The sequence below is a fragment of the Pedobacter albus genome (assembly GCF_036324255.1).
Taxonomy (GTDB): domain Bacteria; phylum Bacteroidota; class Bacteroidia; order Sphingobacteriales; family Sphingobacteriaceae; genus Pedobacter; species Pedobacter albus.
Genome location: NZ_JAZDQT010000002.1, coordinates 173,014 through 229,482, shown reverse-complemented (window position 1 = coordinate 229,482; position 56,469 = coordinate 173,014). Strand labels below are relative to the sequence as shown.

The window sequence follows — 56,469 nt, the reverse complement described above, 5'->3', positions numbered from 1 at the left end:
GTAAGCGATGCCAATGGCAAGGTTTTCTTCGAGCAAAAAGTAGAAGCTGGAGATATCTTCCGCATGTGCCAAACCAAAGATGCCCCAATCCAGGATTGGATCAAATTGGCGGTTAACAGGGCACGTTTGTCAGCTACGCCAGCAGTTTTCTGGTTAGACGAGAACCGTGCGCACGACAGGGAAATTATTGCCAAGGTTAATCAATATTTGCCAGACTACGATACCAAGGGCTTGGATATCCGTATCCTTTCGCCAATCGAAGCCACTAAATTTTCGTTAGAGAGAATCCGCAAAGGATTGGATACCATTTCGGTTACCGGAAACGTATTGCGCGATTACCTAACCGATTTATTCCCGATCTTAGAGTTGGGTACTTCGGCCAAAATGCTGTCTATCGTTCCATTGATGAACGGTGGTGGCTTGTTCGAAACCGGTGCTGGAGGTTCGGCCCCTAAACATATTGAGCAGTTTATCCAGGAAGGCTATTTGCGTTGGGATTCGCTGGGCGAGTTTTTGGCACTTCAAGCTTCGCTAGAACATTTATCGCAAACCCAAAACAATGCAAAAGCTCAGATTTTGGCTGATGCGCTTGATGAGGCCAATGCGAAGTTCTTGGCCACCGATAAATCGCCGGGCAGAAAGCTAGGTACGATAGACAACCGCGGTTCGCATTTCTATTTGGCTTTGTACTGGGCCGAGGCTTTGGCTGCACAAAGCAAAGATGCCGAGTTGCAAGCCAGGTTTGCCCCATTAGCCAAGGCTTTAGCCGCTGGCGAAGCCCAAATTTCGAAAGAATTGATCGATGCACAAGGCAAACCACAAAACATTGGTGGGTATTATAATCCAAGTGATGATTTGGCTTCGAAAGCCATGCGTCCGAGCGAAACTTTGAACACTGCTTTGGCTAGTCTTTAATAGATAGCAAAGTAATCAAAGCCCTCTTGCCAAAGCAGGAGGGCTTTTTTATGCAATTTAAATGTAGTGAGGCCTTCTTTGCAGCAATCTCCAGTTTCTGGCTGCCGAAACTTTGGGCAAGTAATAGGTGCTGGCAAAAGCAAGGGCCAGCAAAGCCAGCATCAAAAACAAAAAAGCATTATTGCCTGGCCGGTAGGGCAACTCGAAAACCGATAAACCGTCTGCCTCCACTTTGTAAACTTTAGGCCTTATTTTGTTGCGGTCCGATTTTTTAACCCAAACGGCTATTTCACCAGCCTTGCCCAACGATAGATCAACGCCCTTTAACACCCGAAAACCTTCGGCAATGCCATCAACATCCAATTTTAAGATGTAGAGCCTTTTGTCTTTTTGGAGCATAAAACTTAGGCAGACATAGTTGATCGGTCGTTTTTGATCGTGCTGATCCAGCTCCATAAAATTGTCCTTCTTCAGGAGCTGGCCCTTAAGCTGTACCAAGTTGTCCTCGGCAAAAAGCAGTTGTGTAAAAAGCAGGTAAAACAGATAGGAAATAATAAATAGGGAAATGATTCGGAGCTTTTTCATAATCCTAATAACTAAAATTTTAGTTAATTTAAATAATTCCTTTTGATAAAACAAAATTTACTTTCGCAGAGTTATAGCAATAATAAAATTTCAATGCCATGAGCAATTCAACCAACGAACCAAAAAGGGCTACCGATAAGCTTCATGCCGATAGCTTGGGAGAAACAAAAGACCTTAACGAGCTTTCTTACGACAAGAACAAAAAGAGCTTCGAATATGATATGAAGAGTACCGATAGCGATTACGACCACCCTTTAAACTATGATACGGTTTCGATGGGGGCGGTGAACGATGACTCGACCTATGATGAGGCCAACCCTTACGTAGGCGACGAATATGCCGGAAAAGAAGAAATAGCCGACGATGAGTTAGACGAATTGGGCATGCATGTTGACAATGAGGGCGAAAGCGTTTTGTTGAGCCCGGAAGATGAAATTTTAGGCCGAACCGAAGAAGACTACCGCGACGATCTGGACGAAGAAGGTTACCCCAAAAACAATGGATATTAAAGCGCTAATTTACTAATCGATAAGCAAGGCCTTTTGATGATAAAATGGGGCAGCAGCTTAGCTGTCGTACCCGTTTTTAATGGCGTAAACGGCTAAGCCTACACGGGTTTTTAATTCTAGTTTTTCAAATAAGCTATCCCTGTAGCCCTCCACGGTTCTGGTGCTGCAGTTCATTTGGTTGGCAATTTCCTTGTAGCTCATCTCGGTTACGGTAAAACGCAAGAACATTTTTTCCCTGCTGCTAAAAAGGTCTTTTTTGTCAGTTTCCTTGCTTTCGTTGCAGAGGCTGGAAAATACTTTGTTGGCGGCCCATTCGGGATAGTAATAGCCGTTTTTAACCAGGTAGTTTAAGGCTTCGGCCAAGGCAGTGGGGTGTACGTTTTTGAGCAGATAGCCTTTAGCGCCGCTTTTGATCATTTTGATGAGGCTCTGCTCGTCATTTTGCATGCTCAGCGCCATAATCAATACTTCTGGATGACTTGCCTTAAGCCAGGCCGCCGTTTCAAAGCCATCCATGATTGGCATGCTGATATCCAACAAGACCACATCGGGCACGTTTTTGGGATGCTGGCACCTTTCCTGCAGTTCTTTGCCGTTTTCGCATTCGTAAAGCACCTCAAATTGGTCAAAGTTGGCCAAAATACTACTTAATGCTTTGGCGATTAAGATATGGTCATCAACAATTACAATGCTAGTTTTCATCTTATGTCGAAATTTCGATGGTTAATATTGTCCCATTGCCTTCTTTGCTTTCCATATGGTAATTGCCTCCAATCAAGGCAATTCTTTTTTTCATATTGCTTAAACCGATGCCCTTGCCGCTTAGTTTTTCGGGGTCAAAGCCTTTGCCATCGTCACTTAAAGTTAGGGTTAATTGTTGGCCATTTTTCCTTAAAGTTGCCGAAATCGTCTGACAGGCCGCGTGTTTAATGCTATTTTGGATAAACTCTTGTACTACCCTTAACAATAGGCTTTTGGTTTGGTAATTTAGAGGTATCGGTTCAGATTCGGTGGTTAAGTTGAGTTTATATTTTTTCAGTACTTCAATCTTCGCAAATTCTTCTTGCAGTAAAACAGCAATATCATTGGCATCGATGTGGTTGTCTGTTAAGGATTTGGATAAGTGCCTTAATTCCGACAGCGCATCATTGATCAGTTCGCCAATCCCTGTAATCTTATCGTTGATGGGCAAAGCCTCGTTTTCAAAGGCCAATTGTTGGGTGTATAAACTCGCCAAGGTAAGTTTTTGTCCAACGTTATCGTGTATTTCGCGGCCTATGTGTTGCATGGTTTGGGTTTGGATCTCTATTTGCGCAGCCAACAATTCCTTCTGATGCAACACTTGCTGCTGCTGCAGCTGCATTACACTCTCCTTCTTTTTGTTTTTGTATTGAACTACAAATGCAATAATGGCCACAATAAATGCCAATAAAAAAACATTGAACAGGATAATAACTAATAGGTATTCGGTTTGCCCCATATAAAAGCTGCAGTAAATAACAGGTACATCAAATTGTTAGCGACCAGGAAAAAAGTATAATAAATGCTCCACAAATCGGGTTCGCCTAAAAGTAGATTATAAAACGAGAAAAAAGGCAAGGTGCCTACATAAAATAGGATGATGCCTATATTGATGTAAAACATGTAATTGGTATGGAACAGGAGTATTTTTTCGGATTTGATCTGCTTAAAGATTTCTAAAATGACCAAAAACATCAGTAACACCGTACCTACCGTATAACTTAAAGACAGCATCATGCCGGGCTTGTGGATAATGGTAAAATAGGGTAAAAACGAAATACAGAATATACCTACAATGATCCAAAACAACTTTGGCCTGTTGAGCGATTTGATGGCATACACCCAATAGAAAAATATAAATTCAATCGGGATAACAAAAAAATCATAGTACTTGCTGATGGAGGATGGATGGTGTTTCAGTCCCCACTTGGCAAAAGCTTCCATCAAAAAAACGGCGCAACAGTAATAGCTAAGCCATTTCCAATGACTGTTTTTGAGCTGAGGCAAATAAAATAGGGCAACTAGCGCTGTTAAAAGCTGCACCCAAATCAGTACCTCGCTCAATATTTTTTGCGTATGGCTAAATGCTACCATGTTTATTGAAAAGCTTGTCCGTCAACAGTTGCTGGTGGTATGATCTGTCCATGGTTTAGGGCCATTACATTCATTTCTTCCCTTCTGTCGTCTTTGACCAATATAAAGCTCATTTGCTTGTTGTTCCTCAATTTAAATCCTTCGTAGGTGCTGATGTCTAAAGGGTTAAAATCGGCGTAAACACCTCTTTTGTTTCTGATGGCCGGCAATAAGATCAAAGTATGTTTTCTTTCATAAAGCCGGGTGATGTCATTGCCCAATAGTTTTCCCAAGTCTTCGTAACCCGGATAAGACCATTTGGTGTTTAACGGATAGGCCGCATAATACATTCTGATGGCAAGCTTTTTACTGCCATCGGGTTGCTTCGTGGCTACAATGTTTTCAATATCATTAATGAATTTTTTGAGTGTGTCGAGGTCGAATAAAATAGAGTTGGCATCATTGGGTACAGCATTTTCTCTTGCGTTTTCGATGGCCTTGAGCTGCGTCTGTCTATAGTTGTCGACCATTTCCTCTATCAGTTTAAGCTTTAAGGTACTTGGCCTGGAGCGGGGAGACCTGGGATTGGAACCTGTTTGGGTAGGCGGATAAAAATAAACATAGGCGCCAAAAGCAATAGCGAGTACTGCGATAATGAGGGTTAAGTGTTTCTTTTCCATTTGGTTGGGTTGAGGGGTTAATAGAATAAATATACTTTTTAATTATGCAAAATAGCGAAGGTTAAGCCGAAAAAAACAGGGGTATTGAACCGTTTTTGCTACCGTTAAACGACGGTAAAAATTTCCGTCGAACGAACGGCAAGATTCAGTTTTATGCACATTGATTGCGACCGCCTGGTGCCGCAACTTTGTGATGTACAAGCCGGTTGGCCAATTGGGGTAAGCCGGCAACGTGTTAAAAAAACAACAGCAATGATAAGAAAAGGCCTAAAGCAAATTGCACGGTTCATCAGCTTCGTGCAGAAGGAAATAGCGTTCTGCAAAACCATCTTTTACAAACTATGAAATGCCAAGCTAAGGCAGATCTGCCTTAGGTTACCGAACGGATGAAGAGACTAAACATATTCAAACGAATAGGAGTATTCCGAAAATCCTTTAAAGAGTAGGAATAAAAATCTAAATCTAAACAAAATGAAAAAATCAATTCTACTACTAATGGCATTGGCTTTTAGTACTGTCGCGTTTTCGCAGGTTAAATTTACCAGGGCAGAACAGCAACAGGTGCAAAAAATCCTGGGTAAAGACTTTACCGCGGTATTAGGTGCGCAGGGCCAGTTGGCCGTGGTTACGCCAGACAAAGTGGGCGAACTAAAATCTACGCCAAGGGGCAGTTTTAGCGGCATGCCCGGCTTGGCCGCCAATGCAGTTTTGGCCGCCAACGAAAAATGGTGGGTTTACAAACAAAGCGGTGCGCTGTTGAAATCTAAACTGGGCGAAGAACGCTTTAACCAATTAAATCAAATCCTCACCAAAAAAGGATTGGACATTAAAGCGGTTGAAAAACCAGTAGAATTTACCAAGGCAGAACAACAGCAAATGCAACGTATTCTGGGTAAGGACTTTACGGCGGTATTAGGCGATCAGGGCCAGTTGGCCGTGGTTACGCCCGACAAAGTGGGCCAGTTGAAATCTACCGTAAGGGGTGGTTTTAACGGCATGCCGGGCTTGGCTGCCAATGCCGTTTTGGCCGCCAACGAAAAATGGTGGGTTTACAAACAAAGCGGTGCGCTATTGAAATCTAAACTAGGTGAAGAGCGCTTTAACCAGTTGAACCAGATCCTTGCCCAAAAAGGACTGAACTAGAACCACCTCAACTAGTGCAAAAGCAAAATGCTACACGAGCAAGGAGCCGTTTAAATTTCGATCGGTCTTTTACAAGTAGAACATTTTTATAAAAGACTTTCGAATGTGAAATAACCGAACAAATTTAAACGGCTTCTTCATGTTGTTTAAACCAATGGAAACTTAAAAAAGACAAACATGAATACACATAAAATTAAAAGCGTGCTGAAGGAAAATGTTTTTTACAACATTTCCTATTGCTACAACACCAACCAGCTCGAAATATTTAGGATCTTGGTAGCTCTTTTTGCCATCGTTTCGATGTTTACGCTGGTTTTGGATTACGATGTTTTCTTTGCGCCAAACGGGATCGTTAATTGGGAGGTTTCTAATGCCAATGCGCTCTGGTTCGAAGGCCATCCGCAAAAAATTGCTGATTTGCTAAACTTGCCGCCCCAGGCTGTGATGGTTACCATTCTTACGGTATACTTTCTGGCACTTACCACTTTATTGCTGGGAATTTGGACAAGGCTATCGGCCATTGTTTGCCTGGTCACTTTTACACTGATTACCAATGTGATGTCTTCTTTCGCCTTTGGGGTAGATATCTATCAATCGGTATGTTTTTTCTTTCTAACCCTATTCCCAACCGGCTATAGCTTGTCGCTGATCAAGAAAGAAAACTATCCTAAACTCAACGAGCTCAAGCAGATTTGCATCAGGGTATTGCAACTCTATCTGATCATTACCTACATCTCGGCGGGCTTTGAGAAAGCACTGATGCCGAACTGGTGGAATGGGCGGTTTATCTATTTCCTGAGCAATGACCCTACCATCATGACAACCAATTTTTTTCCGAAAGACCAAAACATCCTCTTTTATGCCTTTTTCGGAATTATGGTAGTCTTTATAGAATCATTGTATTTTATGCTGGTATGGTTTAAGAAAACCAGGTTGTATATCGTGCTCATCATTATATCTATGCATTTGTTCATTGCACTTTTTATGGACTTGTTGTTTTTTGGGGTGTTGCTCATCATCTTAAATGTGGTGTGCTGGTACCCGGTAATTTTTGAGGATCTTAAAATCAAAGAAAATGATAAAAGCATATAAAATTACTTTTCGAATAATACTGCTCATTATTTTTTTGTCGGTAGTAAAAGTCAGCGTTTGGTTTGATAAGCATATCAACTGGTATGCACTTTCGGTTACTCAGTCCTTTATTTTTAGGGTAACGCGATTAAATTGGCAGTACGGTTTTTTCACCAGTAAATCCAAAAACTATCAATATATCAAAAGCGATATCAGTTTGGTAGATCCCGACGATGCTTCGCGCAATATCGTCATTGCGAAAGATGCAGGCCTGGATAAGCTGGTTTTGCCGATCAATGCAGTGAGGGTTAATTCTTCGATCCAGCAAATGATTAGAGATACGCTTTATTTAGAAGCCGGGTCGAGGTCTATAGCTTTGTACTTGTTTAAAAGGCATCCATCTTATAGGAATATAGATTTTTCAATACAGACCTATAACAGAAAAATCAAGGTCGACCAAAGCAAGTTTGCGCTTACCACCAAGCTCGATACTTTATTTAACCGCAGAATCAGCTATTGAGTTGGCCATGGAAAATCCAATCATTTTGTTCGACGGCGTTTGCAATTTGTGCAATGGTGCAGTGCAATTCATCATCAGGATGGACAAAAAGGAGAAATTCAGGTTTGCTTCGCTGCAATCGGAAACTGGGCAAAAATGGCTTGAGCAATATGGTTTGCCAATGGATAGCTTCGGATCCATGGTCTTAATCATAGGCGATAAATATTTTATCAAGTCGTCTGCCGTACTCCATATCTCGAAAGAACTGGGTGGCATTTTCAGGATGTTTTATGGATTAATCGTACTGCCAAAGCCGTTGCGGGATTTTGTATACGATTTGGTCGCCAAATCGCGCTATAAACTATTCGGAAAGAACGATTCTTGTATGGTTCCAAGCCCTGCGCTTAAGCAAAGGTTTCTATCTTGATTGGGAAGGGGAAGCTATAAGCCTAACGGTAGGATTAAGGACTTACATCCAGGTTAAAGCGTCTGCGCATTTCTTCAAGCTGCGGATTTTTGTCAACCAGGTAGGTATACTTGTCTTTGTTGGTGTAAATCCGTTTTTTGATGGTATTGGTTGCCTTTTGGGCCGTAATCTGGATGTCGAAGTTTTTCAGCGCCGAACGCAGGAAGTTGAGCAGTTCTACTTTTTCGTCCTGTAAGGTACTTTCCAGCGCCAAGTTTTCAACCAGTACGGTAATCTCTGTGCCGTTAATGATAGGGTCGTTGCTCATTAAGGTATAGAGGTGTATCTTGTCGCTGTCTTTTGCCTTTTGGGTATAAATATGCCAAAACTCTAAAAACTGTTCGGCCGTAAAATCCTGTTTCTCGCTTCCGGTAATGTACTTGGGCCCTTTGTCTTCATCGCCATTGGCTACGCGCTCCAAATCTGTCAATGATGGGATCAAAGAACCTACATTGGCTTTCATCGGCTGGATTTTGATCGAGCCTGCCGAAGGTGGCGGACTTAAAGGCTGCGGTTTGTTGGCCGGTGGCGGAACAGTAGGCAAGGCTATGTCCAATCGGTCGGGCAGGTCGGGCAAATCTTCCTTGGCAATAAAATTCTGCAGGTCTTGTATAGAAGCTTCGGCTACGTTGCGCTTGGCATCCGAAGTTTCGGTTGTTGCTTTTGGTGCTTCTGGTTGGGGATTTGTGGGTACAGCTACAGCCTTAGGCCGCTCCGTTTCAATTAAAGTTTTTTTTTTATCCTGATCTGTGTCAGTTGCTGTGTTGTTGCCGGATGAAGGTTGCTGTGCCAGTTGTATGACCGAAGGAATGTGGCACATTTTAATGAGCGAAAGTTCTACCTGCAAGCGTTGGTTTTTGCTGTTTTTATATACCAAATCGCATTGGTTGGCCAAATTAAGCGCGGTAAGGATAAAGCCTAGGTCGGCCTGTTTACTTTGGGCCAGGTATTTCTGCTTAATGGTTTCGCTAACTTCCAGCAATTGGATGGTTTGCGCATCTTTGCCCACCAACAGGTTCCTGAAGTGGCTGGCCAAACCATTGATGAAGTTGTTGCCGTCGAAACCATTGTTCAAGATCTCGTTAAAGAGGAGCAATGCCTGACTTACGTCTCCGGCAGTTAAAAAATCGGTTAGCTTGAAATAATAATCGTAATCTAAGATGTTGAGGTTGTCGATTACCGCCTTGTAGGTAAGATTCCTGTTGGTATAGCTTACAATCTGGTCAAACATCGATAGCGCATCGCGCAAGCCGCCATCAGCCTTTTGGGCAATAATGTGAAGGCCGTCGTTATCAACCGCTATGTTTTCCCTAACTGCGATCTTATTCAAATGTCCGGCAATATCTTCTACCTGTATGCGGTTAAAATCGAAGATTTGGCAACGCGATAAAATGGTAGGCAGGATTTTGTGCTTCTCGGTAGTAGCCAAAATAAAAATGGCATACGATGGCGGTTCTTCCAATGTCTTTAAAAAAGCGTTGAAAGCACTGGCCGAGAGCATGTGCACCTCGTCAATGATATAAGTCTTGAACTTTCCGGCCTGTGGCGGAATGCGCACCTGCTCAATGAGGCTCCTGATGTCGTCAACCGAGTTGTTCGAAGCCGCATCAAGCTCATGAAAGTTAAAGGAATGTCCGGTTTGGAAAGAAACGCACGATTCGCAAGTGCCACAAGCTTCCTGGTCGGCCGTTAGCTGCGTACAGTTAATGGTTTTGGCCAAGATACGGGCACAAGTGGTTTTGCCCACTCCTCGCGGACCGCAAAACAAAAAGGCCTGGGCCAGTTGGTTGTTCTTGATGGCATTTTTTAGCGTACCCGTAATATGCTGCTGACCAACCACGGTTTCGAAGGTGGCTGGACGATATTTACGGGCTGAAACGATAAAATTTTCCATCGCACGAAAATAGGAATTTTTGTCGAGCTTGAAACGCCGAATTTTGGAATGTGGAAAAGTTGGCCCTTAGCAATTTTGGGTATAGGGTACCAATGGCACAATTAACCTGTTCGGTTTGGTGCCAATGGGTCTATAGCCGATGGTTTTCGTCTGATATGGAAGAAGAAAAACATGCCTATAAAGGCACAAAAACCAAGTGTGTATTCATCAAGCGGAAGCTGGCAGCTGTTACCGCTGTAGCCGGTAAAATTGCCATAGTTGCCTTGCGTTAAAGTAGACGAGCTCGACGAGAATTTGATATAGCAACCATTGGCGGCCGTTTGTGTCCAGGTATAACAAGGGTATTGTGTAATGTCGTATTGTACTGTCCACTCTGAATATTGGGTGTTGTAGCCCTGATAGATAGGTGTACTGCCACTCCAGCCAATCAGTGTTTGATACACCCTGTTGGGATTGGTTTTGGTCATGCAGCCATTGCCGGGCATAGGTTGGGCCATTGCATGGAAGCAGCAAAGACAGATGAAACAGGTTAAAGCTATGCGAATGATTTTCATAATGGGCAAATGAACTCATAGGCTAAGTTCAAACCGGATGCCATGCCCCGCCTTGAAGGCGCAAAAGCTTGAAAATCGCTGTTTACGGCAGATTAAATAATTAACTGTCTGTGAAACAGATTAATCAAAAAGAAAAATATGATTTTTTATAGGGTATTTTTGGGTAAAAAATTCCCTATTCGTGGTGAGATATGCAGTTGTTTGTGGTAAATTCCACTGGTAGCAGGATTTGGGTTGCTAACTACAGTAATCGTTTCATGCTTCAAGGCTAACTCGGTTTCCGGAGGTAGTAGTAAAAGAACCCAACGGCAAGCAGGCAAAAAAGCGGGATATAATCGTCGATCGGAAGGAGGCAGGCATTGCCGGCATAACCGGTAAAATTGCCGTAGTTGCCTTGGGTCAGGGTCGAAGAACTTTCAGAAAGTTTAATGTAGCAACCATTGGCGGCGGTTTGTGTCCAGGTAAAACAAGGATAGTTGGTAATATCGTACTGCACCGTCCACTCCGAATACTGCGTGTTGTAGCCCTGGTAAACAGGCAGTCCCCCGCTGGTCGAGATTTGTGTTTGATATACCCTGTTTGGGGTCGTTTTGGTCATGCAGCCGTTGCCGGCAATGGGTTGAGCACCTGCCGAAAAAAAGCAAAAGCAACACAGGCCCATTAAAGCTATTGTTGTAAATTTCATCATGAAGTAAGGAGGGATGGCCCAGAAAACGGTTCCAAACGAGATGCCATACAAATACAGCGAATACTTTTTTTAGTTGTATCGGTTTTAAGTGTCAGTAAATCAGTTGTTTGTTGGGTTGTTTTTGATTTGGGTGCAAAGGCTTCTTTTGTGGACAAGCTACACAAATTGTGTACTAGGTCGGCAGTTTTGTGGCCTTGCCTTAAGTAGGAAGAGCGTTTTTGCCAGAGGTTTTATTGGATCACTGCTTTCAATTTATTGCGGCGAGAAGACCAATTTGGTTAAGAAATTCGACATTGCGCAGGTAAATGCCAAAGAACTTGCCTTTATTGTAAAGACAAAAAACAAGGGGGTGTTGAAGCCGTTAAGGTTCAATAAACTTAATAACTGCATTATATTTGGCTAGGGGAGGCTGGCAACGGTCTCCTTTTTTATATATTGGTAATCCAAATTGGCCCACCTGTTTTGAAAGGCCTTTTCTGTTTTTGCATTAAGGCTTTGATTTTAAGAAATATATTGCTACATTTGCATCCCGTTTTAAAGCGGAAAAGAGATTAAATCACAAATCAATTAAAAACAACAATGAATCAGTACGAAACTGTTATCGTTCTTACCCCGTTGCTGTCTGAAGAGGTTGCGAAAGAGGCTATTGCCAAATTCACCAACATCATCAAAGATGGCGGAGCCGAAATTATCGCTGAAGATAATTGGGGTTTGAGAAAATTAGCGTATCCGATTGAGAAAAAAGCAAACGGATTCTTCCACCTTACAGAGTACAAATCTTCTGGTGAGATTATTAACAAGTTAGAGCTAGAATTAAAACGCGACGAACGTGTTTTACGTTTCTTAACTGTAAGATTAGACCGTCATGCGGTTGCCTACAACGAGAAAAAACGCAGTGGCGCTTTTAACAAAAAACCTAAGAAAGAGGAGGCTGCAGCATAATGGCAAAAGATCAAATTCAATATGTTACCGCTCCTAAAGTGGACGATAACAGAAAAAAATACTGCCGTTTCAAGAAAAATGGCATCAAATACATCGATTACAAAGACGCAAACTTCTTGTTGAAATTTGTTAACGAACAAGGTAAGATCCTACCTCGCCGTTTAACCGGTACTTCGTTAAAGTTCCAACGTAAAGTGGCTCAAGCCGTTAAACGTGCCCGCCACATTGGTTTATTGCCTTTTGTTACTGACCAATTAAAATAAGCGCAGAGAAATGGAAGTTATTTTAAAGCAAGATATCAAATCACTAGGTGAGAAAGATGATATCGTAACGGTAAAACCTGGTTACGGACGTAACTATTTAATTCCGCAAGGCTTTGCTCAATTGGCTACGCCATCTGCTAAAAAAGTATTGGCAGAGAACTTGAAGCAAGCGGCTTTTAAACAAGATAAAATTAAGAAAGATGCAGAAGGCATTGCCGAGCGTTTAACAGACGTTAAACTAAGCATTGGTGCTAAAGCTGGCGAAACCGGTAAAATCTTTGGTGCAGTAAACACCATTATGATTGCCGATGCATTGAAAGCTAAAGGCTTTGATGTAGATCGTCGCAGAATTACTTTCGAAACTGAACCTAAAATGGTTGGCGAGTACATCGCAAACTTGAACTTGCACAAAGAAGTGAAAGTTAAAGTTCCTTTCGAAGTAGTAGCTGAATAAGCATGATAACTATTTAGAAAAGGCCTTTCCGATAATCGGAAAGGCCTTTTTTGTTTGCTTGGCTTTTTTTTCGCCAAGGCTTTTGGGGAAGGGATACCCGCAAATGTATGGCAACTGCTTTCGCCCGTGTTCTGTACCAACGTTTTTGATAATTTATTTTCGGGGCTTATCGAATCTTGCAGGTGAAGAACACCAGCAAGGGCATAATACTTTTTATTGCGCTACTAAACTGAGCCAAGTTTCAATAATTGACCTAGGTTCGCTGCTTTCGTTGATGTTCTTCACCAACGTTTTTTGATAATTTATTTTCAGAATTTATCTAGTCTTGCAGGTGAAGAACACCAGCAAGAACTTAAGAAACATCAAAGACGGCTAAATATCTTTGACCGCTTTCGTTGGTGTCTTCACCAACGTTATATGATAATTAACTTTCAAGACTTATCGAGCCTTGCGGGTGAATAACACCAGCAAGGGCATATACCTTTTATTGATCTACCAAGTTGAGTCAAGTTTCAACAATTGCTTTCAGTTCATTGCTTTAGTTGGTGTTCTTCACCAACGTTATTTGATAATTTATTTTTAAGACTTATCGAACCTTGCGGGTGAATAATGCCAGCAAGGGCATAATGTTTTTTATTGCTCTACTAAGCTGAGCCAAGTTTTAACAATTGACTTTAGTTCGTCGAGGCTGGCCTCAATCGCTACCAAATTTTCGAAAATAATCAGACGTCTTCCATCTTGATAATCGCCGGTTAATAAAGGGCTGCTTACTTTAGCACCACTTGGGAATACCAGCATAATACGCCCCTTGTGCAGGTTAAAAACCGCAATTTCGCGTTTATATTCCTTCGGGTCAGAATCTTTCATGGCGCCCTTGTAATAAAAATTGGGATGGTTCCATTTGATGCGTTCGCCGATATCGGGGCTGACCGCTAAAATAGCTGTTCTGATGGTGCTGATGCAAATACCCAGTTCGGGTGCCAAATTGGCAATAAAGGCATCAACTTGTGCTTGGTCGCTCGGTTTGATTTTGGCCATAATCTTACGGTTTGAATTTTAGATCGGCATCTGCCAAAGCCTGGCGTAACTTGGGTAAAGAGCCCAGTCCAAAGCCGTGCAATTTCAAAAGCTCGGCTTCGGTAAACTCGGCCAACCGCTCCAGGCTATCGATATTTCTTGATTCCAATGCTCTTCTGGCGGGTGCACTCAGTAAGGATAGCCAACCGTTTTGAGGTTTGTTTTCCCGTTCGCAAACCGGGCAGGAAAGGCAGTCGCTCGATTTGTAAAACTGGTGCCCCTTGCTGCAGCTTTTGAGTTGAGGAGTTTTCATTGGATTAAGCCTTTAGAGAATTAAATCGATGCAAACGTTTTTAACGAAGATAATGTATATTTAGCAAACCTAAACCCTTTTAGCTAAAGGCATGAGCATTTGATGCTTGTGTCTGTAAAATCTATGAAGCGTATCTGTTTCCTTTTCGTTTTGTTGTCCGGTGCAATGCAATCGGTTGCGCAGTCTTTGCCTTACCGAGATAAAAACCTTCCAGTCGAAAAACGCGTACAGGACCTGTTGGGCCGAATGACCCTCGAAGAAAAGTTCTGGCAATTGTTCATGATTCCCGGCGATTTGGATCAGGCCAAACCCGGTCAATACAAAAACGGCATTTTCGGTTTTCAGGTAAGTGCGGGTGCCAAAGGCGATGCAGGTGGCCAAATGCTCAGCTATCGTACCGACGAAAATGCCATTAACGTAGCCAAAAAGATCAATAATATCCAAAAATATTTTGTAGAGGAAACCCGGTTGGGTATTCCCATCATCGCTTTTGATGAAGCCCTGCATGGCTTGGTGAGGGATGGCGCAACGGCCTTTCCGCAGGCCATTGGTTTGGCGGCCACTTGGGATACGACGCTGATGCGCAAGGTAGCCGTGCAAATTGCAAAAGAAACCAAGCAAAGGGGCATCAGGCAAATCCTATCGCCGGTGGTTAATATTGCAAGCGATGTGCGCTGGGGCCGAACCGAAGAAACCTATGGCGAAGACCCGTTCCTGACTTCGGCCATGGGCGTAGCCTTTATGCGCCAGTTCGAACAAATGGGCATCATTACAACACCTAAACATTTTATAGCTAATGTGGGCGATGGGGGACGAGATAGCTATCCCATTCATGCCAACGAACGTTTGTTAGACGAAGTTTATTTGCCACCATTCAAGGCGGCCATCCAAAAGGCCGGAGCACGTTCTATCATGACGGCCTACAACTCTTTGGATGGCACAGCGGCTTCTGCCAACCATTGGCTTTTAATAGACAAGCTGAAGAAAGAGTGGGGCTTTAACGGCTTTGTCATTTCGGATGCCAATGCCGTTGGTGGCGAAGTGGTATTGCACTATACGGCCAAAGATTACGCCGAAAGTGGCGAACATGCCATTAACAACGGCCTGGATGTTATTTTTCAGACAGAATTTAACCATTATAAGCTGTTCATTCCTGCTTTTTTAGCCAATAAAATCGATTCGGCAAGACTTAACGATGCCGTGGGCAGGGTGCTGCGTGCCAAGTTTGAATTGGGACTTTTCGAAAATCCTTACGTAAGCGAAGATTTTAAAGACACCGATTTGCGGAAAACAAGTAAGGAAATAGCGCTCGAAGCCGGAAAGGCATCCTTTGTGTTGCTTAAAAACGAAAATCAGGTATTGCCTATTTCGCCGAAGGTCAAAACCATTGCTGTTTTTGGTGCCGATGCCCAGGAAGCCCGTTTGGGTGGCTACAGCGGTCCGGGTACGGCAAAAGTAAGTATTTTGGAAGGCATCAGGCAGCGCGCAGGCAAGCAGGCTAAAGTGCTGTATGCGCAGGGTGCCGATCGCAATGCCGTAAATTATGTGACCATTCCAGCGCAATACCTGCATACAGGAAGCCAACAAGGTTTAAAAGGCGACTACTTTGCCAACATGGACATGCAGGGCCAACCTGCAATGAGCAGAATTGATCAACAACTCGATTTTCATTGGACGCTTTTTTCGCCATCGCCCGAACTGGCGCCAGATTTTTATGCCGTAAGGTGGACAGGCACTTTAACCGCTCCCGAAACGGGTCGCTTTAAAATTGGATTAGAAGGGAACGACGGCTATCGCTTATACATCAATAACCGTTTGGTGGTTAACCGTTGGAACAAACAATCTTATCACAGCGAACTGGCCGATTACAGCTTCGAGAAAGGAAAGAAATACGAAGTCAGGGTAGAGTTTTATGAAGCCAATGGCGATGCAACCATCAAATTGGTGTGGAACGTAGAGGTTAAAAACGATTGGAAAGCAAAAATACAGGAAGCCGTTTCTCTAGCTAAAACAGCAGATTTGGCCATTGCCGTGGTAGGCATCAACGAAGGCGAGTTCAGCGATCGTGCCTTGCTTTCGCTTCCGGGCCATCAGGAAGAACTGATTCAGGCCTTGGCCGCAACGGGCAAACCTGTGGCGGTTATTTTGGTGGGTGGCAGTGCCGTTACCATGAATGCCTGGATGGATAAAGTAAAAGCCATTGGTGCGGCTTGGTATCCGGGCGAAGAGGGCGGACATGCCGTGGCATCGGTACTCTTTGGCGATTACAATCCTGCAGGGCGTTTGCCCATCACTTTCCCCCAGCACGAAGCCCAACTGCCTTTGGTGTATAACCACAAGCCCACAGGACGTGGCAACGATTACAATAACCTTTCGGGCGTACCGCTTTTCCCGTTCGGCTACGGCCTCAGCTATACCCGGTTTGCCTATAGCAATTTTTTGTTGAGTAAAACCCAGATGAGCAAGACCGATAGCACCATGCTTTCGTTTACTTTAAAAAATACCGGCAGCAGTGCGGGCGAGGAAGTCGTGCAACTTTATATCCGCGATTTGTTATCTTCGGTGGCCAGACCGGTCATGGAGCTGAAGGGTTTTCAACGCATCCGCCTTAAGGCTGGCGAAAGCAGACAAGTTACCTTTAACATCACGCCCGAGCTGTTGAGCATGCTGAACAGGGAAATGCAGACCGTTGTAGAACCCGGCGATTTCAGGATCATGGTGGGAAGCTCCTCGAGAGATCTGAGGCTGAAGGGAAACCTGCAAGTGCAATAAAACGATCAAAAAACAAACACCTATACCCATGAAAAAACTAATTTTTCTCCTCTTTTTGGCGCCCTTGGCCAGTTTGGCGCAACCTAAAATCAAGCCGGCCGAAATTGAAAAGAAAATGCAATGGTTTGCCGACGCCAAATTAGGGATCTTTATCCATTGGGGAATTTATTCGGTTGGCGGCGTTGACGAAAGCTGGAGCTTTTACAACAAGAAAATCGGTTATGCCGACTACATGAAACAGCTGAGTGGCTTTACGGCAAAAAACTATGATCCGCAGGCCTGGGCCGATCTGATTAAAGAGAGTGGAGCCAAATACAGCGTAATTACCACCAAGCACCACGATGGCGTAGCCTTGTGGAACACCAAGGAAAAGCATTATGGTGTGGTCGACAATACCCCTGCGAAAAGAGATTTGATCAGACCTTTTTTTGATGCCTTGCGCAAAGACGGCATTAAATGTGGCGCTTATTTTTCTATCCTGGATTGGAGCCATCCCGATTATCCGGGCTTTTTAAAAGACAGCAGTCGCTACCAGATCCAGAACGACTATGCCCGTTGGAACCGTTACCGTGCTTTCTTCCAAAACCAATTGAGAGAACTTTCGCAAAATTACAAACCCGATTTATGGTGGTTTGATGGCGACTGGGAGCACAGCGCCGAAGAATGGGAAGCCCAAAAAGTAAGACAGATTTTGTTGAAAGACAATCCGAATACCATCATCAACGGTCGTTTGCAGGGTTATGGCGATTATGAAACGCCTGAACAAAATTTTCCGGTGAGCCGACCAGCCTTTAATTGGTGGGAGCTTTGCATGACCACTAACGACAATTGGGGCTATCATTTGAACGACAATAACTGGAAAACTCCTTATGAGGTAATCAGCATTTTTGCCGATGTGATATCAAATGGAGGCAATATGCTGTTGGATATTGGCCCCAAAGCCGATGGAACCATGCAGGAAGAACAGGTGCACATTTTGAAAGAGCTGGGCAAGTGGAACAAGAAACATGGCGAAGCGGTGTTTGGTACCGTAGCTGGTTTGCCACAAGGACATTTCTATGGCCCTTCAACCCTGTCAAAAGATTCTACGACGGTATACCTGTTCCTGCCTAGCAAAGTGTCTGGACAAATTACGGTTCGTGGCTTGCAGAATAAGATAGAAAAGATAACCGTGGTTGGAAACGGAGCCACCCTAACTCCAAAGATCGTGGGCAAGATTTCGTGGAGCACCGTACCTGGCCTGGTTTATATTCCGGTGCCGGCAAATGTGCAGGACGAATATGTTACGGTGCTTAAGCTGAAACTGGATGGCCCATTGAAGCTTTACCGTGGCCACGGAGGCCTTTAAAAGATACAAGTAGGTCGGGAAGTAATCAAAATCCCGACCTCAACTAAATAATGTGGATAGGAGCTGATTCGGTCGGTCGGCAAAATACTTTAGGCAATTTCTTCTACCTTTGTGTTCATGGCAAAAAGCAAAACGAAATCTACAGGTCGGGGCAAAGCTTCGTTAATGAAGCGTATCGGAATCATGGTGGGCAAAATTGCGCTGTGGTTCTTTCTGTTCTCGGTGATTTGGGTTTTGGCCTATCGTTTTATCAATCCGCCAATTACCTTGCTGATGGTGCAACGCAATATGGAGCGCAAGGCCGATGGCAAACCTGCCAAGACCGAAAAGAAATGGGTGAAATTTGAAGACATTTCCGACAACATGAAAAGGGCTGCGGTATCTGCCGAAGACCAACTTTTCTTAAAGCACATGGGTTTCGATATCAATGCCATAGAAAAAGCCTATGCCAGCAATGCCAAGGGTAAAAAAGTAAAAGGGGGAAGTACCATTTCGCAACAAACCGCCAAGAACGTATTTCTCTGGCCGGGAAGATCTTACGTGCGCAAGGCATTTGAAGCCTATTTTACCCTGCTGATTGAGTTGTTGTGGAGTAAGGAACGCATTTTGGAGGTCTATCTCAACGTGATAGAAATGGGCGATGGCATTTATGGTGCCGAAGCCGCTTCGCAAGCCTATTACCATAAATCGTGCAAGAACCTGAGCAGGAGCGAAGCCGCTTTAATCGCCGCCTGTTTTCCAAATCCCTTGCGTTGGACACCCGCCAAGCCAACTGGCTACATCAGGCACCGTCAATACCTGATTATGCGTAATATGCGCCGACTTGGACCATTGGATTTTTAGCTTTGCGCTAGTAGAACGTCATGCGAATAGCGTATGGAGTAATGCGTATAGCGTTTGCCAACTTTCTAACCTTTTAACTTTATAATGTCCTCTTTAAGCTTTGGTCTTTCATCTTTCAGCTTAGTAATGCGTATAGCGTTTGTCAACTTTCTAACCTTTCAACCTTACAATATCCCTCCTTTGAGCTTTGGTCTTTCATCTTTCAACTTAGTAGTGCGTATAGCGTTTGCTAACATTCCAACTTTCTAGCCTTTCAGCTTTACAATATCCCTCCTTTAAGCTTTGGTCTTTAGTCTTTCAGCCATCTTCCTTCCGCCTACTAATCATGGTTCTTATTCCACTTGATTTTGAGCTTGCCTTCTTCGTCAACCGCTTTCAAGTGTAGCACAATGCCTTTCATACGGTTTTGTTTTTTCAGGTCGGGATCGGTAATGTTTTCGTCTTTTTTGGGGTTCCTCAGCGGAATGTCCATCGCAATGTCGGTGCCCGAATTGAGGCCGTAAATACCTTTGACGTTGAAATTGAGCACGCTCGAATTGACCTGCATCGGACTGATGTTGATTTTATCGCCGTTTAGGGTTAGGGTGCCGTCTAAATTGGCAATTTCGATATTAGATACGTTCCGGTTCGGAAAGGCGAACTTCCCTACTTTTTGTATAGGTTCAAAGCCTACCAGCGCGGCATTGCTCAAATTAAACACCACTTGCCCATACATCGATCTCGAAACGATGTTGCCTTTTTCGGTAATTCCTCCAGAGGCATTTACCTTGGCCGACAAATAGCCTTTCAGGTTTTGGCTGGTAATCGAGTTCTGCCCAAAGTTTTCGAAGGCATAAAAGAAATCCTTTACGCTTACCCTGCTGATTTTAGAATTGATGGTAAACTTGTTGATCGCGCCCATCTGTTTGATATTGCCGGTCAGGTTGATGTTGCCACCTGCATGGCTCACACTGATTTGGTTAAAGAAAACACCATTGCCTTGCAAAGCGATATTGGCCGTTAGGTTTTTGGCCAAAAAGCGATTATAAATGGCCTTGTCTACCTGAAGTTGCAACTGTATGCGCGAAGCTTCCAAAACAGCGCTTAATTGGTCAGAAACTTCCTTGATGGAGTTTTTGGTAACCGGTTTGCGTTTCACCGCTTTTCTGGGCCCCAAAAAAGGAATAAACTCGCTCAGGTACAACTGCGGACTGTGTAATTTCAGGTTAACCAGGATTTTTTCGGGATCGGAATAGTAAAAGTTGAGGAAGTTCTGTATCGAACAATTCATGGTGATGATGCTTTTACCCAGCTGGAAACGACTGTTGGTAATGTTCAAGTCCTTTTGGTTAAAATTGAGCAGCAGCGAACTGTTTACCAGTTTCATGTTGCGGGGTATGTAGGTAATGTCGGCATTCTTAATGGCCACGCTGCCCGTAATTACCGGCTTGGTAAACCTAAAATTGTCGATATCGGTTTGGCAGTACAGTTTAACGTCGGCCGTACCATTCTTAAAGCTAAAGGTTTCACCACCAATAGAACTGTTCAGTTTTTCGAGTGGGAATTGGGAAGTCACAAATCCAGTAGCCAAGGGCCTCGACAAATTGGCCACCGTAAACGTATCGACCTTGATGGGTGCATTGTAGTAATCGGCGCTTAGGGCAAAAAACTTGATGGTCGAGTTTTCGTCGCCAATAGGTCGGCTAACCGTATCCTTGTTGGTAAAAGTGCCAATAAAATTGCAGTTGGTCAGTTGCCCGGAAGGGATGGTTACCGTATTGTTTTTAACCGTCATGCGTACGTTAATGAGCGGGTCTTTGCTGGTTTTGTTGCCGTCGTCTATAATATGTCCCACAACCGCAATAGGCTGGTCTATGGCAAACTTGAGCAGCTTCGAAGAGATGTTCGGCGCCAGGAGCAGGGAAATGTTGCGGTACAGGATGTTGTCGGCACGGATATCGATGGCAAAAGCCGATTCGTTCTTGGCCAAATCTATCTTGGCGCCGATGTAGAAGTCGTCGTCGCCTATTTTAAGCCTTTCGGGGTCGATGGTTACCGCTTTGGTTTCGTTGTTGTAGTGCGCAATCAATGTGCCTTCAAGTGCCTTGTCTTTCAGAAAACTGCCTTTTCGGGTGTTGAACGCAAAGCTTTTGATCATGGTTTTGAGTTTCAGTTTGCCGTTCCAACCCGAATCCGGGTAATCGATCCTGCCCTTCAGCTCATCCACCAAAAAATGGAACAACTTAAAGCGACGCTGGTTGTCTATCACCAAATTCACGTTGTTAAAATCAACCCTGTTGATCTGAAAAGCCTTTTGGTCTTTCTTGTCGGCGTTTTTGGGTTGCGCTTTCGATTTGAACATGCTGGTGTTGCTGTAGCCCGTGCTATCGGTATAGAGGTAGATGCTCGAATTATTGATGCCGATTTTGTTGATTTTGATGCTGCCGGCAATGAGCGAGAAGATGTTGAGCGATACGTCGATATCGTTGGCGTTGAGCAGGTCGTGCTTGTGCTGGCTCCATAAACTATCACGCAGCCGCACTTTTTTGAGCGATACCGATACGCCTGGAAAGCCTTGAAGCAAGGTCGTTTCCATGCTGCCTACGTTGATTTTGCCATTCACGTTCGAGTTGAGTTGCTTGAGAATGGTGGCCAGTATGCTTTTGTTGTTGTGGTTGATGTAATAAGCTGCACCCAACCATACCAAAATGATCAGGACAAAAAATACAGCCAATATGCGGAGTGAAATTTTGAGCCAGCGCGACATAGATAGATTTGTTGATTCAATTGAATATAACAAAAATATCTACAAAATGTTTAGGAAACCGGTTGGTTGGAGGCCTTTTAGGCGCTTAACTGCTCGGCAAAGATGGATTTGTGCCAGCTGTTTTCCAAAGGCACTTCCCATTTTTCTTCCAGTTCTGCCAAATTTTGAACCAGGTTGTTGAACACGATGGTTTGCGGTCCGATTTTTTTGATGCTGATCAGGGTTTCGAAATCTTCCTTGGTGTTTACATAAACCTGCTCGTCGAGTTTGTAGGCCATGTTAAAGCGATCAAAAAGATCTACGCCATAGGTATTTTCGATTTCTTTGAGGATGCGTACCGACGAATCGATTGAACAGCCAGTTGCCGAAGCACTATCCTGATCGACGATCAAAACAATAAAAAATCCATAACGAATTTCTGCCTTGGCCTTAAGCTGATGTCCATGGGCAGTCCATTGCGCAGTAAACGCGTCCAGCTGCTGCTGGATTTCCTGGGTTTCCTTTTCGGTAAACTGGCGATTGCTTTGGTAGATCCAAACTCTAGATTGTGGAGAAAAAGTCATAGTTCAAATTTATCATTTTATTTAATTTACTGACGTTAAAACATAACGACGATGAAAAAGTTTACATTGAGCTTAAAAAAGAGTGTTTTCTTTTCTTCCTGCCTCGTGCTGTGCGTTTTTTCTGGCTTCAACAGCGCAGAAGAACATACGGTAACCATTCAGCAGCTGCTTACCAAATATCATGATAATGATGCTTTGGGCAGGGACGTAAAGCGCTTTGAAATCAATGTTACCAACACTGGTTTTTGTCGTTACCGCAAGGTTTTTAACAATGGCAAGCAAGAATATTTTGCCTTTAACCTCTCTCGTTTAAAAAGCATGGATTACTACGGCAACGTGGAGCGGGGCGAACTTTACCTGCGCACCAAAAATGACGACGTTATTGTGCAGACCCGCAACGACAAAAAAGGCGATATCGATTCGATGGGTACTTACCTGGTTATTCCGCTCAAGAACATCAACGTTGAACAGCTGAACGAACTTTCACTCAACTTTAAGCAGGTAAACGAGAGTTTGCTGGTGGCCAGCAATAAGTAGGCGACAAGGCTGAAGGTGGAAAGGATGAAGGCATATGGAAATAGGGCAGGTGTAGCTTAAGCCTTACGACCCTCCGCCTTTAACCTCCGTTATAATCCGTTTGCCCTTGCAGTAATCTCGGCAATGTCGAGCACTTTGACTTCCTGCTCTTTGTCTTTTAGCTTTACGCCATCATTAAGCATGGTCATACAGAAAGGACAGCCAGCTGCAATAAATTGGGGCTCGGTGCTTAAGGCTTCCTCAATTCTTTCAATGTTGATGTCTTTGTTGCCTTTTTCGGGCTCCTTGAACATTTGGGCACCACCGGCGCCACAGCATAGGCCATTGGCTTTGCAACGTTTCATTTCAACCAGTTGTGCATCCAATACCTCTAGGGCTTTGCGAGGCGCTTCGTAAACGCCGTTGGCCCTGCCCAGGTAGCATGGATCGTGGTAGGTGATTTTTTTGCCTTTAAAGCTCTCGCCGTTTTCGCCTTTCAGTTTGCCCTCGGCAATCAAGTCTTGGATCAATTGGGTATGGTGAATGACCTCGTAAGTGCCTCCCAGGCCCGGATATTCGTTTTTAATGGTATTAAAGCAATGCGGACAGCCCGTTACAATCTTTTTGATGTTATAGGCATTCAGCACCTCGATATTGGTCATGGCCTGCATTTGGAACAGGAACTCGTTGCCCGCGCGCTTGGCCGGATCGCCGGTACAGCTCTCTTCGGTGCCCAATACTGCATATTTGATGCCCACATGGTGCAAGATCTTGCAGATGTCGCGGGTAATTTTTTGTGCACGTTCGTCATAGCTTCCGGCACAGCCCACCCAGAACAATATTTCAGGCTCTTCGCCCATGGCCATCAATTCGGCCATTGTAGGTACTTTAAATTCCATATCTCGTATTGCGTAGGGCGATTTAGTGTAAAGCACCCTTGTAATTTAATCTTTAGTTTTTTTATCCTAGCCTTTCGGCTTCAGTCTTTAAACTTTGGTCTTTGAGCTTTAGTCTTTCCGCTTTAATTTCCCTCGGCCCAATTAAACCTATCGGCCGGCGAATATTTCCAAGGTGCACCGTTGTTTTCCACGTTGCCCAGCATAGCATTGATGCTGGCTGGAGCTACCGATTCTTCCATAACGGCAAACCTGCGCAGCTCTACAATAATTGCCAAGGGATCGATGTTGATGGGGCAGGCCTCGGTACAGGCATTGCAGCTGGTGCAGGCCCAGATTTCTTCGCGACTGATGTAGTCGTCGAGCAAGGACTTGCCATCTTGGTGGTCAGCGCCATGCTTTTCGATGTTTTTGCCCACTTCTTCCAAACGGTCGCGGGTGTCCATCATAATTTTGCGTGGCGATAAAAGCTTACCGGTTATATTTGCCGGACAAACCGAAGTACAACGGCCACATTCAGTGCAGGTATAGGCGTTCATCAGGTTTACCCAGCTCAAATCGTTTACGTCTTTGGCGCCAAAACGGCCCGGTGCTACCTCCGCTGGAACAAACGAAGGGTCGAGCATGGCTTTTACCTCGTTGGTTACGCTGGCCATATTGGTGAACTCGCCTTTAGGCTCCAAATTAGAGAAATAGGTGTTTGGAAAGGCGAAAAGAATATGAAAATGTTTTGAATAGGGCAGGTAGTTCAAGAAAGCAAAAATGCCTACAATATGGAACCACCAGCAAATACGTTCGATCAAAATCAAGCTGTTTACGCTATTCGGCAACAAGCCCTGCAGGTAAACACTTACCGGAAATGCGCCTGCGGCTTTGTAATGCTCGGCATTTAATGCTTGGAGCTTGGCATCGGCGGCGTTCATCAGCAAGAAAGCCGTCATGAGCAGGATTTCGGTGATGAGGATATAGTTGGCATCCGATTTTGGCCAGACTTTCATTTCTACGCCATTAAAACGCTTCAGTTTCAAGATATTTCTGCGGATGAGGAAAATGGCGCATGATGCCCAAACGCCCAAGGCCAGGAACTCAAAAGAGCCAATCAGGAAGTTGTACAGGCCACCAAGACCAGCAAATATGCGGTGGCTGCCAAAAATACCGTCGATCATGATTTCGAGTACTTCAAGGTTGATGATCACGAAGCCAACATAAACCAACAAGTGGAGAACAAAAGGCACAGGCCTCACGGCCATCTTGGTTTGTCCGAAAGCTACTTTAAGCATGGTAGCCCATCTTTTGGCCGGTTGGTCGCTGCGGTTGGCCGGCTTGCCTAATTTAATATTGCGGATAACCTTGCGTACGTTGAGGCTAAAGAGCGCTATGCCTGCAATAGTAAGGATAACGAAGACGATTTGTGCTATCATTTTTTATGTTGCTACTTGGTTAGGCTAAGTTAAAAGTTTTAGGCTTAAAAAATATTATTATGCAAGCATAAAATTTAAAATTTAGAATCGATATGAATAGAATTGCTTTTGAATTGAAATTTAAGTGGCTGATTTTGAGTGTAAATGCTGTTTTTGTGCTAAAAGCCTAAAAGAAATATGAAAAAATGTTTTGTCTTTCAAAAAAAGAAACTACATTTGCAATCCCAAACGGGCTGGTGCCTTAGCTCAGTCGGTAGAGCAAAGGACTGAAAATCCTTGTGTCGCTGGTTCGATTCCAGCAGGCACCACACCAGTAAAGCCTCAACGAAAGTTGGGGCTTTTTGATTCTATAATATTCTAGATTAATGCTTAAGTTCGAATAAATAAACGAAGTATGAGTCCCAAAGGGCTATTTAAAGATATTGATCTAGAAGATATTGAGGATTTACTTGACCAGATAAGTAATTCCTTTTCAATTGAATTTGTATATGGTGATTTTAATCATGTAAAGACTTTCGGGGAGTTTTGTGATGTTATAGTAGGGAAGATAAGGGGTGAAAATTCTGATGATTGTACAAGTCAGCAAGCTTTTTATAAACTTAAGCAAGCTATTTCAAAAGAATTTGGATGGCCTGTTGATATGATTTCGACAAAACTATTATTAACGGAGATTTTTCCCAAAAAAGATAGACGATCCAAAGTAAAGCAACTAGAAAATCACCTAGGTTTTAAACTTGACCTTCTGGTTGCACCTTATTGGGTTACTTGTTCGTTGGCGCTCTTGTTGCTAAGCTCTTTTGGGATGTTCTTTTTTAGCTGGAAAATTGCGCTTGTGGCACTTGGTCTTTCTATTTTTTTGTTAAGCCTTTCGAACAGCTTGGGCAATCATTTAGCTCTAGAAACCCTTGGACAGCTTAGCAAAAGCGTAACAAACAAACATTATACAAAAGTAAGACGCAAAGAAAATACAGTAAATAGGCGTGAGGTAGAAGAAATTATAAAAGATTGGTTTATTGAAGTCTTCTGTATCGAAAGGGAAGATCTTAATAAAGAAACCCAGTTAATTTAACCGAGTTCACCCCATAGGGCAATTCTTGCACCTCTTGCCCCGGAGGTACTTTTCGCAGCACTCTTTCTTCTTCTTGTCCTTCGATTTGTGCTTGTCTTTCTTCTTCTTTTTGTCTTTTTTAGACATGGCCTTGCAATTCTTTATCAATATAAAACAAAAAAGGCACATATTGTTTCAATACGTGCCTTTTATTCGTTAAATAATAGCCTAAGCTTCGCTGTCGTAGCTGATCTGGCCTACATGTTTGTCGATCTGCCATCTGCCGGTACCTTCTTCGCCAATGACGTCGAACAGCTCCAGGGCGCGACGGGCTTTGTATTCTTCTTCTCTTTGCTCTCTGAAGAACCAGTTTAAGAATTCTAAGGTTACATAATCCTGTTCTTTGTGGCAACGGGCCGCAATATTTTTGATTGATTGGGTAATGGCAATCTCTTGGTCTAAAGCTTCTTCAAAAACCTCGCGGAAAGAGTTGTACTCGCCTTTTACATTGGTGATTTCTGGAGAAACCGCGTTACCACCCATATCCAGTACATATTTAAAGAATTTCAGCTGGTGCTGTCTTTCTTCCTCAGCCTGTTTGAAGAAATAATCCGACGAAAAATCGTAGCCGTTTTGGTTGCACCACGAAGCCATAGAAAGGTAAATAGCTGATGAGTGGGCTTCTTTTTTGATCTGTTGGTTAATGAGAGTTTCTATATCGGCAGAAAGCAAACATTTTACACGCATAATGTCTTTCATGATCTTGGTCTTTGAGTAAAACTATATAACAAAAATAGCGCTAATATGTTGGCCCAAAGAATTTAAAGGCAATATGGAAAGATTCTAAGTCCAATCATTAACAGGCCAGACGGTGCAGGCGGTCGTAAATGATATGGTTAAGTTCGAGCATGGTAAAGGCGCCTTGCAACAGTTCTTTCAGCTTGATGATCTGCAAAAGCGAAAGCACGTAACAATGATCGCAGGCACAGATAAAGATGATTTCTACGTCGGCACTTTTATCGCTGTTGAGCAAAAGGCCCTCAATGTCGATAAGGTAAACCGCTTTTTTGAGTTTGAGGAGATTACGGTAATCGAAACGGGCCAACTTGCCTGCAAAATCAATATACCAGCAATTTTCGCTGTCAGATTGATAGATAGCACCTTCGGCAGTGCTAAATACTTCGGCAAAGTTGATGGAAGGGATTAAAAGTGTTTCCTGCATTGTAAACCTGTTCAATTAACGGCTACAAAAATGGTGTTTATTTGGATTTATTCCAAATAAAAAGTGCAGAATAAATTCCTCGTCGGATTTTTTGTCGATTTGCCATTCGGTTTTTTCAAATAAAATCGGTTTCTTTAGGCTATCAACCAAATATTTATGGAAAATACCCTACAAAAATGGTCCACCTTGGAAAGGTTGGTTTTTAGATTCGCTTTCCTGCTGTTGGGCCTATTCATGGTTTTCTTTAACAACGGAACGCTGCCTATGTTCTATGTAATCATGAAATATCCCCTGTCGCTATTGCATGTTTTTATTCCCTGGCTGGGCAAGGCTTGGCTCAAACTTCCTTATCCGATTACAGAATTTACCAATGGCAGTGGTGATACCACCTACGATTTCGTGGTTTTGCTTTGCGTGGCGGTTTTGGCCCTTGTTGGAACGCTGGTTTGGAGCCTATTGGATCGGAAACGAACAAACTATAACCGCTTGTTCTATTGGCTGAGCGTGGCCGTTCGGTTTTATGTCGGAGCCATGCTCATTAATTACGGCATGGTAAAGGTGGTCCAATTGCAGTTTCCGGCGCCAAACCTGTTTCGTTTGGTGACTACCTATGGAGAATCTTCGCCTATGGGACTGGCCTGGACTTTCCTGGGTTTCTCTAAGGGTTATAATCTTTTTATGGGGATAGCCGAAGTGTCGGCGGGATTGCTGTTTTTTAGGAAGACGGTTACGCTAGGGACCATTATTTCGCTCATGACTACGGCCAACATCATGGCGGTAAACTACTTTTACGATGTGCCGGTTAAGATTGTAACGACTGCTTTGGTGGTGATGTGCCTTTTCTTGTTGGCTCCAAACTTTGTGAGGCTATTTAATTTCTTTGTGAGAGGCCATGGCGCTACCTTGAGAACCTTGGAATCGCCAGTAGTTGTAAAAAAATGGAAAAGAATAACAAAATATAGCCTGAAATACCTCTTGATTGCCTTTATAGTGATAGGCAGTATTTGGAAAGTCGTATCGCTGAGATCGGTATACGGTCGCGATGCACCCAAATCGTTGTTGTACGGTGCCTATGAAGTGGAAACATTTATTAAAAACGGACAAACCATTCCGAAGGAAACAGAGCGGGCCGACCGGTGGAAGATGTTGATTTTGGAGAGCCCCGATGAGGCCGCCATTAAAATGCCCAACGGCGAATACAGCTATCCTTTTGTGAGAATCGATACGGCCAAAAAGAAAATGGTGTTCAGCATTACTGAAGACATGAAGGCTCCAAGTACGTTGGATTACCGCTTACCCGACTCGAACAAGCTATGGCTTAAAGGCGTTTTGTTTGGCGATTCCGTAGAAATTACCCTAAAGAAAATGCGGTTCGAGCTTACCGAACGCCAACTGAACTGGATTAACGAAAGGCCCTATAACCGATAAGATTTAAGCTGGGAGCTTATTTTTCTGCCAGCTCTTTTACTTTTTGAAGGGCTTTTGGCCATGTGTTTTCAAAATATTCGATCATTTTGGCATCAACGCCACTCAAATCCATTTCAATGAGCAGGTTGGTAGTACCGTTGGCTTCTTTAAGCGTATAATTTTCTTGGGCACCGGCCCATTGTTTGATCTGCTCGCTTTCATAATCTTCAACGCCGTTGTCGTAGCCGCCCAGGTGTTCGATAGACATGAATTGATTGGGTATATTGTCGACAATGCGCGAAACCATGCCGCGGTTGCTGTTGTCTACAAACAAGACCTTGCTTCCTTTTTGCCAATCGGTTTCGGCGCGCGAACCCTCGGCAAAGACGATGGTCCAAAGTGGATAGCTGCTTGCATCCCAAAGTACGCTCCAGACTTTGGAGGCGGGAGCATTAATTTCGACACTGAATTTCATCTTTTCCATGATTATAGTTTTTAATGAGGCTTGAGATATGAGATTAGGGGCTATAGGTGATGAGCCATCAAGTATCTTTGCGGTTAAGTTTTAAGTTAGCCTATTTCGCTAACCCAAAACTTGTCTTAATTCCTTAATGGTTGAAATCAACTGTGTTATCTTGGCAGTTTGCTAAAATCCATGTACAATACGCTCCAGCGATGTCCATCTGGGTCTATAAAACCGCCACCGTACATCCAGCCGTCTTTTTCGCCACCTTTGGCATAAATGCTTCCCCCTGAGTCTTCGGCTTTCTGCAAAAGCGAATCAACTTCGTCGCGATTTTCGGCATCGATAGAAAAAAGTACTTCGGTTCCGTTTTTAGGATCGGCGGTACGGTCGTTGCAAAAGCCTTCGAACAAATCTTTGGTAAACAGCATGATGACGAATTTCTTGTCGCCAACCAATAGAGAAGCCATGTTTTCGGTAACTGGCTGGTTCTGGTTAAGCGTAAATCCAATCTGGGTAAAAAAGGTTACCGAACGTTTAATGTCGTTAACAGGCAGGTTCAGCCATATTTCTTTGGTCATGATTTTTTGTTTTAAGTTTCAATACCTAAAGTTCAAGAAATCTGAAATAAGAAAGGCAGGTGGTATGGGACAAATTTAAGGTGCAAAGACGACAGCTTCATTGACAATTGACGAGTTACGAATTACGATTGATAGTTTGATTCAAGATTGATTTAATCTAAAATCGTCAATCACAAATCGTCAATCTAAAATCGTACTTCTCTTAGCCTAAAGCATGATAGCAGGCTCGGCAACGAGGCTCGTAGCTTTCTTTTTCGCCCAGGAGCACCTTGGCTTCGCTGGCCACGGTACGGTACGAATATACCGCCGGACTGCCACATTGCATGCACACCGCATTTACTTTGGTTACGTGCTCGGCAATGGCCATGAGCGCTGGCATGGGGCCAAAAGGCTTGCCCAAAAAATCCATGTCTAAACCTGCAATAACCACCCTGATGCCTTTTAAGGCCAGCTTGTTGCAAACTTCGGGCAATTCGTCGTCAAAAAACTGCGCTTCGTCAATTCCAACCACTTGCGTGTTGGTACCCAATAGCAAAATGGCCGAAGAACTGTCGACAGGGGTAGAAGGGATTGAATTCAAGTCGTGCGAAACCACGGCGGTTTCATCGTATCGCGTATCGGTTTTGGGTTTGAATATCTCTACGTTCAGCTTGGCAATTTGTGCGCGTTTCAATCTTCTGATCAATTCTTCCGTCTTTCCCGAAAACATGGAACCGCAAATTACTTCGATGCTCCCGCTAAATTCGCCTCTTCTAAAATTCTGCTCGCTGAATAACATTTGTAAAGGTATTTTAGCCAAATATAAAAGAATTTTATAGTACTTTTGATTGTCATTTACTAACATAAAACCTTCAATTTTTCGTTAAAAAGCTATGATGAAGCAGGAAGATCTTTTCAAGAAATTAGGACTGATACTAAACGAGCTCAACGATCAGTATCAGTTTTTGGCTCAGAACCCACAACAGCTCAACGAGTTAGAACTCGAGCTTTTCCATGCCAATGCCAATTTCTTAGCCGATCATGTGCAGATCATCAAAAAAATAAACCAAGCTCCACAAACGCCTTTGGCTATCCCGCCGGCCAACGAAACAATTGTTGAAACACCTCAAAGCGCAGCACTGACCATTGATAACGACGTACAGGAAGCACAGCAGATAGAAGCCGTAGCTTTTGCCGAGGAAATAACCGAAGCACCCGTTGCCGAACCAGAAAAAGAGGTTCAGCCTGCACCCGAACCTGAGCTTGAAACCATCGAACAGGAAGTTTTTAAACTGGACAACGAGCCTTCAACTTTCGAGTTTATCCTGAACGACCATGCCGAGCATGAGCAGTTCGATTTTGAAGAGAAAAGCGTAGATGAGATTTTCGACCGACCCTTAAGCGAGGAAGAAGAACGCATCCTGGCCCAAAAAATAAAACTGAGTCAACAGACAGCAGTTGCAGAGGCACAAGAAATAGAATTGCCGGAAACTGAAGAAGAACCAGCCAACGAGGAGGAAGACGAAATTGGACCGGAACCATTTTTGGTGCATAAGGAAGAAGCAAAGGAAGAATTTCCGATTGTGGCCGCCGATCTTGACCTTCAAGAAGCACCTGTTGCCGAAACCCAAGTCAATACTGCCGAGCCGGTTGAAGACCCAAGCTACAAACCTACTTTAAACGATATCTTGGCGGGTAAGACAGCTGCTAACAACATTAACGCCAGCGCAAATACAATCGCAATTAAAGACCTGAAGCAAGCCATTAGCCTTAATGATAAATTGCTCTACATTAAAGATTTGTTTAATGGCTATAACCTGGCCTATGCCGAAGCCATCGATCTGGCCAATAAAATGCAGAATTTTGAATCGGCGGATGCGTTTTTCCAAAAAAACTATGCCGTTAAAAACAACTGGGCCGAAAAACAAGCTACGGTTGATAAGTTTTATGCCTTGCTCAACCAACGGTTCAAAGCGTAGCTTTTATTAGTTCATTGGTTCACTAGTATCATTGGTTCATTGGTCATTGTTGCTTGGCGCTACTGCCAACTGACCATTGTCTATTCTTATCAAAAATTTATCTTTTAGTTCATTGGTATCATTAGCTGATTGGTCATTGTTGTTGACGAAACTGCTAACTGGCAATTGTCTACTCTTGTCAAAAGTTTACCTTTTAGTTCATTGATATCATTGGCTCATTGGCTGATTGGTCATTGTTGTTGACGAAACTGCTAACTGGCAATTGTCTACGTCTTATCAAAAATTTACCTTTTAGTTCATTGGTATCATTGGTTCATTGGCTGATTGATCATTCGACTGGCGATACTGCCAACTGCTTACTTTAGGAAGATCTCTGGATGCTAAACATCATGAAAAGTGAACCTTCTAACTGTTCAACCTTCGCACATTTCAACTTTCCTAGATGAATCCCATCCGGTTCGAATCGAGTTTCAGGAAGATGAACAAGAGGATGGTAAAGCTCCATAAAGAAGAACCCCCATAACTGATAAAAGGCAAGGGAATACCAATTACGGGCATAATGCCAATGGCCATACCGATATTGATAAACACGTGGAAGAAAATAATACAGGCCACGCAATAGCCATACACCCTCGAAAAGGCAGACCGTTGTCGTTCGGCAATATTGATGATGCGGAGCAAAAGAAAAACATAAAGTCCGATAACTACAAAACAGCCGATAAAGCCCCATTCTTCGCCGATGGTAGAAAAGATGAAATCGGTGCTTTTGGCAGGCACATAGCCGAATTTGGTTTGGGTGCCTTCTAAATAACCCCGGCCTTTAAACTGACCGGCGCCAATGGCAATTTTAGATTGGATTACATTGTAGCCGACACCTTTATTGTCGGTTTTAAGGCCCAAAATAAGTTCGATACGTGCGCGCTGGTGCGGTTGCACTACATTGTAGAACAAGAACTTGGCCACAAACAAATAGCCTATGGCAATCAGCGTAATAATGCCAATGCTGATGATTTTTTGCTGACGCTTTCTGTTGTAATAGATAAATAACCCGCCTAAGGCCAAGATACAGCCAATTAATAAAACCGGACTTAAAAAAAGGTTCAAGATAAAGAGCAATACCATTCCCCAGAAAATGATTAACAAATAGCCCGGCAAGCCCTCACGGTATAAAGGGAACATAAACGACAAGAAAACCAGGGTAGAGCCCGCATCGGGTTGCAACATGATGAGGCCCATAGGCAACACGATAATTGCCGCGCAGATCATAATCGGCTTAAACGAATTGAGCTTTACGTTAAAAGTACTGATATATCGAGCCAGGAGCAGGGCCGTGCCAAACTTGGCAAATTCGGAAGGTTGCAAACGGAACGAGCCGATTGGAATCCAGGCTTGGTTACCTCCCACATTACGGCCAACACCCAGTACCACCAATAGCAAAATCATGGTTACGCCGTAAATAATGGGCGCAAATACACTGAAAAACTTGGCATCAAATAACAGGATGGAGAAGCCTACCACCAAAGCCGCAATCACAAAATACAATTGCTTGCCATAAATGGTCGCAAAGCTAAAATCCATAGGTTTTGCCGGATCATAAACGGTGGCATATATGCTTACGCAGCCAATAATGCACAAAGCCATATAAATGAGGATGGTTACCCAATCTACATTAAAAAAGAAACGGTTACTTTGTTGCTGCATTGTTCTTTGGCTTAATGGCTGTTTTGTTAAACGGGCTGGTATGAAGTACGGCTTGTTTCGGTGTCGCTTTTTTAAGGCTGTCTGCCTGGTGCAGGCTATCGGTTTTGCTGATTACTTTAGTGACAGGTTTTGCTGCTTTCAGCTCTGGCAACAGGTTGGCGGCTTTATACATGTCGATGGTACTGCCGTTAATCCTTCGGCCCGTTAACGTATCGGTTAAGTACTTCTCGGTAATGTAACTGGCAATTGGTGCGGCATAGGCACCGCCGTAACCTCCGTTTTCAATAATAACAGCAATGGCGATTTTCGGATTGTCGCGTGGGGCAAAGCCGATAAATACAGAGTGGTTTTTGCCACGGTTGTTTTGCACGGTACCCGTTTTGCCACACATGATGATGTTCTGCAGGCGCGATTCGGTAGCGGTTCCCCAAGAGCTGTTTACGGCATCCTGCATGCCATCAATTACCGGATCAAAATACCTGGCATCAATGTCGACATAGTGTTTTTCCTTGTATTTAGGGTCGATGTGCCTATCGTTGCCAATGCCTTTTACCACGTGCGGCTTAATGTAGTAGCCTCTGTTGGCAATAATAGCCATGATATTGGCCATTTGTAGCGGAGTGGTGGTAATTTCGCCCTGGCCAATAGCCACCGATAAAATAGTGGTATTGCCCCAGTATTTGCCATGCATTTTGGTATAGTCTTCTTTTCTGAAAAGCTTGTAGGCCTTCTCGGCCGGAAGATCGATGCCCAAAGTATCTCCAATGCCAAATTTGCGCACCATATTCTGCCATTTTTCGTAAGTGGCTTGCTGACTGGCACTCGAAGAACCGTTTTGGGTCATGAGTTTAGCAAAAATGCTGTAGAAATAGGTGTTGCAAGAACGGGCAATTCCTCTTTTTAAGCTAATGTTGCCATCAACGTGTTCGCATTTAAATTTACGGTTACCCGCCCAATAATAACCCGGGCAATTGAAGGTGGTATTAACGTCAACCACACCCTGGCTCAAGGCAATCAGGGCATCCAAGGGTTTAAAGGCCGAGCCCGGAGAATATTTGCCCTGAAGCGGCCTAATGATAAAAGGCCTATAAGGATTTGCATAGAGTTCGCGGTAGTTAGGACTAAAATTACCGCCAACCAGCTTGTTCGGATCATAGCCAGGACTGCTTACAAAAGCCAATACTTCGCCTGTGCTGGGCTCAATGGCTACTACGCTTCCTACTTTATTGGCCAATAGCTGTTCACCCAGCTTTTGTATCTTACTGTCGATGGTCGAAACCAACTGATCGCCAGATACTGCCAGCGAATCGAGCTTGCCATTGGCATAACTGCCTTGAGGTATGTTTTTGGCATTGTAGAGGATGTTTTTTACCCCTTTGGTTCCTCTGAGTACAGGCTCATATTCACGTTCAATACCACTCTTGCCGATATAATCGCCCGAGCGATAGTAGCCACCATAACGTTCGATGTCTTTGGGGTTGACTTCGCGCAAATAACCCAAAAATTGTCCTGCTATGCTATCGGGATAGTACCTGATGGTTCTTTGCTGCACATAAAAGCCGGGATAGTTGTATATTTTCTCCTGCAGCGAAGCGTAAGTTTGCACCGACAGCAACTTTTGAAAAATAGAGGCCTGGAATTTGGATTGTACTACGGCTTTATGGAATTTCTTCCTGAAATCTTCCATGCTGATGCCGATTACATTGCAAAGCGAAAGCGTATCGAAATCTTTTACTTCGTTAGGCGTAACCAAAAGATCGTAGGTAGGTTGGTTTTGTGCCAATACCTTATTATTGCGATCCACAATCACTCCTCTTGCCGGGTACACATAAAACCGGCGCAAGGCATTGTTGTTGGCGCTGGTAAAGTATTTGTCGGTTCCCACTTGGATATAGAACAGATTGCCAAGCAAGATCAAAGCCAAGACGATGAAAAGGCCTTGAATGGTGTATTTTCTGTTAAACAGCTGTTCCATTAGTTTGCCTTTCTGTTATGGAAAATAAACTCAACCAACAGCACCAAAAAGAAGGTAAACGCTACGCTTATCAGGCAACGCACCAAGGTATAGGAAATTTCGTTCAGCTTAAAAGCCTCTAGGAAAAATACAACCAGGTGATGCGCCAAAATACACAAGATGGCATAAATGCTGAACCATTTGAAGCCCATATTGCCCAAAGAAGGTTCGGGTTCGTCAAAGGCGTCGCGGGTTACACTGACCGAAATAAAGAGGATGCGTACAAAAGCCAAGGCCACGCAGGCCGAAGTGTGTACGCCAAGCGTATCATAAAAGGCATCGAGAGTTAATCCGGTGCCAAAAGCGATTAAAAACAGCAACAGGTTGGGAATGCCAAAAGGCAGCACCAATAAAAACAAGACGTAGACGAATGGGGTAGAAAGGTTGTAGAAACCCATGTTGCGCAACAGGAAAATCTGTACGAACAAAAGCACAAACCATCTGAAAATGTTAATGAATATGGTTCTACTGTTCATTGGGCGTATTGCTTTCTAGGTTTTTTTGTTCTTTGGCCAAACGGTCTTTCACTACGTAAACATACTGCAACGTACTGAAATCATTAAAAAGTTCTATTTCTAAAGGCATAAAACTGTCGCCACTGGCCACGCGCGTTTTGCTGATGCGGCCTACTTCTATGCCCCTTGGAAAATCGCCGGCACCCGAAGTAATGATGGTATCGCGCAGGTTTACCTTGATGTGGTTGGGGATTTCCTTTACATAGGCCTTTCTGAAATCAAAATTGCCGTCGCCCCATACCAAAGAACCAAATACGTTGTTTTTCTTTAAGGTTACGCTAATCGAAGTGCCTTTATGCAGTAACGAACGAATGGTGGCAAAGCTTGGCGAAACATCCTGGATAAAACCTACCACGCCTTTGTTAGGCGAAATCACGGCCATATCCTTTTCAATGCCACTTAAGCTTCCCCGGTTAATGGTAATGATGTTATTGCGGCTGGTAATGGAGTTTTTGATCACTTTGGCGGCTACCAAAGTATATTGCTCGTTGTTGGCGCTGTCTTTAACCTTAGTGGTTTTGCTGCTGTCGATGTTTTTGAGGGCAATCAGCTCTGTTCTCAGCTTGGCGTTTTCCTGCGCCAGGCTATCGTTTACCTGGCCAAGGTTCAGGTATCTTTTCAGTACGTTTAAACGTTCGTAGGCGCTGCCAACCACTTCGTTTGTAGAGTTGAGCGCAATACTCCGCTGGTAGGCATTGTTTTTTAGGGTCAACACAATGCCGACCGCAAAAAAGATAATGAAAAAGAAGAATGCGTTGTATTTACTGATGAAAAGCCAAAGGTTACGCATCTTGATTTACGATTTTAGAATGACGATTGACGAATTAAGATTGACGATTTTCTTGGTTTTTGCGAATGGTTACTATCGATGCCACCATGATAGCTAGTAACTCATTCGCTTCCCTCCAGTTTTCTTGAATTATCGATTTCTTTTCAGGATTGAATTCTTCCAGCAATTCTAGCAAGAACATCGTTTCATCTAATTCTTCTTCAACAATTTTTAATTTATTCAAAAAATCTGCTGTCGATTTAGCCCTACAGGCCGCTCTTTAGTTTGCGCCAACAGCGCTAGAGCTTCTAACCAGTTGATTTGAATAGTTTTTATTTAATACATTTTAAGGTAAATCAATAATCAATTTGCCAACTGATATTGCGTATGCCTTTGTCCGGTTTTTTAAAATCTCGCTATTCATTAATCTAAAATCGTAAATCTACGATCTAAATTAACCTTATTGCATTAAGAATTTAAAGTTGCCAATGTTTTTCAAGGCAATGCCTGTACCACGTACTACGGCGCGAAGCGGATCTTCGGCTACGTGTACCGGCAGTTTGGTTTTGGCGGCCACACGCTTGTCCAAGCCACGCAATAGGGCGCCACCGCCGGTCAAATAAATACCGGTTTGGTAAATATCGGCCGAAAGCTCAGGTGGCGTAATCTCCAGGGCCTTCAAAATAGCTTCTTCTATTTTCGAAATTGATTTGTCTAAACAGTGTGCTATTTCGGTATACGAAACGGTGATTTGTTTAGGCACGCCGGTCATCAAGTCTCTTCCCTGTACGGCAAAATCTGCTGGCGGATCTGAAAGCTCAGGCAAAGCCGCGCCCACTTCGATCTTGATTTTTTCTGCGGTACGATCGCCGATCATGATGTTGTGCTGGCGACGAATGTAATTCACGATGTCAGAGTCGAAGTTGTCTCCCGCAACGCGGATAGACTGGTCGCAAACAATACCCGAAAGTGCGATAACCGCAATCTCGGTTGTTCCGCCACCGATATCGATGATCATGTTACCCATCGGTTCCTCTACGTCGATACCAATACCCACCGCGGCCGCCATCGGCTCGTGGATCAGGTAAACTTCTTTGGCACCTGCAATTTCGGCACTATCCCTAACCGCACGTTTTTCTACCTCGGTAATACCCGACGGAATACAGATAACCATTCTCAAGGAAGGGAACATCCAGCCTTTGCCACCGTTCAGCATGCGGATCATGCCTTTGATCATGGCTTCTGCCGCATTGAAGTCGGCAATTACGCCGTCTTTTAAAGGTCTTACGGTTCTGATGTTATCGTGAGTTTTACCTTCCATCTGCATGGCTTGGCGGCCAATGGCGATGATTTTGTTCGTCTGCCTGTCGAAGGCAACGATAGAAGGTTCGTCAACTACTACTTTGTCGTTATGTATGATGAGGGTGTTTGCGGTACCTAAATCTATAGCTACCTCTTGTGTAAACCAATTAAATAAACCCATTTATGTCGTCTGTTATCTTATTCTTGTTAATGTATACTATTTCAAATGTAAAAATAGTCTTTTTATTATATTTTAATCTAAAAAATCCTTGAGACAAGGTATTTATTTTGTTCAAAATGAAAAACTTGCGAAGTTTTCAAAACTTTGCAAGTTTGCTGTTTTTTTAATGTTTAAAGTGTCTTATACCCGTGGTTACCATGGCAATGCCTTTTTGGTTGGCCATGTCTACCGAATCTTTGTCTTTGATCGAGCCACCCGGTTGCAATACGGCAACAATTCCGGCTTCGGCCGCCAATTCTACACAGTCAGGGAAAGGGAAGAAGGCGTCTGAGGCCATCACAGCACCATTAAGGTCGAAGCCAAACGAATTGGCTTTTACCACGGCTTGCTTCAAGGCATCTACCCTCGAAGTCTGTCCAACGCCACTCGCCAAAAGCACATTGTTTTTAACGAAAACAATGGTGTTCGATTTGGTATGTTTTACGATTTTGTTGGCAAAGATCAAATCCTGGATCGATTCGGCGCTAGGCGCTTTTTCGGTAACGGTAGTCATTTGCTCGGCACCTTCCAAACTTAGGTCTTTGTCTTGCTCAATAACGCCGTTCAGTAAGGTTTTGAATTGCTTGTCGCTTAATTCCACCTCGTTTCTTTGCAAAATCACCCTGTTTTTCTTTTCCCTGAACAATTCTACGGCTTCAGGTTGATAAGAAGGAGCGATCAGCACTTCGAAGAACAGGTTGTTGATGGCGGTAGCAGTAGCCAAGTCGATTTCGCGATTGGCAATCAGTACACCACCAAAGGCCGAAACCGGATCGCAAGCCAGGGCATCGATCCAAGCCTGTAAAATGGTAGGTCTTGAAGCCACGCCACAAGCATTGGTGTGTTTTAGAATGGCGAAAGTAGGCTCGGTAAACTCGTCGATTAAGCTTACGGCTGCATCTACATCAACCAAATTGTTGTAGCTCAGTTCTTTGCCGTTCAGTTTGGTGAACATTTCTTCCAGATTGCCATAAAAAGTACCTTGCTGATGCGGGTTTTCGCCGTAGCGCAAAGTTTGGGCCTGTGCAATACTTTGTTTAAATACGTTTAAAGGCTCTTCGTTGTTGAAATAGTTGAAGATGGCCGTATCATAATGCGAAGAAGTATGGAAAGCCTTTTTGGCATAAGCCTTACGCTGTGCCAAAGTGGTGGTGTTATCTTGGTCTTGGAGTTGTTGCAATAAGGTGCCGTAATCTGCCTTTGAAGCAATGATTACGACGTCGTTGAAGTTTTTGGCTGCCGCGCGGATGAGCGAAATGCCACCGATGTCGATTTTCTCGATAATTTCTTCGTCGGTTCCGCCAGCTTTAACGGTTTCTTCAAAAGGGTAAAGGTCAACAATAACCAAATCGATTTCCGGGATTTCGTATTGGGCAATCTGCTCTTGGTCGCCAGCAAGGCCCCTGCGATTTAAGATTCCTCCAAATACTTTCGGATGCAGGGTTTTTACGCGTCCACCCAAAATAGAAGGGTAGCTGGTCAGGTCTTCTACCGCCGTTACCGGCAATCCCAAATCCTTGATAAATTGCTCGGTGCCACCTGTAGAAAATAAGGTAACGCCCTGCTCGGCTAAATGTTGAACTAATGGTGCTAAACCATCTTTATAATATACTGAAATTAAAGCGTTTTTGATCTTTACTGGCTGGCTCATTGAAGGGTATTATTTTAAGCCGCAAAGTTAAGAAAACTTGGGTGTTTTTTGAAGGTGTTTTTGAATAAAATTAAGAAGCAGAAAAAAGGCCTTTTTAGAGCTATTGAACCAGTTGGCTTACATAGCCAAACCATTCCAGGTCGGCACGGCTTTGGCAAAGGTGGGTTTGCCCTTCCCGTAACAGGTAAAGCCGGTCGCCGAGTTCCATAATGTGCTGGTAATAATGGTCGGTAATGAGGAAGCCCTTGCGTGGCTTTGTGGCTTGGATCAGCTCCTTTATCTTTTCGATGTGCAAAGGCATGATGTTCGAAAAAGGTTCGTCGAGCATGGAAAACTGCGATTTGGATTGTATAATGAGGTATACTTCCAACAGCCGCCGCTGACCTCCAGAAAGCTGGCCTACTTTTGCGCGTTCCCTGCCAGCAAATTCGGGGAAGGCAGCTTCGAAATCGGCAAATGCCAGTTCAAAGTCGTTAAACACCCTTTTTAAGGTCAGGATGGCAGGCACAAAGTTGAATTGGGGCAGATAGGTAAGGAGGTCGGGCCGTTTAAAAGCTTGTAGCACGCTTGTGCCGTTAAACCTTACCGAACGGATATCGGCCTTGAGCGATCCGTAAATGATGTTCATCAGGCACGATTTGCCCTCGCCGTTGCGGCCCAACAGGCCTGTAACCACATTGGTTTCGCAGTTAAGGTAAACGCTCTTCAATATTTTTCGCGTGCCAAAAGAGAGCTCTATGCCATCGGCTTCCAGTTTGTGCGTCATTTTGTCAAGGCCATGAGTACCACAAACAGTAAAAAATCGATGCCCAAAGTAACGCCCCACAGCAGTTTTTTCGAAATGCCTAGATTTTGGTAGTAAACAAACTCCCTTCTTTTACGGGTATTAACGGCATAAAAGAAAATGCCAACGGTAAAGGCCTTGTACCAGCAGATGGCCGGAATGGCCAGGTTGCCAAATAAATGATAAAGGTACATACAGCTGAGGCTGATGAATAGTCCTGCAAAGAAATGGCTGAGGTAAAAAGTGTAAAGCGACCTGATGGTTTTAAGCATAGGTTAAGATAGCGATGATTTGCCTCGTTGGCAAATCATTTTTTGATCTTTTTGATAATGCTTTCTACGATGCGCGGATAATGCAGGTGTTCCAGTTGCTGGCCTTTGAACTTGATCATTTCTAGGTTGTCGTCTTTATCGATGCGGTATTTGGCCTGATAAATATACTCGCCTTCGTCGTAGTTCTCGTTCACGTAGTGGATGGTGATGCCGCCTTCGGTTTCCTTGGCCTCTATTACGGCTTGGTGCACATGGTCGCCGTACATGCCTTTGCCACCAAACTTTGGCAAAATGGCAGGGTGGATGTTGATGATCCTGCCCGGATATTCCTGTAATAGGTTTTTGGGGATGAGCCATAGAAAGCCGGCCAGCACAATCAGGTCGATGTCGAGGTTTTTGAGCAGGTCGAGGATATTGTCGGTTTTATAAAACTCCTGTTTGTCGAAAATATGCGAAGGTATTTCAAAGCTGTCGGCGCGCTGCAATACATAGGCATCCGGATTGTTGGTCAGTACCAAGGCAACTTCCACTTCCGTATTGCGCTTAAAATGCTCCATAATCTTTTGCGCATTCGATCCTGAACCCGAAGCAAAAATTGCGATCCTTTTTTTCATTTAATGTTTGAAGTCGTTTAATAAACGGCCGGGTTTTTAGGAAATGCCCTAGCCGGTTCCTTAATTTTTTAACACTCACCGAACAAAAACTAAACCAAACCTGATCGGTTTGCTCATTTTTGCCCCAAAATCCCGATGTTTTTCCAAAAATAGCATTTTGCCCCTTTAAAGAAATAGTTTTGTCGTTTTTTTTAAAGCGCTTAACTTTAGGGTAATATAGAGGTGTTCTGAGGCCTGTTTTTGGCAAGTGATTAAAAAGTAAGGATTTAAATAAAAAATATTTTCAAAACCATTTTGGAATTTTAAAACAATAACTCTATATTTGCAGTCCGAAATAATAAAAATAGCAAAAAGGCTGAAAAAGAATGGCAAATCATAAATCGTCTTTAAAGAGAATTAGAGCAAACGCAGCAAAACGTCTACGTAACAGATATCAAGCAAAAACTACACGTACTTTCATCAAAAGATTGCGTGCTGCTGAAGATAAAAAAACTGGTTTAGAGTTATTACCTAAGGTAGTATCTATGCTAGATCGTTTGGCCAAGAAAAATGTAATCCACAAAAACAAAGCTTCTAACAACAAATCTAAGTTGACGAAATTCGTTAACGGTTTAAAATAGTCGCTTTTTTTAACGATATTAGAGCGGTGTAGCCTATGCTATACCGCTTTTTTTATGAAAAAATTTTTCGCTTTCGTTTTTTTTCTATCCCTCTTCAACCAATTAAATGCCCAGCAGCGCTTTACCGTTCAGGGCAAAATCAACAACTACAGTGGTAAGGTTTATCTCTACTACGACAAAAAAGATTCGGTCTATACCAAAGACGGAACCTTTTTATTTAAGGGAAAGTTAGGCATTCCTGCCCTTTCCTATATCTCTGTTCCTTTTCATCAGCGGGTGGAGCCTATGTCCTTTTGGATCGATGCTGGCCAAACCATCCTTCAATTAGATACAGCCTCTTTTAAAAACAACAGGTTTAGCGGCTTGGCTGTAAAGGGGAAAGTGATCAAGGCCGGGCATGCCCACCAAGTGATAGATTCTGTCAGGAAGCAGTTTTCTAAAATCATGCGGTCGCCAATAACCGACGACGAAAAGAAAAAGAACATCCGCCAAGGCGTATCCGAACTGTTGCGCCAATATCCCAATTCTATAATTTCGCTTTCTATTTTAAGTGGATATAAAGAATATTTTGAGAACAAGGAACTGCAGCAAGTCTATGCTTCGTTAAGTCCAGCCTTGAAAACAACCAGTTATGCCTTGGTTATTAAGAATAATGATATCAAGCCAGTTGATATTGTTGTGGGCCAGCCCATAGCCAACTTCGAACAAAACAACCAGTTTGGGAAGCCGGTTTCGGTCAGCGATTTTAAGGGCAAGTACCTGCTGGTCGATTTTTGGGCGTCGTGGTGCGTGCCTTGCCGACAGGAAAACCCAACGGTAGTGAAAGCTTATCAGCAATATAAAAACCGTGGATTTGAGGTCTTAAGTGTTTCTTTAGATGATGACAAAAAGGCTTGGGTTAAGGCCATCAAGGCCGATGGTTTAAAATGGGTGCATGTTTCAGACCTTGGCGGTTGGCAGAATGCGGTTTCTAGAATGTTTAACATACAGGGCATCCCAACCAATATTTTGATTGATAAAAATGGGATTGTGCTTGCCAAAGACCTGCGCGGAGAAGACCTAGAGAAAAAGCTGTCGGAGATTTTTGGGAAGACGAAATAGGAGGGATGAAACATGAAAAAGGACGATCAAAAACTGGGAATCAAGGCCTGGGCAGAAGCCGACCGTCCCAGAGAGAAACTCGCCACTAAAGGTCGCAAGCAATTAACCGATGCCGAACTGATTGCCATTCTGGTTGGATCGGGCAACAAAACCGAAACAGCTGTCGACCTGAGCAAGCGCATTCTTAAGTTTTACCATAACGACTTGGCCCGATTGGCAAAAGTTGAAATCAAGGAACTCTCCAAGTTTAACGGTATTGGCGAGGCCAAGGCCATTGCCATTATTGCGGCGCTCGAATTGGGCAGGCGGCGCAAGGAGGCTATAGCCGACAGGCCAAGAAAAATTGTTTCTTCTCAAGATGCCTTTGCGGTGATGCAGGGCGAACTGTCGGATTTGCCACATGAAGAATTTTGGGTTTTGCTGCTTAACCGTGCCCATTTTGTCATTGCCACCCAGTTGGTGAGCAAAGGCGGCTTTTCGGGTACGGTGGTCGATCCGAAATTGATTTTCAAGATGGCTTTTGAGCATAATGCCTCCTCCATCATCTTGGCGCATAACCATCCTTCGGGCAATCTCAAGCCTAGTGCATCAGATATTGAAATCACCAAAAAACTCGTTGCTGCAGGGTTGGTACTCGATTTACCTGTTATTGATCACCTGATTATCGCCGATAATTCTTTCATGAGTTTGGCCGATGAAAGTTATATGTAGTTCATTGGTTCATTAGTTCAATTGTTCGTTAGTCGATTAGCAGATTGGTCATTCGCCTGTTTGTTATTGATGAATTGTTAATTACAATTTGCATGCCTTCAGCCCTTAGGCTTCAACCATCAACCGCCAACTATTGCAACCCTATGGTCTGTGGCGCCACAGACCACTGATTGGGGTTCGTTCGCCTGTTTGTTATTGATAAATTGTTAATTGCAATTTGTATGCCTTCAACCCTCAGGCTTCAACCATGGGCTATCGACTATACAACATTAATTTAACATAGTATTCGTATTTTAGGGGCATGACGAAGAACCTATACCTATTGCTCGTTGGCCTGTGTTTGGCTACGGCGACTTTTGCACAGAAAAATCAGCCGATCAATATCATTACGTATAACATCAGGCTCAATGTGGCCTCTGATGGCATTAATGCATGGCCCAACCGAAAAGACAATGTAAAAGCCTTGGTTCGTTTTTACGATGCCGATATTCTTTGCGTACAAGAGGCCCTGCCCGAACAATTCGACGATTTGTTGGCCAATTCCAATTTTGATGTGGTAGGCGTAGGTCGCGATGATGGCAAGCGCAAAGGCGAGTTTTCGGCGGTGTATTTTAACAAAGACCGTTTTGTGAAAAAGGACGGCGGTACTTTTTGGCTGTCAACCACGCCCGATGTGCCTAGCAAAGGCTGGGATGCTGCCCTGAACCGCATCTGCTCGTGGGTAAAGCTGTACGATAAAGCCAACAAGAAAGAATTTTTGGTTTTCAATACGCATTACGACCATGTGGGCGTGCAGGCGAGGATCGAATCGGCCAAGTTGCTCAAAAGGAAAATACAGGAAATTGCGCCAACCCTGCCTGTGGTTTTTACCGGCGACTTGAACGTAACACCCGAAACAGAAGCCATTGCCACCATCAAATCATTTTTAATCGATACCAAAGATGTTTCCGTTGAGCCTCCTTATGGACCGACAGGAACCTTCAACGCTTTTAAGTGGGATAGCCCTTTAAAAGACAAAATAGATTACATTTTTGTAAACAAGGCTTTCAAAGTGCAAAAATTTGCCGTATTGTCCGACAGCAAGGAACAGCGTTATTATTCAGATCATTTGCCTGTTTTTGTAAGGCTTTACTTTTAGGCGCTGATTTTGGCTAGCTTATTACTGTTTGGCTTTCCAGTTCAGTTCGAATTAGGCGGTAGGCTGTATCACTGGCATTACCTGCTCGAAACGCTGGCTTTTATTGTCGGCATTCGGGTTTATTATTACCTGCGGAAAGGCGTGAAAGATCCAATTTCGGACGAAAACCGCCTGTGGATTATGCTGGGTGCGATGATTGGGGCGCTAGTGGGATCGAGGCTGATTGCCATTTTAGAAACACCAGACCAATTGCCGAACCTTACCTTTAGCATTTTGTACGCCAGCAAAACCATTGCAGGTGGTTTGTTGGGTGGCCTTTTGGGTGTAGAGCTCATCAAAAAGTTTATCGGCGTAAGGGTCGCCTCTGGCGATTTATATGTAATCCCAATCATTGTAGCCCTATTTATTGGTCGCATTGGCTGTTTTTTAATGGGTGTTGCCGAGCCTACCTACGGCACGGAAACCCGGTTTTGGATAGGCATGGATCTGGGCGATGGCATCAAAAGGCATCCAGTGGCACTTTATGAGATGATTTACCTGGTGTTGCTTTTTCTCTTGTTTCAAGGCCTCAAGCACCAAAAAATGCGCAATGGCGACCGTTTCAAGCTTTTGATGGTGCTTTATTTTCTCTATCGATTCCTGGTCGAGTTTTTAAAGCCTTATCAACCTTTATTTTTAGAATTAAGCAGCATTCATTGGTCGGCCATATTTATATTCCTATATTACTCTAAGTTTTTGATCAGAACGTGCAAGGCAGCTTTTGCCAAGAAACCGATTAGCCCATGAAAACCAGAGATTACATCTATTACGACTACACGAAAAGCCTTTGTCCCGAATGCCTGATGCTTTGCGATGCCAAGATTATTTTTCAGGATGCCAAGGTATTCATGCTTAAAAACTGCCGTACGCATGGCGAAAGCAAGGTGATGATTGCCGATGATGTAGAGTATTACAAACAAATCAGAAACTATAACAAGCAGTCGGAAATGCCTTTGAAGTTTAACACCAAAGTGCATTATGGCTGCCCTTACGATTGCGGGCTGTGTACCGACCACGAACAGCATTCGTGCCTAACCGTTGTGGAGGTAACCGATCGTTGCAATTTAAGTTGCCCTACCTGTTATGCCATGTCGTCGCCACATTACGGCAGGCATCGTACTTTAGAAGAAATAGATCGTATGCTCGATGTGGTGGTAGCCAATGAGGGCGAACCCGATGTGGTGCAGCTTTCGGGGGGTGAGCCAACCGTGCATCCCGATTTTTTTGCCATACTCGACCTGGCCAAAACCAAGCCCATCAAACATTTGATGGTCAATACCAACGGCATCCGCATCGCCAAAGACATTGGTTTTGTAGAGAAACTGGCCAGCTACATGCCCGATTTCGAAATTTACCTGCAGTTTGATAGTTTCAGCGCCGAAGTACTCACCAAGCTCAGGGGCGAAGACCTGACCGAAGTGCGACGAAAAGCTATCGATCACCTCAACCAGTTCAATGTATCTACTACCTTGGTGGTTACTTTGCAAAAAGGGCTTAACGATCACGAAATTGGCGATATTTTAGCGTATGCCCTCAAGCAAAAATGCGTAAGGGGCGTTACTTTCCAGCCTACGCAGGTTGCCGGCCGTAACGACAATTACAACGACCAGGCCGGACGGATTACCTTAACCGAGGTACGTCGTAAAATTTACGAGCAGTCCATTTTTACACCGCAGGATCTTATTCCGGTTCCTTGCAATCCCGATGCGCTGTGCATGGCTTATGCCTTGAAAATTGATGATGACGTGATTCCGATGACCAACCTCATCAATCCGGAAGACTTGTTGAACAATTCGAAAAATACAATCGTGTTTGAGCACGACGAAAAACTGAAAGAACACATGATCAATTTGTTCAGTACCGGCGTTTCGGTCGATTGTGCCGAAGGAACATTTGGCGAACTGATGTGCTGCTTGCCTAGGGTACAGGGCGATGGCTTAAAGTACGACAACCTGTTTCGCATCATCATCATGAATTTTATGGACCCCTTGGATTTTGATGTGCGTGCTGTGAAAAAATCCTGTGTCCACATTGTGAGCGATAAATACAAGATGGTGCCTTTCGAAACCATGAACATTTTTTATAGAGATCATAAAATTGATGCCATCAGGCAAAAATTAACGCCAATTGATTAACTTTATACAGCTATGGAAGGAATAATTGTACTCTCTTTGCTGTATTGGGCAATAGCCGGCATCCTTTTTTTGGTTGGTATCATCATGTTGATCGCAAGATCAAGTACGGACAAGCCTGTTAAACCCGGATTGAGGCTCATCATTATTGCGGCAATTATGGTAGTAGTTGGTGCAGGGGCCTGCGCCTTGATTATTGGCGGCATCGGTGGTATACATTGATTTTTCTTTGTCAAACTCTTCAAGCCGATTGCTGCTTTCGGCATTAAATAATATCTTTGCATTTTAGAAAGAAGCATGGCGTTTGGCGTCTTGCGTTGTCTAGTCAACGCTAATCGCTAATCGCTTTACACCATACCCAAACATGAAAATATCATACAACTGGCTCAAGCAATTTATACAAACCGATAAAACCCCACAGGAAATCTCGCTCATTTTAACCAATATTGGTTTAGAGGTAGAAAGCCTTGAAAAAGTACAGCCTGTTTTGGGCGGCTTAGAAGGTTTGGTTATCGGTTATGTAGCTGAATGTGCCCAGCATCCCAACGCCGATCGTTTGCGCGTAACCAAAGTTGACGTCGGTACCGGCGAATTGCTGCAAATTGTATGTGGTGCGCCAAATGTGGCAGCCGGACAAAAAGTCGTGGTGGCTACGGTAGGCACAACTGTTTATCCCAACGAAGGCGAACCTTTTAAAATCAACAAGTCTAAAATCAGGGGCGAAGAATCAGCTGGTATGATTTGTGCCGAAGACGAGATTGGTTTGGGTGCTTCGCATGCCGGTATCATGGTGTTGCCAGAGGATACCGAAATTGGCATCGCAGCCAAGTCGTATTTCAAGATGGAAGATGATTTCATGTTCGAAATCGGATTAACACCAAACCGCGCCGATGCCGCCTCGCACCTGGGCGTAGCCAGAGATTTGGCCGCTTACTTGCGTACGTCTTACCAAATGCCTGATGTTTCAGCTTTTAAAACCAACAACGAAACCTTAAAAATCGAGGTAAAGGTAGAAGACACCGAAGCCTGTCCTCGCTACAGTAGCGTGAGCATTAGCGGTGTAACCGTAAAGCCATCGCCTGATTGGTTAAAGGATAAATTGAAAGTAATCGGCATTCGCCCGATCAATAATATAGTAGACGTAACCAATTATGTGTTGCACGAATTGGGTCAGCCTTTGCATGCCTTTGATGCCGATCAGATTGATGGCAAACAAGTTATCGTAAAGCAATGTCCAGAAGGTACGCCATTTATCACCTTAGACGATGTAGAGCGCAAGCTGTCGGCCGAAGACCTGATGATTTGCAGTGCAACCAAACCGATGTGTATTGCCGGCGTATTTGGTGGCAAAAACTCTGGCGTAAGCGAGCAAACCACCAATGTTTTCTTAGAAAGTGCCTATTTCAATTCGGTATCGGTACGTAAAACGTCGAAAAGACATGGCCTAAAAACCGATGCCTCGTTCCGTTTTGAGCGTGGTACGGATCCAGAAATTACCGTAACGGCCCTAAAACGTGCAGCCTTGCTGATTAAGGAAGTAGCCGGAGGAGAGATCTCTTCAGCCATTTCTGATATTTATCCAGCCCCAGCACAGCCATTCGATGTAGAGGTGACCTACGAAGGCATTATTGCTTTGATTGGACAAGATATTCCAACAGCCGAAATCAAAGCCATCATTGTGGCCTTGGGTATTACCGTTGCGGCTGAAACCGAAAAAGGCCTGAGCCTAAAAGTACCGGCCTACAAGGTAGACGTAACCCGCGAATGCGACATTACCGAAGAGGTATTGCGTATTTATGGCTACGACAATATTGTTATTCCGACCAAGGTAAATGCCTCATTGGCCTATACCGCTAAACCCAATAAAGAAAATATCCAGAATCTGATTGCCGATATGCTTACCGCAAACGGCTTTTTAGAGATCTGGTGCAACTCGCTTACCCGTTCGGCCTTTTCTAAAAAACCAGAAGAAGCCGTACAGATTTTAAATCCGCTGAGCTCCGATTTGAACGTGATGCGTCAAAGTTTGCTGCAACCGGCTTTAGAGAGCGTGGTGTACAACCAAAACCGCAGAAACACCGACCTGAAATTCTACGAGTTTGGCAAAACCTACCATTTAATTAATGGCGAGTATGTAGAACGTCCGCGTTTGTTGGTACTGGTTACCGGTAGCAAGCAAAGCGAGCAGTGGAACCAAAACGATGGACCTTCTACTTTTTATAACCTTAAGGCTGCAGTAGATGCCATTATTGGCCGTTTGGGCATTGCCAATTTCCAATCGGAAGAAATCAGTGACGAAAATTTTGCCTACGGATTGAAATATTTCAGAGGTGCACAAACCTTGGTTTCATTTGGTGCAGCCACAGCAGCCGATAGAAAACAAGCCGGAACCGATAAGGAAGTGTTTTATGCCGACTTTGATTGGGCTGGATTGTTGGATGCGGTTCGCAAAAACAAAATCATCAACAAAGAAGTTCCAAAATATCCATCGGTAAGAAGGGATTTGTCTATGTTGGTTGATCAAAAGGTTACTTTCGACGAATTAAAGACGATTGCCTTTAAAACAGAGAAAAAACTGATCAAGCAGGTGCAGGTATTTGACGTGTACGAAGGCGACAAGCTTCCGGAAGGCAAGAAGTCGTACGCCCTGAACTTTACGTTGCAGGATGAGGAGCAAACCTTAACCGATAAACAAATCGATGCGGTGATGCAAAAGATTATAGCTAACTTAGTCCAAAACGCAAAAGCAGAAATCAGATAATAATAGAAATGATTGAATGATTGAATGAGAGAATGAAAGAATGGGGAAATTCAAAACAGACCATCCAATCATTCAAAACTCAGTCATTCAACATTTAGATAAAGAAATGATTGAATGAGCGCATGAAGGAATGAAGGAGTGAAAGAATGGGAAACTCGAAACAAGCCATTCAATCATTCAAAATTCTTTCATTCAATAATTAAAACTTAAAAGCATGTCTTCAGTTGCCGACCAATTAAATAACGTATTGCTCAAAACAGCTCGCCTCATCGAGCTCTGCAATGCCCTGCAAGAAGAAAATGAACTTTTAAAGTTGGAAAACAAGCACGTCAAGGCTACGTTAGACCAGGCTAAAATTAACGAAGCCGACCTTACTGAAAAGCTACGCGTGCTCAAATTAGCGAAGAGTATTGAAGGCACAAGTGAAAAGACACTTGATATAAAGCAAAAAATTAACGAATTTGTGCGTGAAATTGATAAGTGTGTGGTGTTGCTTAAAAAATAGCAGCGCAAAAAATTGAAACAAAGCTTAAAAAATGGGAGAAATCTCGATTAAAATAACTATTTCAGACCGTATTTACCCCTTAAAGGTAAACATGGAAGAAGAAGAGATCGTGAGGCGGGCAGCTAAGATTATCAACGAGCGTATAAAAGACTACCAAGAAAATTATGCGGTTAGAGATAAACAAGATCTGCTTTCGATGGCGGTGTTGCATTATGCAACGGCGGTGTTGAGAACAGAGCATAAAGTCCAGAATCAAGATACTGCCGTTGCCGAGAAGGTAGAGGAGTTGGATAGTTTGCTAAACGGATTTTTCGCTAAATAAAACGTTCTTATAACGGCCTTTGTTGAAGCTGAAACTTCAAGAGGGAGCCGTATAAGCTAATAGAATTTGGCCGTAGCTAAATTTTTATGTTTCAATATTTCCTGGCTATCGTTTTTCGGCTTTTGCCGGCAGATGAAAACAGGCATACGCGAGCATAATAATTAAGTTACGGTTTTTTTATAAACAAAAACGATGGAATCATGAAGCTTAACGATGGCTCCATCACCAATTAAAAACTAAACATAAACAATGGAAATACTAGGGATAACAGGATGCGTGCTGGCCAGCTTGATTGTTGGTATAGCAATTGGCAGATACCTGTTGCGGAACCTGCTTAAACAACAAGAGGTAGCCGCGCAAAGCAAAGCGAAGAAAATACTGAAAGATGCAGAGAGCCAAGCCGAAATCATGAAAAAAGACCGACTGCTTGAAGCCAAAGAAAAATTCTTGCAGTTGAAGGCAGAACACGAGCAACAGGTAAATGCACGTAATAACGAAGTAAGCCAACGCGAAAATGGCATCAAACAGAAAGAACAATCGTTAAACCAAAAGCTCGAAAACGCCAACCGTAAAGAGCAGGAACTAGATAACCAACGCAACAATCTGGAAAAACAAACTGCTTTGGCTGTAAAAAAACAGGAAGAGGTAGATGTGTTGAAGCAACAGCACGTAAAGCAACTGGAAACCATTGCAGGTTTAAGCGCCGAAGAAGCCAAGAACCAATTGGTTGAAAATATGAAATCGGAAGCCCGTTCGCAGGCCCTGATGCAGGTAAAAGATATTGTTGACGAAGCCAAGCTAACCGCCAGCAAAGAAGCCAAAAAAGTGGTTATCCAAACCATTCAGCGTACAGCAGCCGAAGCGGCTATCGAGAACTCGGTATCTATTTTCCATATCGATAACGACGAAATCAAAGGTCGTGTAATTGGTAGAGAAGGCAGGAACATCCGTGCATTGGAAGCGGCAACCGGTATCGAAATTATTGTTGACGATACCCCAGAGGCCATTATCCTATCTGGATTTGATCCGGTGAGAAGAGAGATTGCCCGTTTGGCACTACACCGTTTGGTAACCGACGGCCGTATACACCCGGCCCGTATCGAAGAGGTAGTAGCCAAAACCAAGAAACAAATTGAAGACGAAATCGTAGAAATTGGCGAACGTACCGTAATCGACTTAGGCATCCATGGTTTGCACCCTGAACTGATCAGAATGGTAGGCCGTATGCGTTACCGTTCATCATACGGACAAAACCTGTTGCACCACTCGCGCGAGGTAGCTAATTTCTGTGCCACCATGGCGGCAGAATTGGGCTTGAATGCCAAGTTGGCCAAGCGTGCAGGCTTATTGCACGATATAGGTAAAGTGCCTGACGATAATCCGGAATTGCCGCACGCTATTTTGGGTATGCAACTGGCCGAAAAATATAAGGAACACCCAGATGTTTGCAACGCCATTGGCGCCCACCACGATGAAATAGAAATGACTTCTATGATTTCGCCAATTATACAGGCCTGCGACTCGATTTCGGGTGCACGCCCTGGCGCACGTCGCGAAGTAGTAGAAAGCTATATCAAACGTTTAAAAGAACTAGAAGAACTGGCGCTGTCTTACCCAGGCGTAGAGAAAACTTTTGCCATTCAGGCAGGTAGAGAGCTAAGGGTAGTGGTAGAAAGCGAAAGGGTAACCGATCAGCAAGCAGAATTGTTGGCAGCCGATATCTCTAACCGTATCCAAACCGAAATGACCTATCCGGGCCAAATCAAGGTTACGGTAATCAGGGAAACCCGTTCGGTAGCTTTCGCCAAGTAATTGCGCGTTTGTAACCGAGCAAGCTAAATTGTTTAAAAAGCGGTAGATTTGTCTATCGCTTTTTTTATTTTTATACACTAAAACCATTGCGCAATTAAATCTTGTAAACTTTATACAAAGCGTATGGCGTAATGAGTATAGCGATGGTAGATTTTAATTAAGACCTTATATGTCTTATATGGTTGATAGTAAATAGCATATAGCGACGGCAAAAAATAATTAGGATAACAGAACCACCAGCAACTACAGGGTGATAAAAAGATAAAAAACATGGAAAAACTAGCTAAACGTCCGGTCGATATTTATTTCGATAAATATGGCGAGAGCCACCAAAATCATACAAACGAGTTGATCCACTGGATCTGCGTACCCTTAATTGTATTCAGCTTATTGGGTTTGGTATGGCAAATTCCCTTTCCGCATTTGGATTTTCTGGGCCGGTACAACGGCTATTTCAATTGGGCTTCGTTTCTCATTGCCTTTGCCATGTATTATTACTTCACCCTGTCGCCGGTGCTGTTCTTTTTGATGATCTGGATTGTCGGACTGATGAGCTATGGCATTGTAAAACTGGAGCATTGGCAAGATGCCGGAGGGCCGGCAGGCTGGATGGTATTTGCCATCATTTTCGTAGTGGCCTGGATCGGGCAGTTTATTGGCCATAAAATAGAAGGCAAAAAGCCTTCGTTTTTAGATGATGTTAAGTTTTTGTTAATCGGCCCGATTTGGTTGTTGCATTTTGTCTGCAAAAAAGTAGGGCTAAAATATTGATACGGCGGCCATTTAACAATTAGTTAACCTTTGCATAAACGAATGGTAATTTGACGCTAACATAGAGCTAACATTGTGGTAATAGTTTTGCCTAAACAAATAATCAGGCAAATTGAACTCACAATTAACTCTTAAAAAAGCGCTTTTTACATTGCTATTCTTGGTGATGGGGGCGGCTGTTTTCGCACAGGGAACAGGCAAAATTTCAGGAACCGTATCAGACAAGAAAACAGGCGAAACACTGATTGGCGTTTCCGTTAAACTGGCAGGTACTACCAAAGGTGTAGGCACCGACGTTGACGGCAAATATGTGCTTCCGGGTCTTACCGAAGGCAAGCACACCATCGAAATTTCTTACGTAGGCTATGCTACCAAAAGGATTACCGATGTAGAAGTTAAAAGCGGCGTTACCACTTCTTTAAACGTGGTGATGGAAGAGGCCAGCTCACAAACCTTAAAACAGGTGGTCATTACCGCCAACTTTAAGCAGGAATCGGTTAACTCGCTCTATGCGCAACAAAAAAACAGTTCTGTAATTTCTGATGGTATTTCGAGCGATCAGATCAAAAAATCGCCAGATAAGAATACTTCAGAGGCCTTAAGGCGTGTAAGTGGCGCCACCATCCAAGACAATAAGTTTGTCGTGGTAAGGGGCTTGAGCGATCGTTACAATACAGCCACCCTTGATAATTCTACCTTGCCGAGCACTGAGCCTAACCGTAAGGCTTTCTCGTTCGATATCGTACCTTCAAACTTGGTAGACAAAATTACCATCAGCAAAACCGCAACTCCAGACCTTCCTGCCGATTTTGCAGGCGGTGCCGTTCAGATTACCACCAAAGATATTCCAGACGATAACTTTATCTCTTTTGGCGTAGGCTATGGCTACAACAGCCAATCAACTTTTAAAGACTTTTTGGCAACCAGCAAAAACGCCCTGAACTATTTGGGCTTTGACGATGGCTCTAAACAACTGGCCGATAATTTCCCTTCGAGAAACAAAATCCTGAGCGGATTAACGCCGGCCAGAAACGTGGGCGCCCTAAAATCATTGCCAAACGATTTCACCATCAACAACAATTCAGCTTTGCCTAGCCAGAACTATCAGTTTAGCATGGGCAGGGTGAAACACTTTAAAGACGATAGCCGTTTTGGTGCCTTGGTTTCTTTAACCTACCGTAACTCGCAAAATATTGGCGAAGATGTGAAACGTGCATTTTATGTGTATGATTATAACGATAACCAATACAAGTTTTCGACCAACTTGGGCGCCTTGGCCAACTTTGCCTACAGCTTTGGCAAAAACAAGATCAGCTTCAAAAACATCTACAATAAAAACTACGACGATAACTATACCGAGCGTACCGGTATCAACCAAGGGTCGACAACCATCAACAGGTTTTACGCCTACGATGTGATGCAGAAATCGTTGTTCAAGTCTACCTTGGAAGGCGAGCACCAGGTTGGTGGCAAAAACAGCAAGTTGAAATGGTCGACTTCGTTCAGTAATGTAACCAACGATCAGCCTAACCAGTTGAAAATAAACTATGCCAAAGCCCTGGCTTCGCAAAACGATCCAAGTGTGCTTTATCAAGCCAATATTACTTCATTAGGTAAAGAGAACACCCGCTTGTTTTCGAAGCTGAACGAAAATATTTATGCAGGCGATGTAAACTACAGCACACCGGTTAAATTGTTCAACGCCTCGAGCACCTTTAAGGCAGGCTTGGGTTCGCAATACCGCGAGCGTACTTTCAATGCCAGGTTTATCGGTGCAGAGTTGCACTCTAACGATGCCGACGAGATGCAACGCATCAGGGCACTGCCGGTTAACCAGATCTTCTCGCCTTCGCTTATCCAATCGGGTGTTTACAAGCTCAACGAAATCGGAAGCGACGTGGATAGCTATGATGCCAACTCGTTTACCAACTATGGTTATGCCATGTTAGACCAGAAATTCGGCGAGAAATTCCGTGCGGTGTATGGCGTGAGGGTAGAAAACTACAACGTTCAATTATCAAACGTGAAAAAGACCTATGTTGACGATACCCAACTCGACGTATTGCCATCGGTTAACTTAACCTACAGCCTAACTGCAAAAAGCAATTTAAGAGCTTCGTACTACCGTACCTTGGCCAGACCAGAGTTCAGGGAGCTGACTTTGTCGTCTTACTACGATTACGAATTGTTGGCCAACCAATCGGGTAACCCTAACCTGAAGAGAACCTTGATCGATAACGCCGATTTGAGATACGAAATCTATCCGGGTGCGGGCGAAATCCTATCGGTATCGGCTTTTTACAAAAACTTTAACAATGCCATCGAATCGTACCGTTACGATGTATTGTCAACACCAGATATCTCTTATTTCAATACCGCAAAAGCCTACAGCTATGGAGTGGAGTTTGAAATAAGAAAAAACCTTGGTTTTATGGGTGGTGGCCAGTTCCTTAAAAACACCACGGCTTATGCCAACGTTTCTTTGGTGAAATCGAAGATCAAAAACCCTGAAGACCAGAACTACATCGATAAAACCCGCCCGATGGTTGGCCAATCGCCTTATGTAATCAATGCAGGTTTGCAACATACTGAGCTGAACAACAAATTGAGCCTAAACGTGCTTTACAACAGAATTGGCAGAAGGATTATCCAAGCCAGCGGTATTACTTTCCCAAGCACTTGGGAGGCTCCGCGCGACGTGATCGATTTCCAGGCAGGCTATAAAGTAATCAAGTCGAGAGGCGAAATCAAATTGAACGTAGGCGATATCCTAAATCAGCGCAACACCATTTACTTCGATTACAACAAGAACAAAAAATACGAAACCAATGCCGGTGGCGACGA

At 43.7% G+C, this 56,469-nt stretch carries 57 protein-coding genes, 1 tRNA gene and 1 pseudogene (2 of these 59 cut by a window edge); 30 read left to right on the top strand and 29 right to left on the bottom strand.

What is annotated here, in order from left to right; genetic code table 11:
- Window positions 1-915 carry the end of an NADP-dependent isocitrate dehydrogenase gene (locus VRU48_RS10825; RefSeq protein ID WP_330107940.1) on the top strand. 1,305 nt of this gene lie to the left of the window's left edge, so 915 of the gene's 2,220 nt are visible here — the last part of the coding sequence; the start codon falls outside the window, past its left edge; the stop codon is at window positions 913-915.
- Window positions 916-972: 57 nt separating this feature from the next.
- On the opposite strand, the gene VRU48_RS10820 is transcribed toward VRU48_RS10825, so the two are convergent.
- Window positions 973-1,500 (bottom strand): hypothetical protein, encoded by a 528-nt coding sequence (locus VRU48_RS10820; RefSeq protein WP_330107939.1) that lies wholly within the window; start codon window positions 1,498-1,500, stop codon window positions 973-975.
- Window positions 1,501-1,598: 98 nt separating this feature from the next.
- Between VRU48_RS10820 and VRU48_RS10815 the strand changes: the two genes are divergently transcribed.
- Window positions 1,599-2,009 (top strand): hypothetical protein, encoded by a 411-nt coding sequence (locus tag VRU48_RS10815; RefSeq protein ID WP_330107938.1) that lies wholly within the window; start codon window positions 1,599-1,601, stop codon window positions 2,007-2,009.
- Between the two features lie 57 nt (window positions 2,010-2,066).
- Here VRU48_RS10815 and VRU48_RS10810 read toward each other — a convergent pair whose 3' ends face one another.
- From VRU48_RS10810 to VRU48_RS10795, 4 genes are read right to left on the bottom strand one after another with little or no spacing between them, the layout of a single operon-like run.
- Window positions 2,067-2,711, bottom strand: coding sequence for a response regulator transcription factor (locus VRU48_RS10810; RefSeq protein WP_330107937.1), 645 nt, complete (start codon window positions 2,709-2,711; stop codon window positions 2,067-2,069).
- A 1-nt stretch (window position 2,712) separates the two neighbouring features.
- A complete protein-coding gene (locus VRU48_RS10805; protein WP_330107936.1) occupies window positions 2,713-3,489 on the bottom strand; it encodes a sensor histidine kinase in 777 nt (258 codons plus the stop codon).
- On the bottom strand, window positions 3,465-4,124 hold the full coding sequence (locus VRU48_RS10800; RefSeq protein WP_330107935.1) for a hypothetical protein: 660 nt from the start codon (window positions 4,122-4,124) through the stop codon (window positions 3,465-3,467). The genes VRU48_RS10805 and VRU48_RS10800 overlap by 25 nt, the downstream gene beginning before the upstream one ends.
- Before the next feature lie 2 nt (window positions 4,125-4,126).
- Complete coding sequence (locus VRU48_RS10795; protein ID WP_330107934.1) at window positions 4,127-4,783, bottom strand: hypothetical protein; 657 nt, start codon at window positions 4,781-4,783, stop codon at window positions 4,127-4,129.
- Between the two features lie 471 nt (window positions 4,784-5,254).
- Between VRU48_RS10795 and VRU48_RS10790 the strand changes: the two genes are divergently transcribed.
- The 4 genes from VRU48_RS10790 (at window position 5,255) to VRU48_RS10775 (ending at window position 7,923) form a co-directional block, all read left to right on the top strand.
- Window positions 5,255-5,926 (top strand): hypothetical protein, encoded by a 672-nt coding sequence (locus VRU48_RS10790; protein ID WP_330107933.1) that lies wholly within the window; start codon window positions 5,255-5,257, stop codon window positions 5,924-5,926.
- Window positions 5,927-6,103: 177 nt separating this feature from the next.
- The gene (locus VRU48_RS10785) at window positions 6,104-7,018 is read left to right on the top strand and encodes an HTTM domain-containing protein (protein ID WP_330107932.1); all 915 of its coding nucleotides are present in this window, start codon (window positions 6,104-6,106) and stop codon (window positions 7,016-7,018) included.
- Window positions 7,002-7,517: a hypothetical protein gene (locus tag VRU48_RS10780; protein ID WP_330107931.1), complete on the top strand. Its 516-nt coding sequence runs from the start codon at window positions 7,002-7,004 to the stop codon at window positions 7,515-7,517. The genes VRU48_RS10785 and VRU48_RS10780 overlap by 17 nt, the downstream gene beginning before the upstream one ends.
- A gap of 7 nt (window positions 7,518-7,524) precedes the next feature.
- Window positions 7,525-7,923: a thiol-disulfide oxidoreductase DCC family protein gene (locus tag VRU48_RS10775; RefSeq protein WP_330107930.1), complete on the top strand. Its 399-nt coding sequence runs from the start codon at window positions 7,525-7,527 to the stop codon at window positions 7,921-7,923.
- Window positions 7,924-7,957: 34 nt separating this feature from the next.
- Here the strand turns inward: VRU48_RS10775 and VRU48_RS10770 are convergent, their stop codons facing one another.
- From VRU48_RS10770 to VRU48_RS10760, 3 genes are all read right to left on the bottom strand, one after another.
- On the bottom strand, window positions 7,958-9,856 hold the full coding sequence (locus tag VRU48_RS10770; protein WP_330107929.1) for a DNA polymerase III subunit gamma/tau: 1,899 nt from the start codon (window positions 9,854-9,856) through the stop codon (window positions 7,958-7,960).
- Window positions 9,857-9,957: 101 nt separating this feature from the next.
- Window positions 9,958-10,341 carry a hypothetical protein gene (locus VRU48_RS10765; protein ID WP_330107928.1) on the bottom strand — a complete coding sequence of 128 codons (384 nt, stop codon included), beginning with the start codon at window positions 10,339-10,341 and terminating at the stop codon, window positions 9,958-9,960.
- 337 nt (window positions 10,342-10,678) lie between these two features.
- The gene (locus VRU48_RS10760) at window positions 10,679-11,098 is read right to left on the bottom strand and encodes a hypothetical protein (protein ID WP_330107927.1); all 420 of its coding nucleotides are present in this window, start codon (window positions 11,096-11,098) and stop codon (window positions 10,679-10,681) included.
- Window positions 11,099-11,677: 579 nt separating this feature from the next.
- On the opposite strand from VRU48_RS10760, the gene rpsF reads away from it, so the two are divergent.
- From rpsF to rplI, 3 genes are read left to right on the top strand one after another with little or no spacing between them, the layout of a single operon-like run.
- Window positions 11,678-12,040, top strand: a complete 363-nt coding sequence (gene rpsF / locus VRU48_RS10755; RefSeq protein ID WP_330107926.1) for a 30S ribosomal protein S6 — start codon at window positions 11,678-11,680, stop codon at window positions 12,038-12,040.
- On the top strand, window positions 12,040-12,303 hold the full coding sequence (gene rpsR, locus VRU48_RS10750; protein ID WP_199140649.1) for a 30S ribosomal protein S18: 264 nt from the start codon (window positions 12,040-12,042) through the stop codon (window positions 12,301-12,303). The genes rpsF and rpsR overlap by 1 nt, the downstream gene beginning before the upstream one ends.
- Window positions 12,304-12,313: 10 nt before the next feature.
- The gene (rplI, locus tag VRU48_RS10745; RefSeq protein ID WP_199140648.1) at window positions 12,314-12,757 is read left to right on the top strand and encodes a 50S ribosomal protein L9; all 444 of its coding nucleotides are present in this window, start codon (window positions 12,314-12,316) and stop codon (window positions 12,755-12,757) included.
- A gap of 633 nt (window positions 12,758-13,390) precedes the next feature.
- On the opposite strand, the gene VRU48_RS10740 is transcribed toward rplI, so the two are convergent.
- Window positions 13,391-13,795, bottom strand: a complete 405-nt coding sequence (locus VRU48_RS10740; protein ID WP_330107925.1) for a DUF1801 domain-containing protein — start codon at window positions 13,793-13,795, stop codon at window positions 13,391-13,393.
- A 4-nt stretch (window positions 13,796-13,799) separates the two neighbouring features.
- Window positions 13,800-14,087: a helix-hairpin-helix domain-containing protein gene (locus VRU48_RS10735; protein WP_330107924.1), complete on the bottom strand. Its 288-nt coding sequence runs from the start codon at window positions 14,085-14,087 to the stop codon at window positions 13,800-13,802.
- Window positions 14,088-14,210: 123 nt separating this feature from the next.
- Between VRU48_RS10735 and VRU48_RS10730 the strand changes: the two genes are divergently transcribed.
- The 3 genes from VRU48_RS10730 (at window position 14,211) to mtgA (ending at window position 19,050) form a co-directional block, all read left to right on the top strand.
- Window positions 14,211-16,859: a glycoside hydrolase family 3 protein gene (locus VRU48_RS10730; RefSeq protein ID WP_330107923.1), complete on the top strand. Its 2,649-nt coding sequence runs from the start codon at window positions 14,211-14,213 to the stop codon at window positions 16,857-16,859.
- 28 nt (window positions 16,860-16,887) lie between these two features.
- Window positions 16,888-18,207: an alpha-L-fucosidase gene (locus VRU48_RS10725; protein WP_330107922.1), complete on the top strand. Its 1,320-nt coding sequence runs from the start codon at window positions 16,888-16,890 to the stop codon at window positions 18,205-18,207.
- 165 nt (window positions 18,208-18,372) lie between these two features.
- Entirely contained in the window at window positions 18,373-19,050 is a 678-nt protein-coding gene (gene mtgA / locus VRU48_RS10720) for a monofunctional biosynthetic peptidoglycan transglycosylase (protein ID WP_330107921.1), read from the top strand.
- 319 nt (window positions 19,051-19,369) lie between these two features.
- Here the strand turns inward: mtgA and VRU48_RS10715 are convergent, their stop codons facing one another.
- Both VRU48_RS10715 and VRU48_RS10710 read right to left on the bottom strand, forming a co-directional pair.
- A complete protein-coding gene (locus VRU48_RS10715; protein ID WP_330107920.1) occupies window positions 19,370-21,796 on the bottom strand; it encodes an AsmA family protein in 2,427 nt (808 codons plus the stop codon).
- Between the two features lie 77 nt (window positions 21,797-21,873).
- Window positions 21,874-22,359 carry an ABC transporter ATPase gene (locus VRU48_RS10710; protein WP_330107919.1) on the bottom strand — a complete coding sequence of 162 codons (486 nt, stop codon included), beginning with the start codon at window positions 22,357-22,359 and terminating at the stop codon, window positions 21,874-21,876.
- 51 nt (window positions 22,360-22,410) lie between these two features.
- Here VRU48_RS10710 and VRU48_RS10705 point away from each other — a divergent pair, with 51 nt between their 5' ends.
- Complete coding sequence (locus VRU48_RS10705) at window positions 22,411-22,896, top strand: hypothetical protein (protein WP_330107918.1); 486 nt, start codon at window positions 22,411-22,413, stop codon at window positions 22,894-22,896.
- Window positions 22,897-22,985: 89 nt separating this feature from the next.
- On the opposite strand, the gene VRU48_RS10700 is transcribed toward VRU48_RS10705, so the two are convergent.
- Complete coding sequence (locus VRU48_RS10700) at window positions 22,986-23,774, bottom strand: (Fe-S)-binding protein (RefSeq protein WP_330107917.1); 789 nt, start codon at window positions 23,772-23,774, stop codon at window positions 22,986-22,988.
- Window positions 23,775-23,896: 122 nt separating this feature from the next.
- Window positions 23,897-25,192 (bottom strand): 4Fe-4S dicluster domain-containing protein, encoded by a 1,296-nt coding sequence (locus VRU48_RS10695; protein WP_330107916.1) that lies wholly within the window; start codon window positions 25,190-25,192, stop codon window positions 23,897-23,899.
- A 235-nt stretch (window positions 25,193-25,427) separates the two neighbouring features.
- Here VRU48_RS10695 and VRU48_RS10690 point away from each other — a divergent pair.
- Both VRU48_RS10690 and VRU48_RS10685 read left to right on the top strand, forming a co-directional pair.
- Window positions 25,428-25,500: transfer RNA gene (locus VRU48_RS10690), tRNA-Phe, on the top strand.
- An 86-nt stretch (window positions 25,501-25,586) separates the two neighbouring features.
- A complete protein-coding gene (locus VRU48_RS10685) occupies window positions 25,587-26,261 on the top strand; it encodes a hypothetical protein (protein WP_330107915.1) in 675 nt (224 codons plus the stop codon).
- A gap of 207 nt (window positions 26,262-26,468) precedes the next feature.
- Here the strand turns inward: VRU48_RS10685 and VRU48_RS10680 are convergent, their stop codons facing one another.
- Together VRU48_RS10680 and VRU48_RS10675 are read right to left on the bottom strand one after the other, a co-directional pair.
- Window positions 26,469-26,999 (bottom strand): ferritin, encoded by a 531-nt coding sequence (locus VRU48_RS10680; RefSeq protein WP_330107914.1) that lies wholly within the window; start codon window positions 26,997-26,999, stop codon window positions 26,469-26,471.
- A gap of 97 nt (window positions 27,000-27,096) precedes the next feature.
- Window positions 27,097-27,462: a hypothetical protein gene (locus tag VRU48_RS10675; protein ID WP_330107913.1), complete on the bottom strand. Its 366-nt coding sequence runs from the start codon at window positions 27,460-27,462 to the stop codon at window positions 27,097-27,099.
- Window positions 27,463-27,618: 156 nt separating this feature from the next.
- On the opposite strand from VRU48_RS10675, the gene VRU48_RS10670 reads away from it, so the two are divergent.
- Entirely contained in the window at window positions 27,619-28,890 is a 1,272-nt protein-coding gene (locus tag VRU48_RS10670; protein WP_330107912.1) for a hypothetical protein, read from the top strand.
- A 16-nt stretch (window positions 28,891-28,906) separates the two neighbouring features.
- On the opposite strand, the gene VRU48_RS10665 is transcribed toward VRU48_RS10670, so the two are convergent.
- From VRU48_RS10665 to VRU48_RS10655, 3 genes are all read right to left on the bottom strand, one after another.
- Entirely contained in the window at window positions 28,907-29,353 is a 447-nt protein-coding gene (locus tag VRU48_RS10665) for an SRPBCC domain-containing protein (RefSeq protein WP_330107911.1), read from the bottom strand.
- Between the two features lie 146 nt (window positions 29,354-29,499).
- Window positions 29,500-29,913 carry a VOC family protein gene (locus VRU48_RS10660; RefSeq protein ID WP_330107910.1) on the bottom strand — a complete coding sequence of 138 codons (414 nt, stop codon included), beginning with the start codon at window positions 29,911-29,913 and terminating at the stop codon, window positions 29,500-29,502.
- Between the two features lie 202 nt (window positions 29,914-30,115).
- A complete protein-coding gene (locus VRU48_RS10655) occupies window positions 30,116-30,691 on the bottom strand; it encodes a thymidine kinase (protein ID WP_199139772.1) in 576 nt (191 codons plus the stop codon).
- 94 nt (window positions 30,692-30,785) lie between these two features.
- Between VRU48_RS10655 and VRU48_RS10650 the strand changes: the two genes are divergently transcribed.
- Entirely contained in the window at window positions 30,786-31,871 is a 1,086-nt protein-coding gene (locus VRU48_RS10650; protein WP_330107909.1) for a DUF8457 domain-containing protein, read from the top strand.
- Window positions 31,872-32,309: 438 nt separating this feature from the next.
- Here VRU48_RS10650 and rodA read toward each other — a convergent pair whose 3' ends face one another.
- The 10 genes and pseudogenes from rodA to purN all read right to left on the bottom strand — a co-directional run bounded on the left by rodA (window position 32,310) and on the right by purN (window position 41,713).
- Entirely contained in the window at window positions 32,310-33,572 is a 1,263-nt protein-coding gene (gene rodA, locus VRU48_RS10645; protein ID WP_330107908.1) for a rod shape-determining protein RodA, read from the bottom strand.
- Window positions 33,556-35,547 carry a penicillin-binding protein 2 gene (gene mrdA, locus VRU48_RS10640; protein WP_330107907.1) on the bottom strand — a complete coding sequence of 664 codons (1,992 nt, stop codon included), beginning with the start codon at window positions 35,545-35,547 and terminating at the stop codon, window positions 33,556-33,558. The genes rodA and mrdA overlap by 17 nt, the downstream gene beginning before the upstream one ends.
- Complete coding sequence (locus VRU48_RS10635; RefSeq protein ID WP_330107906.1) at window positions 35,547-36,062, bottom strand: rod shape-determining protein MreD; 516 nt, start codon at window positions 36,060-36,062, stop codon at window positions 35,547-35,549. The genes mrdA and VRU48_RS10635 overlap by 1 nt, the downstream gene beginning before the upstream one ends.
- Complete coding sequence (mreC, locus tag VRU48_RS10630; protein ID WP_330107905.1) at window positions 36,052-36,891, bottom strand: rod shape-determining protein MreC; 840 nt, start codon at window positions 36,889-36,891, stop codon at window positions 36,052-36,054. Before mreC ends, VRU48_RS10635 begins: the two co-directional genes overlap by 11 nt.
- Window positions 36,892-36,925: 34 nt before the next feature.
- Window positions 36,926-37,135, bottom strand: a pseudogene (locus VRU48_RS10625) (four helix bundle protein); the annotation flags it as partial.
- Window positions 37,136-37,330: 195 nt separating this feature from the next.
- The gene (locus tag VRU48_RS10620) at window positions 37,331-38,353 is read right to left on the bottom strand and encodes a rod shape-determining protein (RefSeq protein WP_055132282.1); all 1,023 of its coding nucleotides are present in this window, start codon (window positions 38,351-38,353) and stop codon (window positions 37,331-37,333) included.
- 163 nt (window positions 38,354-38,516) lie between these two features.
- On the bottom strand, window positions 38,517-40,043 hold the full coding sequence (purH, locus tag VRU48_RS10615) for a bifunctional phosphoribosylaminoimidazolecarboxamide formyltransferase/IMP cyclohydrolase (protein ID WP_330107904.1): 1,527 nt from the start codon (window positions 40,041-40,043) through the stop codon (window positions 38,517-38,519).
- Window positions 40,044-40,143: 100 nt separating this feature from the next.
- Entirely contained in the window at window positions 40,144-40,809 is a 666-nt protein-coding gene (locus VRU48_RS10610) for an ATP-binding cassette domain-containing protein (RefSeq protein WP_330107903.1), read from the bottom strand.
- Window positions 40,806-41,099, bottom strand: a complete 294-nt coding sequence (locus VRU48_RS10605; RefSeq protein WP_330107902.1) for a hypothetical protein — start codon at window positions 41,097-41,099, stop codon at window positions 40,806-40,808. Before VRU48_RS10605 ends, VRU48_RS10610 begins: the two co-directional genes overlap by 4 nt.
- A gap of 35 nt (window positions 41,100-41,134) precedes the next feature.
- Complete coding sequence (purN, locus tag VRU48_RS10600) at window positions 41,135-41,713, bottom strand: phosphoribosylglycinamide formyltransferase (protein ID WP_330107901.1); 579 nt, start codon at window positions 41,711-41,713, stop codon at window positions 41,135-41,137.
- 365 nt (window positions 41,714-42,078) lie between these two features.
- Between purN and rpsT the strand changes: the two genes are divergently transcribed.
- From rpsT to VRU48_RS10535, 13 genes are all read left to right on the top strand, one after another.
- Window positions 42,079-42,333, top strand: coding sequence for a 30S ribosomal protein S20 (rpsT, locus tag VRU48_RS10595; protein WP_199139746.1), 255 nt, complete (start codon window positions 42,079-42,081; stop codon window positions 42,331-42,333).
- 54 nt (window positions 42,334-42,387) lie between these two features.
- Complete coding sequence (locus tag VRU48_RS10590; RefSeq protein WP_330107900.1) at window positions 42,388-43,434, top strand: TlpA disulfide reductase family protein; 1,047 nt, start codon at window positions 42,388-42,390, stop codon at window positions 43,432-43,434.
- Window positions 43,435-43,446: 12 nt separating this feature from the next.
- Window positions 43,447-44,145 carry a RadC family protein gene (gene radC / locus VRU48_RS10585; RefSeq protein WP_330107899.1) on the top strand — a complete coding sequence of 233 codons (699 nt, stop codon included), beginning with the start codon at window positions 43,447-43,449 and terminating at the stop codon, window positions 44,143-44,145.
- 301 nt (window positions 44,146-44,446) lie between these two features.
- Window positions 44,447-45,283 (top strand): endonuclease/exonuclease/phosphatase family protein, encoded by an 837-nt coding sequence (locus VRU48_RS10580; RefSeq protein ID WP_330107898.1) that lies wholly within the window; start codon window positions 44,447-44,449, stop codon window positions 45,281-45,283.
- Window positions 45,284-45,292: 9 nt separating this feature from the next.
- Window positions 45,293-46,069 (top strand): prolipoprotein diacylglyceryl transferase, encoded by a 777-nt coding sequence (locus VRU48_RS10575; RefSeq protein ID WP_330107897.1) that lies wholly within the window; start codon window positions 45,293-45,295, stop codon window positions 46,067-46,069.
- Entirely contained in the window at window positions 46,066-47,457 is a 1,392-nt protein-coding gene (locus VRU48_RS10570; RefSeq protein ID WP_330107896.1) for a radical SAM protein, read from the top strand. Before VRU48_RS10575 ends, VRU48_RS10570 begins: the two co-directional genes overlap by 4 nt.
- 12 nt (window positions 47,458-47,469) lie before the next feature.
- Complete coding sequence (locus tag VRU48_RS10565; RefSeq protein ID WP_330107895.1) at window positions 47,470-47,676, top strand: hypothetical protein; 207 nt, start codon at window positions 47,470-47,472, stop codon at window positions 47,674-47,676.
- A gap of 142 nt (window positions 47,677-47,818) precedes the next feature.
- Window positions 47,819-50,215 (top strand): phenylalanine--tRNA ligase subunit beta, encoded by a 2,397-nt coding sequence (pheT, locus tag VRU48_RS10560; RefSeq protein ID WP_330107894.1) that lies wholly within the window; start codon window positions 47,819-47,821, stop codon window positions 50,213-50,215.
- A 214-nt stretch (window positions 50,216-50,429) separates the two neighbouring features.
- The gene (locus tag VRU48_RS10555; protein ID WP_330107893.1) at window positions 50,430-50,720 is read left to right on the top strand and encodes a hypothetical protein; all 291 of its coding nucleotides are present in this window, start codon (window positions 50,430-50,432) and stop codon (window positions 50,718-50,720) included.
- 31 nt (window positions 50,721-50,751) lie between these two features.
- Entirely contained in the window at window positions 50,752-51,042 is a 291-nt protein-coding gene (locus tag VRU48_RS10550) for a cell division protein ZapA (RefSeq protein ID WP_173272232.1), read from the top strand.
- Between the two features lie 249 nt (window positions 51,043-51,291).
- Window positions 51,292-52,854, top strand: coding sequence for a ribonuclease Y (rny, locus tag VRU48_RS10545; protein WP_330107892.1), 1,563 nt, complete (start codon window positions 51,292-51,294; stop codon window positions 52,852-52,854).
- A gap of 270 nt (window positions 52,855-53,124) precedes the next feature.
- Window positions 53,125-53,625 (top strand): Mpo1 family 2-hydroxy fatty acid dioxygenase, encoded by a 501-nt coding sequence (locus tag VRU48_RS10540; protein ID WP_330107891.1) that lies wholly within the window; start codon window positions 53,125-53,127, stop codon window positions 53,623-53,625.
- 112 nt (window positions 53,626-53,737) lie between these two features.
- Window positions 53,738-56,469 carry the 5' portion of a TonB-dependent receptor gene (locus tag VRU48_RS10535; RefSeq protein ID WP_330107890.1) on the top strand. The gene runs 61 nt beyond the window's last position, so 2,732 of the gene's 2,793 nt are visible here — the first part of the coding sequence; it begins with the start codon at window positions 53,738-53,740; the stop codon falls past the right edge of the window.

Excerpts from the sequence above, each read along its gene's own strand:
- VRU48_RS10815 (WP_330107938.1), top strand. The coding sequence starts at position 1,599 with ATGAGCAATTCAACCAACGAACCAAAAAGGGCTACCGATAAGCTTCAT.
- VRU48_RS10820 (WP_330107939.1), bottom strand. The coding sequence starts at position 1,500 with ATGAAAAAGCTCCGAATCATTTCCCTATTTATTATTTCCTATCTGTTT.
- VRU48_RS10635 (WP_330107906.1), bottom strand. The coding sequence starts at position 36,062 with ATGAACAGTAGAACCATATTCATTAACATTTTCAGATGGTTTGTGCTT.
- VRU48_RS10730 (WP_330107923.1), top strand. The coding sequence starts at position 14,211 with ATGAAGCGTATCTGTTTCCTTTTCGTTTTGTTGTCCGGTGCAATGCAA.
- VRU48_RS10650 (WP_330107909.1), top strand. The coding sequence starts at position 30,786 with ATGATGAAGCAGGAAGATCTTTTCAAGAAATTAGGACTGATACTAAAC.
- VRU48_RS10705 (WP_330107918.1), top strand. The coding sequence starts at position 22,411 with ATGAAAAAGTTTACATTGAGCTTAAAAAAGAGTGTTTTCTTTTCTTCC.
- VRU48_RS10680 (WP_330107914.1), bottom strand. The coding sequence starts at position 26,999 with ATGAAAGACATTATGCGTGTAAAATGTTTGCTTTCTGCCGATATAGAA.
- VRU48_RS10620 (WP_055132282.1), bottom strand. The coding sequence starts at position 38,353 with ATGGGTTTATTTAATTGGTTTACACAAGAGGTAGCTATAGATTTAGGT.
- rpsF (WP_330107926.1), top strand. The coding sequence starts at position 11,678 with ATGAATCAGTACGAAACTGTTATCGTTCTTACCCCGTTGCTGTCTGAA.
- radC (WP_330107899.1), top strand. The coding sequence starts at position 43,447 with ATGAAAAAGGACGATCAAAAACTGGGAATCAAGGCCTGGGCAGAAGCC.
- VRU48_RS10805 (WP_330107936.1), bottom strand. The coding sequence starts at position 3,489 with ATGGGGCAAACCGAATACCTATTAGTTATTATCCTGTTCAATGTTTTT.
- VRU48_RS10695 (WP_330107916.1), bottom strand. The coding sequence starts at position 25,192 with ATGATAGCACAAATCGTCTTCGTTATCCTTACTATTGCAGGCATAGCG.
- VRU48_RS10555 (WP_330107893.1), top strand. The coding sequence starts at position 50,430 with ATGTCTTCAGTTGCCGACCAATTAAATAACGTATTGCTCAAAACAGCT.
- rpsT (WP_199139746.1), top strand. The coding sequence starts at position 42,079 with ATGGCAAATCATAAATCGTCTTTAAAGAGAATTAGAGCAAACGCAGCA.
- VRU48_RS10675 (WP_330107913.1), bottom strand. The coding sequence starts at position 27,462 with ATGCAGGAAACACTTTTAATCCCTTCCATCAACTTTGCCGAAGTATTT.
- VRU48_RS10800 (WP_330107935.1), bottom strand. The coding sequence starts at position 4,124 with ATGGTAGCATTTAGCCATACGCAAAAAATATTGAGCGAGGTACTGATT.
- pheT (WP_330107894.1), top strand. The coding sequence starts at position 47,819 with ATGAAAATATCATACAACTGGCTCAAGCAATTTATACAAACCGATAAA.
- VRU48_RS10685 (WP_330107915.1), top strand. The coding sequence starts at position 25,587 with ATGAGTCCCAAAGGGCTATTTAAAGATATTGATCTAGAAGATATTGAG.
- VRU48_RS10740 (WP_330107925.1), bottom strand. The coding sequence starts at position 13,795 with ATGGCCAAAATCAAACCGAGCGACCAAGCACAAGTTGATGCCTTTATT.
- VRU48_RS10550 (WP_173272232.1), top strand. The coding sequence starts at position 50,752 with ATGGGAGAAATCTCGATTAAAATAACTATTTCAGACCGTATTTACCCC.
- VRU48_RS10580 (WP_330107898.1), top strand. The coding sequence starts at position 44,447 with ATGACGAAGAACCTATACCTATTGCTCGTTGGCCTGTGTTTGGCTACG.
- rodA (WP_330107908.1), bottom strand. The coding sequence starts at position 33,572 with ATGCAGCAACAAAGTAACCGTTTCTTTTTTAATGTAGATTGGGTAACC.
- VRU48_RS10710 (WP_330107919.1), bottom strand. The coding sequence starts at position 22,359 with ATGACTTTTTCTCCACAATCTAGAGTTTGGATCTACCAAAGCAATCGC.
- VRU48_RS10605 (WP_330107902.1), bottom strand. The coding sequence starts at position 41,099 with ATGCTTAAAACCATCAGGTCGCTTTACACTTTTTACCTCAGCCATTTC.
- VRU48_RS10765 (WP_330107928.1), bottom strand. The coding sequence starts at position 10,341 with ATGCCCGGCAATGGCTGCATGACCAAAACCAATCCCAACAGGGTGTAT.
- VRU48_RS10785 (WP_330107932.1), top strand. The coding sequence starts at position 6,104 with ATGAATACACATAAAATTAAAAGCGTGCTGAAGGAAAATGTTTTTTAC.
- mtgA (WP_330107921.1), top strand. The coding sequence starts at position 18,373 with ATGAAGCGTATCGGAATCATGGTGGGCAAAATTGCGCTGTGGTTCTTT.
- VRU48_RS10770 (WP_330107929.1), bottom strand. The coding sequence starts at position 9,856 with ATGGAAAATTTTATCGTTTCAGCCCGTAAATATCGTCCAGCCACCTTC.
- purN (WP_330107901.1), bottom strand. The coding sequence starts at position 41,713 with ATGAAAAAAAGGATCGCAATTTTTGCTTCGGGTTCAGGATCGAATGCG.
- VRU48_RS10670 (WP_330107912.1), top strand. The coding sequence starts at position 27,619 with ATGGAAAATACCCTACAAAAATGGTCCACCTTGGAAAGGTTGGTTTTT.
- VRU48_RS10780 (WP_330107931.1), top strand. The coding sequence starts at position 7,002 with ATGATAAAAGCATATAAAATTACTTTTCGAATAATACTGCTCATTATT.
- VRU48_RS10790 (WP_330107933.1), top strand. The coding sequence starts at position 5,255 with ATGAAAAAATCAATTCTACTACTAATGGCATTGGCTTTTAGTACTGTC.
- VRU48_RS10590 (WP_330107900.1), top strand. The coding sequence starts at position 42,388 with ATGAAAAAATTTTTCGCTTTCGTTTTTTTTCTATCCCTCTTCAACCAA.
- purH (WP_330107904.1), bottom strand. The coding sequence starts at position 40,043 with ATGAGCCAGCCAGTAAAGATCAAAAACGCTTTAATTTCAGTATATTAT.
- VRU48_RS10760 (WP_330107927.1), bottom strand. The coding sequence starts at position 11,098 with ATGATGAAATTTACAACAATAGCTTTAATGGGCCTGTGTTGCTTTTGC.
- VRU48_RS10655 (WP_199139772.1), bottom strand. The coding sequence starts at position 30,691 with ATGTTATTCAGCGAGCAGAATTTTAGAAGAGGCGAATTTAGCGGGAGC.
- rplI (WP_199140648.1), top strand. The coding sequence starts at position 12,314 with ATGGAAGTTATTTTAAAGCAAGATATCAAATCACTAGGTGAGAAAGAT.
- VRU48_RS10715 (WP_330107920.1), bottom strand. The coding sequence starts at position 21,796 with ATGTCGCGCTGGCTCAAAATTTCACTCCGCATATTGGCTGTATTTTTT.
- VRU48_RS10610 (WP_330107903.1), bottom strand. The coding sequence starts at position 40,809 with ATGACGCACAAACTGGAAGCCGATGGCATAGAGCTCTCTTTTGGCACG.
- VRU48_RS10725 (WP_330107922.1), top strand. The coding sequence starts at position 16,888 with ATGAAAAAACTAATTTTTCTCCTCTTTTTGGCGCCCTTGGCCAGTTTG.
- VRU48_RS10795 (WP_330107934.1), bottom strand. The coding sequence starts at position 4,783 with ATGGAAAAGAAACACTTAACCCTCATTATCGCAGTACTCGCTATTGCT.
- VRU48_RS10660 (WP_330107910.1), bottom strand. The coding sequence starts at position 29,913 with ATGACCAAAGAAATATGGCTGAACCTGCCTGTTAACGACATTAAACGT.
- VRU48_RS10540 (WP_330107891.1), top strand. The coding sequence starts at position 53,125 with ATGGAAAAACTAGCTAAACGTCCGGTCGATATTTATTTCGATAAATAT.
- VRU48_RS10775 (WP_330107930.1), top strand. The coding sequence starts at position 7,525 with ATGGAAAATCCAATCATTTTGTTCGACGGCGTTTGCAATTTGTGCAAT.
- mrdA (WP_330107907.1), bottom strand. The coding sequence starts at position 35,547 with ATGGAACAGCTGTTTAACAGAAAATACACCATTCAAGGCCTTTTCATC.
- mreC (WP_330107905.1), bottom strand. The coding sequence starts at position 36,891 with ATGCGTAACCTTTGGCTTTTCATCAGTAAATACAACGCATTCTTCTTT.
- VRU48_RS10665 (WP_330107911.1), bottom strand. The coding sequence starts at position 29,353 with ATGGAAAAGATGAAATTCAGTGTCGAAATTAATGCTCCCGCCTCCAAA.
- rpsR (WP_199140649.1), top strand. The coding sequence starts at position 12,040 with ATGGCAAAAGATCAAATTCAATATGTTACCGCTCCTAAAGTGGACGAT.
- VRU48_RS10735 (WP_330107924.1), bottom strand. The coding sequence starts at position 14,087 with ATGAAAACTCCTCAACTCAAAAGCTGCAGCAAGGGGCACCAGTTTTAC.
- VRU48_RS10570 (WP_330107896.1), top strand. The coding sequence starts at position 46,066 with ATGAAAACCAGAGATTACATCTATTACGACTACACGAAAAGCCTTTGT.
- VRU48_RS10700 (WP_330107917.1), bottom strand. The coding sequence starts at position 23,774 with ATGGAATTTAAAGTACCTACAATGGCCGAATTGATGGCCATGGGCGAA.
- VRU48_RS10810 (WP_330107937.1), bottom strand. The coding sequence starts at position 2,711 with ATGAAAACTAGCATTGTAATTGTTGATGACCATATCTTAATCGCCAAA.
- rny (WP_330107892.1), top strand. The coding sequence starts at position 51,292 with ATGGAAATACTAGGGATAACAGGATGCGTGCTGGCCAGCTTGATTGTT.
- VRU48_RS10565 (WP_330107895.1), top strand. The coding sequence starts at position 47,470 with ATGGAAGGAATAATTGTACTCTCTTTGCTGTATTGGGCAATAGCCGGC.